The 57,671-nt window shown below is 42.0% G+C and carries 58 protein-coding genes, 2 pseudogenes and 1 other annotated feature (1 of these 61 running past the window's edge); of the genes and pseudogenes, 16 read left to right on the forward strand and 44 right to left on the reverse strand.

Annotated features, from left to right (window positions below; translation table 11 throughout):
• Nucleotides 1–27 precede the first annotated feature (27 nt).
• The 4 genes from PGR14_RS01695 to PGR14_RS01710 form a co-directional block, all read right to left on the reverse strand.
• Nucleotides 28–732 (reverse strand): TVP38/TMEM64 family protein, encoded by a 705-nt coding sequence (locus PGR14_RS01695; protein ID WP_008369779.1) that lies wholly within the window; start codon nt 730–732, stop codon nt 28–30.
• Nucleotides 733–744: 12 nt separating this feature from the next.
• On the reverse strand, nt 745–1,431 hold the full coding sequence (locus PGR14_RS01700; protein WP_175305230.1) for a TVP38/TMEM64 family protein: 687 nt from the start codon (nt 1,429–1,431) through the stop codon (nt 745–747).
• Between the two features lie 164 nt (nt 1,432–1,595).
• A complete protein-coding gene (locus tag PGR14_RS16195; protein WP_081445235.1) occupies nt 1,596–1,874 on the reverse strand; it encodes an RpiB/LacA/LacB family sugar-phosphate isomerase in 279 nt (92 codons plus the stop codon).
• Nucleotides 1,875–1,901: 27 nt separating this feature from the next.
• Nucleotides 1,902–2,690, reverse strand: a complete 789-nt coding sequence (locus PGR14_RS01710) for an SseB family protein (RefSeq protein WP_055158418.1) — start codon at nt 2,688–2,690, stop codon at nt 1,902–1,904.
• A gap of 180 nt (nt 2,691–2,870) precedes the next feature.
• On the opposite strand from PGR14_RS01710, the gene PGR14_RS01715 reads away from it, so the two are divergent.
• Nucleotides 2,871–4,259, forward strand: a complete 1,389-nt coding sequence (locus PGR14_RS01715; RefSeq protein WP_055249524.1) for an MATE family efflux transporter — start codon at nt 2,871–2,873, stop codon at nt 4,257–4,259.
• A gap of 81 nt (nt 4,260–4,340) precedes the next feature.
• Here PGR14_RS01715 and PGR14_RS01720 read toward each other — a convergent pair whose 3' ends face one another.
• From PGR14_RS01720 to PGR14_RS01745, 6 genes are all read right to left on the reverse strand, one after another.
• On the reverse strand, nt 4,341–4,865 hold the full coding sequence (locus PGR14_RS01720; protein ID WP_055249522.1) for a 2'-5' RNA ligase family protein: 525 nt from the start codon (nt 4,863–4,865) through the stop codon (nt 4,341–4,343).
• A gap of 1 nt (nt 4,866) precedes the next feature.
• Nucleotides 4,867–5,160 carry a hypothetical protein gene (locus tag PGR14_RS01725; RefSeq protein WP_055249520.1) on the reverse strand — a complete coding sequence of 98 codons (294 nt, stop codon included), beginning with the start codon at nt 5,158–5,160 and terminating at the stop codon, nt 4,867–4,869.
• Nucleotides 5,161–5,207: 47 nt separating this feature from the next.
• Complete coding sequence (locus PGR14_RS01730) at nt 5,208–5,513, reverse strand: hypothetical protein (protein WP_055249518.1); 306 nt, start codon at nt 5,511–5,513, stop codon at nt 5,208–5,210.
• Nucleotides 5,514–5,680: 167 nt separating this feature from the next.
• The gene (locus tag PGR14_RS01735) at nt 5,681–6,337 is read right to left on the reverse strand and encodes a site-specific integrase (RefSeq protein ID WP_242859513.1); all 657 of its coding nucleotides are present in this window, start codon (nt 6,335–6,337) and stop codon (nt 5,681–5,683) included.
• 160 nt (nt 6,338–6,497) lie between these two features.
• Nucleotides 6,498–7,178 (reverse strand): hypothetical protein, encoded by a 681-nt coding sequence (locus PGR14_RS01740; protein ID WP_055249516.1) that lies wholly within the window; start codon nt 7,176–7,178, stop codon nt 6,498–6,500.
• Nucleotides 7,179–7,487: 309 nt separating this feature from the next.
• On the reverse strand, nt 7,488–8,138 hold the full coding sequence (locus tag PGR14_RS01745; RefSeq protein ID WP_270222874.1) for a GmrSD restriction endonuclease domain-containing protein: 651 nt from the start codon (nt 8,136–8,138) through the stop codon (nt 7,488–7,490).
• A gap of 220 nt (nt 8,139–8,358) precedes the next feature.
• On the opposite strand from PGR14_RS01745, the gene PGR14_RS01750 reads away from it, so the two are divergent.
• The 9 genes from PGR14_RS01750 to PGR14_RS01790 all read left to right on the forward strand — a co-directional run bounded on the left by PGR14_RS01750 (nt 8,359) and on the right by PGR14_RS01790 (nt 12,678).
• A complete protein-coding gene (locus PGR14_RS01750; RefSeq protein ID WP_003061887.1) occupies nt 8,359–8,673 on the forward strand; it encodes a DUF6442 family protein in 315 nt (104 codons plus the stop codon).
• Nucleotide 8,674: 1 nt separating this feature from the next.
• On the forward strand, nt 8,675–8,884 hold the full coding sequence (locus PGR14_RS01755; protein ID WP_007286202.1) for a helix-turn-helix transcriptional regulator: 210 nt from the start codon (nt 8,675–8,677) through the stop codon (nt 8,882–8,884).
• Between the two features lie 14 nt (nt 8,885–8,898).
• Nucleotides 8,899–9,228: a DUF3784 domain-containing protein gene (locus tag PGR14_RS01760; protein ID WP_003061243.1), complete on the forward strand. Its 330-nt coding sequence runs from the start codon at nt 8,899–8,901 to the stop codon at nt 9,226–9,228.
• 15 nt (nt 9,229–9,243) lie between these two features.
• Nucleotides 9,244–9,474: a hypothetical protein gene (locus tag PGR14_RS01765; RefSeq protein ID WP_003060191.1), complete on the forward strand. Its 231-nt coding sequence runs from the start codon at nt 9,244–9,246 to the stop codon at nt 9,472–9,474.
• Between the two features lie 166 nt (nt 9,475–9,640).
• On the forward strand, nt 9,641–10,411 hold the full coding sequence (locus PGR14_RS01770) for an ABC transporter ATP-binding protein (RefSeq protein ID WP_003061398.1): 771 nt from the start codon (nt 9,641–9,643) through the stop codon (nt 10,409–10,411).
• Entirely contained in the window at nt 10,401–11,243 is an 843-nt protein-coding gene (locus PGR14_RS01775; protein WP_003060411.1) for an FtsX-like permease family protein, read from the forward strand. The genes PGR14_RS01770 and PGR14_RS01775 overlap by 11 nt, the downstream gene beginning before the upstream one ends.
• 20 nt (nt 11,244–11,263) lie before the next feature.
• Nucleotides 11,264–11,347 carry a 23S rRNA methyltransferase attenuation leader peptide gene (locus tag PGR14_RS01780; protein ID WP_001814874.1) on the forward strand — a complete coding sequence of 28 codons (84 nt, stop codon included), beginning with the start codon at nt 11,264–11,266 and terminating at the stop codon, nt 11,345–11,347.
• A gap of 124 nt (nt 11,348–11,471) precedes the next feature.
• Complete coding sequence (gene erm(B), locus PGR14_RS01785) at nt 11,472–12,209, forward strand: 23S rRNA (adenine(2058)-N(6))-methyltransferase Erm(B) (protein WP_117479738.1); 738 nt, start codon at nt 11,472–11,474, stop codon at nt 12,207–12,209.
• A gap of 145 nt (nt 12,210–12,354) precedes the next feature.
• Nucleotides 12,355–12,678: a topoisomerase C-terminal repeat-containing protein gene (locus PGR14_RS01790; protein WP_117614142.1), complete on the forward strand. Its 324-nt coding sequence runs from the start codon at nt 12,355–12,357 to the stop codon at nt 12,676–12,678.
• Between the two features lie 91 nt (nt 12,679–12,769).
• On the opposite strand, the pseudogene tnpA reads toward PGR14_RS01790, so the two are convergent.
• Nucleotides 12,770–13,225, reverse strand: a pseudogene (gene tnpA / locus PGR14_RS01795) (IS200/IS605 family transposase); the annotation flags it as partial.
• A 436-nt stretch (nt 13,226–13,661) separates the two neighbouring features.
• Here tnpA and PGR14_RS01800 point away from each other — a divergent pair.
• Both PGR14_RS01800 and PGR14_RS01805 read left to right on the forward strand, forming a co-directional pair.
• The gene (locus PGR14_RS01800) at nt 13,662–13,865 is read left to right on the forward strand and encodes an excisionase (protein ID WP_002322728.1); all 204 of its coding nucleotides are present in this window, start codon (nt 13,662–13,664) and stop codon (nt 13,863–13,865) included.
• A 77-nt stretch (nt 13,866–13,942) separates the two neighbouring features.
• On the forward strand, nt 13,943–15,133 hold the full coding sequence (locus PGR14_RS01805; protein WP_003062094.1) for a site-specific integrase: 1,191 nt from the start codon (nt 13,943–13,945) through the stop codon (nt 15,131–15,133).
• 162 nt (nt 15,134–15,295) lie between these two features.
• On the opposite strand, the gene PGR14_RS01810 is transcribed toward PGR14_RS01805, so the two are convergent.
• From PGR14_RS01810 to PGR14_RS01840, 7 genes and pseudogenes are all read right to left on the reverse strand, one after another.
• Nucleotides 15,296–15,835, reverse strand: a complete 540-nt coding sequence (locus tag PGR14_RS01810; RefSeq protein ID WP_270222875.1) for a DUF262 domain-containing protein — start codon at nt 15,833–15,835, stop codon at nt 15,296–15,298.
• A 106-nt stretch (nt 15,836–15,941) separates the two neighbouring features.
• Nucleotides 15,942–16,571, reverse strand: a complete 630-nt coding sequence (locus PGR14_RS01815; protein ID WP_055249512.1) for a hypothetical protein — start codon at nt 16,569–16,571, stop codon at nt 15,942–15,944.
• A gap of 257 nt (nt 16,572–16,828) precedes the next feature.
• The gene (gene leuS, locus PGR14_RS01820; protein WP_270222876.1) at nt 16,829–19,255 is read right to left on the reverse strand and encodes a leucine--tRNA ligase; all 2,427 of its coding nucleotides are present in this window, start codon (nt 19,253–19,255) and stop codon (nt 16,829–16,831) included.
• A gap of 118 nt (nt 19,256–19,373) precedes the next feature.
• Nucleotides 19,374–19,611, reverse strand: a binding site (T-box leader).
• 87 nt (nt 19,612–19,698) lie between these two features.
• Nucleotides 19,699–20,241 (reverse strand): M48 family metallopeptidase, encoded by a 543-nt coding sequence (locus PGR14_RS01825; protein ID WP_055249510.1) that lies wholly within the window; start codon nt 20,239–20,241, stop codon nt 19,699–19,701.
• Nucleotides 20,232–22,068, reverse strand: a pseudogene (gene recQ / locus PGR14_RS01830) (DNA helicase RecQ). The gene PGR14_RS01825 and the pseudogene recQ overlap by 10 nt, the downstream one beginning before the upstream one ends.
• The gene (locus PGR14_RS01835) at nt 22,061–23,002 is read right to left on the reverse strand and encodes a TIGR03943 family putative permease subunit (protein WP_008369798.1); all 942 of its coding nucleotides are present in this window, start codon (nt 23,000–23,002) and stop codon (nt 22,061–22,063) included. The pseudogene recQ and the gene PGR14_RS01835 overlap by 8 nt, the downstream one beginning before the upstream one ends.
• A 15-nt stretch (nt 23,003–23,017) precedes the next feature.
• Nucleotides 23,018–24,178, reverse strand: a complete 1,161-nt coding sequence (locus PGR14_RS01840; protein WP_055158434.1) for a CobW family GTP-binding protein — start codon at nt 24,176–24,178, stop codon at nt 23,018–23,020.
• Between the two features lie 201 nt (nt 24,179–24,379).
• Here PGR14_RS01840 and PGR14_RS01845 point away from each other — a divergent pair, with 201 nt between their 5' ends.
• The gene (locus PGR14_RS01845; RefSeq protein WP_008369803.1) at nt 24,380–24,802 is read left to right on the forward strand and encodes a DsrE family protein; all 423 of its coding nucleotides are present in this window, start codon (nt 24,380–24,382) and stop codon (nt 24,800–24,802) included.
• 215 nt (nt 24,803–25,017) lie between these two features.
• Here the strand turns inward: PGR14_RS01845 and PGR14_RS01850 are convergent, their stop codons facing one another.
• The 4 genes from PGR14_RS01850 to PGR14_RS01865 form a co-directional block, all read right to left on the reverse strand.
• On the reverse strand, nt 25,018–26,628 hold the full coding sequence (locus tag PGR14_RS01850; protein WP_055246576.1) for a hypothetical protein: 1,611 nt from the start codon (nt 26,626–26,628) through the stop codon (nt 25,018–25,020).
• A 39-nt stretch (nt 26,629–26,667) separates the two neighbouring features.
• Nucleotides 26,668–28,113 carry a TrkH family potassium uptake protein gene (locus PGR14_RS01855; protein WP_008371730.1) on the reverse strand — a complete coding sequence of 482 codons (1,446 nt, stop codon included), beginning with the start codon at nt 28,111–28,113 and terminating at the stop codon, nt 26,668–26,670.
• 12 nt (nt 28,114–28,125) lie between these two features.
• A complete protein-coding gene (trkA, locus tag PGR14_RS01860) occupies nt 28,126–29,487 on the reverse strand; it encodes a Trk system potassium transporter TrkA (RefSeq protein ID WP_022220724.1) in 1,362 nt (453 codons plus the stop codon).
• Nucleotides 29,488–29,652: 165 nt separating this feature from the next.
• Nucleotides 29,653–31,728 carry an elongation factor G gene (locus PGR14_RS01865; RefSeq protein ID WP_270222877.1) on the reverse strand — a complete coding sequence of 692 codons (2,076 nt, stop codon included), beginning with the start codon at nt 31,726–31,728 and terminating at the stop codon, nt 29,653–29,655.
• 184 nt (nt 31,729–31,912) lie between these two features.
• Here PGR14_RS01865 and PGR14_RS01870 point away from each other — a divergent pair, with 184 nt between their 5' ends.
• Together PGR14_RS01870 and aroA are read left to right on the forward strand one after the other, a co-directional pair.
• Nucleotides 31,913–33,010, forward strand: coding sequence for a prephenate dehydrogenase (locus PGR14_RS01870; RefSeq protein ID WP_022220726.1), 1,098 nt, complete (start codon nt 31,913–31,915; stop codon nt 33,008–33,010).
• Between the two features lie 250 nt (nt 33,011–33,260).
• Nucleotides 33,261–34,574, forward strand: a complete 1,314-nt coding sequence (gene aroA / locus PGR14_RS01875; protein ID WP_044998927.1) for a 3-phosphoshikimate 1-carboxyvinyltransferase — start codon at nt 33,261–33,263, stop codon at nt 34,572–34,574.
• Nucleotides 34,575–34,649: 75 nt separating this feature from the next.
• Here aroA and PGR14_RS01880 read toward each other — a convergent pair whose 3' ends face one another.
• Nucleotides 34,650–36,002, reverse strand: coding sequence for an MATE family efflux transporter (locus PGR14_RS01880; RefSeq protein ID WP_008371744.1), 1,353 nt, complete (start codon nt 36,000–36,002; stop codon nt 34,650–34,652).
• Nucleotides 36,003–36,233: 231 nt separating this feature from the next.
• Between PGR14_RS01880 and PGR14_RS01885 the strand changes: the two genes are divergently transcribed.
• Nucleotides 36,234–37,253 carry a M42 family metallopeptidase gene (locus PGR14_RS01885; protein WP_022220728.1) on the forward strand — a complete coding sequence of 340 codons (1,020 nt, stop codon included), beginning with the start codon at nt 36,234–36,236 and terminating at the stop codon, nt 37,251–37,253.
• A gap of 140 nt (nt 37,254–37,393) precedes the next feature.
• Here the strand turns inward: PGR14_RS01885 and PGR14_RS01890 are convergent, their stop codons facing one another.
• The 21 genes from PGR14_RS01890 to PGR14_RS01990 form a co-directional block, all read right to left on the reverse strand.
• The gene (locus tag PGR14_RS01890) at nt 37,394–38,662 is read right to left on the reverse strand and encodes an L-cysteine desulfidase family protein (protein WP_008371747.1); all 1,269 of its coding nucleotides are present in this window, start codon (nt 38,660–38,662) and stop codon (nt 37,394–37,396) included.
• 272 nt (nt 38,663–38,934) lie between these two features.
• Nucleotides 38,935–40,131: a glycine C-acetyltransferase gene (locus PGR14_RS01895; RefSeq protein WP_022220729.1), complete on the reverse strand. Its 1,197-nt coding sequence runs from the start codon at nt 40,129–40,131 to the stop codon at nt 38,935–38,937.
• 26 nt (nt 40,132–40,157) lie between these two features.
• On the reverse strand, nt 40,158–41,210 hold the full coding sequence (gene tdh / locus PGR14_RS01900; protein ID WP_022220730.1) for an L-threonine 3-dehydrogenase: 1,053 nt from the start codon (nt 41,208–41,210) through the stop codon (nt 40,158–40,160).
• A 270-nt stretch (nt 41,211–41,480) separates the two neighbouring features.
• Complete coding sequence (locus PGR14_RS01905; RefSeq protein ID WP_270222878.1) at nt 41,481–42,863, reverse strand: MATE family efflux transporter; 1,383 nt, start codon at nt 42,861–42,863, stop codon at nt 41,481–41,483.
• A complete protein-coding gene (locus PGR14_RS01910) occupies nt 42,844–43,344 on the reverse strand; it encodes a GNAT family N-acetyltransferase (protein WP_008371757.1) in 501 nt (166 codons plus the stop codon). The genes PGR14_RS01905 and PGR14_RS01910 overlap by 20 nt, the downstream gene beginning before the upstream one ends.
• Before the next feature lie 2 nt (nt 43,345–43,346).
• The gene (locus PGR14_RS01915) at nt 43,347–44,018 is read right to left on the reverse strand and encodes an HAD family hydrolase (RefSeq protein ID WP_008371759.1); all 672 of its coding nucleotides are present in this window, start codon (nt 44,016–44,018) and stop codon (nt 43,347–43,349) included.
• A 226-nt stretch (nt 44,019–44,244) separates the two neighbouring features.
• On the reverse strand, nt 44,245–45,045 hold the full coding sequence (locus PGR14_RS01920; RefSeq protein WP_270222879.1) for an SDR family NAD(P)-dependent oxidoreductase: 801 nt from the start codon (nt 45,043–45,045) through the stop codon (nt 44,245–44,247).
• A 274-nt stretch (nt 45,046–45,319) separates the two neighbouring features.
• Nucleotides 45,320–45,949, reverse strand: coding sequence for a precorrin-8X methylmutase (locus tag PGR14_RS01925; RefSeq protein ID WP_270222880.1), 630 nt, complete (start codon nt 45,947–45,949; stop codon nt 45,320–45,322).
• On the reverse strand, nt 45,946–46,347 hold the full coding sequence (locus PGR14_RS01930) for a bifunctional adenosylcobinamide kinase/adenosylcobinamide-phosphate guanylyltransferase (RefSeq protein ID WP_270222881.1): 402 nt from the start codon (nt 46,345–46,347) through the stop codon (nt 45,946–45,948). Before PGR14_RS01930 ends, PGR14_RS01925 begins: the two co-directional genes overlap by 4 nt.
• Nucleotides 46,344–46,895 carry a bifunctional adenosylcobinamide kinase/adenosylcobinamide-phosphate guanylyltransferase gene (locus PGR14_RS01935; RefSeq protein ID WP_270222882.1) on the reverse strand — a complete coding sequence of 184 codons (552 nt, stop codon included), beginning with the start codon at nt 46,893–46,895 and terminating at the stop codon, nt 46,344–46,346. Before PGR14_RS01935 ends, PGR14_RS01930 begins: the two co-directional genes overlap by 4 nt.
• Nucleotides 46,883–48,421: a cobyric acid synthase gene (locus PGR14_RS01940; RefSeq protein ID WP_270222883.1), complete on the reverse strand. Its 1,539-nt coding sequence runs from the start codon at nt 48,419–48,421 to the stop codon at nt 46,883–46,885. The genes PGR14_RS01935 and PGR14_RS01940 overlap by 13 nt, the downstream gene beginning before the upstream one ends.
• A 1-nt stretch (nt 48,422) precedes the next feature.
• The gene (locus PGR14_RS01945) at nt 48,423–49,478 is read right to left on the reverse strand and encodes a pyridoxal phosphate-dependent aminotransferase (RefSeq protein WP_008371775.1); all 1,056 of its coding nucleotides are present in this window, start codon (nt 49,476–49,478) and stop codon (nt 48,423–48,425) included.
• A gap of 15 nt (nt 49,479–49,493) precedes the next feature.
• Nucleotides 49,494–50,456: an adenosylcobinamide-phosphate synthase CbiB gene (gene cbiB, locus PGR14_RS01950; RefSeq protein WP_211133422.1), complete on the reverse strand. Its 963-nt coding sequence runs from the start codon at nt 50,454–50,456 to the stop codon at nt 49,494–49,496.
• A complete protein-coding gene (locus PGR14_RS01955; RefSeq protein WP_173685197.1) occupies nt 50,453–51,058 on the reverse strand; it encodes a histidine phosphatase family protein in 606 nt (201 codons plus the stop codon). The genes cbiB and PGR14_RS01955 overlap by 4 nt, the downstream gene beginning before the upstream one ends.
• A gap of 33 nt (nt 51,059–51,091) precedes the next feature.
• Nucleotides 51,092–51,868, reverse strand: coding sequence for an adenosylcobinamide-GDP ribazoletransferase (locus PGR14_RS01960; RefSeq protein WP_270222884.1), 777 nt, complete (start codon nt 51,866–51,868; stop codon nt 51,092–51,094).
• The gene (gene cobT, locus PGR14_RS01965) at nt 51,865–52,938 is read right to left on the reverse strand and encodes a nicotinate-nucleotide--dimethylbenzimidazole phosphoribosyltransferase (RefSeq protein WP_270222885.1); all 1,074 of its coding nucleotides are present in this window, start codon (nt 52,936–52,938) and stop codon (nt 51,865–51,867) included. The genes PGR14_RS01960 and cobT overlap by 4 nt, the downstream gene beginning before the upstream one ends.
• 46 nt (nt 52,939–52,984) lie before the next feature.
• Nucleotides 52,985–54,367, reverse strand: coding sequence for a cobyrinate a,c-diamide synthase (locus PGR14_RS01970; protein ID WP_173685200.1), 1,383 nt, complete (start codon nt 54,365–54,367; stop codon nt 52,985–52,987).
• The gene (gene cbiE / locus PGR14_RS01975) at nt 54,364–55,584 is read right to left on the reverse strand and encodes a precorrin-6y C5,15-methyltransferase (decarboxylating) subunit CbiE (RefSeq protein WP_227119670.1); all 1,221 of its coding nucleotides are present in this window, start codon (nt 55,582–55,584) and stop codon (nt 54,364–54,366) included. The genes PGR14_RS01970 and cbiE overlap by 4 nt, the downstream gene beginning before the upstream one ends.
• 2 nt (nt 55,585–55,586) lie before the next feature.
• Nucleotides 55,587–56,321 (reverse strand): precorrin-3B C(17)-methyltransferase, encoded by a 735-nt coding sequence (gene cobJ / locus PGR14_RS01980; RefSeq protein WP_055246588.1) that lies wholly within the window; start codon nt 56,319–56,321, stop codon nt 55,587–55,589.
• A gap of 1 nt (nt 56,322) precedes the next feature.
• Entirely contained in the window at nt 56,323–57,099 is a 777-nt protein-coding gene (gene cobM / locus PGR14_RS01985; protein ID WP_008371787.1) for a precorrin-4 C(11)-methyltransferase, read from the reverse strand.
• On the reverse strand, nt 57,096–57,671 hold the 3' portion of the coding sequence (locus PGR14_RS01990) for a precorrin-2 C(20)-methyltransferase (protein WP_055246542.1). Its footprint extends 162 nt past the window's final position; only the last 576 of its 738 coding nucleotides appear in the window; the start codon falls outside the window, past its right edge; the stop codon is at nt 57,096–57,098. The genes cobM and PGR14_RS01990 overlap by 4 nt, the downstream gene beginning before the upstream one ends.

Genomic DNA, 57,671 nt, shown 5'->3' on the forward strand with positions numbered 1-57,671 from the left:
TTTTTCACACGCCCTTTTTTATACCATTTATTTTGCTTTTTTATTCTGTCTGTCCATGTAGATCTTTCTCCCCATAAAAATCAGTGCCGACAGAGCAAACAGGATCAGCAGTCCTGTCACCAGAAACTTCGCTCCTCCTGTCAGCATTCCTCCAACATAAGAATATACAATCGTTGCCGGAAGCTGTCCTACACCAGTTGCCACAAAAAAAGATATAAACGACATCGAAGTAAGTCCTGCTGCATAACTTACAATATCAAACGAAACAAACGGAAGCAAACGACAGATCAGAACTGTATTCTTTCCATATTTTTTAAAAAATGTATCTATCTGCTGCATTCCAGCTTTACTCGTAAGCTTTTCTGCCACATCACGTCCAAGTATTCTTGCAATGAAAAAGCATACCGCTGCTCCTGCCATCGCACTGCTCCATGACAGAATAGCTCCCTGCCACCATCCAAAAAGATTCGCATTTGCAAATGTAATCAGAAATGCCGGAAGAGGCGCTGCAATCGACTGAAAAATCATAAGCAAAAATGAAATCAATGCCGCATATGCCCCATAAGATGCTACAAAGTCTCTGACCACTGCAAAGTCTCCACTAGCAAACATCTTAAATACCTGATTCATCACATGTTTTACGGACGGAAATACATAATAACTTCCGATTGATACAATAATCAAAACGATCACTACTATTTTCCCCACCCAAATATTTTTCTTTTTTTCCATACTTTTTACTCCTTATTCCTTATTTTCTTCCAGGTCATCTTTCAGGTAACGCTTTTTCAGGATCATCCCGATTATCGTGACTACAACTGCCAGCACTACTGCTATTCCAATATAAAGCAACCTATTCTCCTTATCCGCAAGACCTGCTATACCAACCGTATACATCGCTGTACCAGGTAGCATAAATATCAACGAACCAATTGCATACGTACTAAAACGGATATCTGTAATACCATACGCAAAATTCTGCAGATTAAATGGAAATACCGGAACCAGACGTGTAATCATAAGAACAAATAATTCATTACAGCCAGTATCGTCAAACAACCATTTTTTCAAGATACGGTTTTTTGCAACCACTGGTCCAATACTGTCTTTCAAGAAAAAACGTCCTGCAATAAATGCAAGAACCGCCCCGATCGTTGTTGCCATAGAACAACAAATCGTACCGATTACTGGTCCAAAGAGAAGTCCTGCCAGTATCGCAAACGTCACTCCCGGAAGCGCAAGCACCACACACCCTACAACTGTCAATACCATATACAATAGAATTGCCAGAGGAAGATTATTCTGCACTATCCGCTTCATAAATTCAAGATTTTCTGCAGTACTTATGTAAGAAGACCAGTCAAAAATATGATTCAGGATCACAATCAAAAGGATGATTCCCCCAAATATCCATAGCTTCTTGTTTTTCATCTCTTTTTCCTTTTCCCCTTTTTGAATTTTGCTATCTAATGTTATCACATTTTCCCTTCTATCTCAAATACATTTATACTATAATTGTATATCCTTATCGTGTTTTTCTATAGCAAAAAGCAGCCCTTGATGGACTGCCCTTTACGCTTTCTGAATAACTCAGATTATTTACCTTCTTTTTCGTATTCTGTAATTCTTGCCACCTTTGGCATAGAACGGGATTCCGGATCGAAAGTTACGCTTAAGTACTCTTTTACGAGGCATTTTGCGAGCTCAATTCCTGTAACCTGTGCACCAAGTGTGATAATGTTGGCATTGTTACTGAGCTGTGCTCTCTGAGCCTGATATACATTGTTAACCAGTGCTGCATAAGCTCCCGGAACTTTGTTGGCAGCAATGCTTACCCCGATACCTGTTCCGCAGATCAGGATTCCTCTTGCAATTTTTCATTTTTTCTTTTTTATTTTCGATTATTCTTGTGTTTTGTTTTCGTTTTCTTTCGTTTTCGCCGGTTTTCTCTTTATCTGCAACTGCAGGTTCACCCCAAACGGATTGACTGCAACGCCAAATGCTTCCGGTGAAAGAATTTCCGGAATCTTACTTCCTTCTACAACAGCGGTTTTCAATGTTACACCCTTGTTCAGGTTCTGGAATTTCTTAACTTCCTGCACATCCGTAAAGATTGGCTGATACACTTTTCCATCTTTCTGTTTCAAAATCGGAATTCCTTTGTCCTCCTGAACAGTCACAATATAACGCCCCTCCTGATAATGGGCAAGCATTTCTTCGTTCAGTTCTTTTAACTCATCCGTCATCTCCGGTTTATCCGGCTTTCTCATCTGTTGCATAAAATACGCTGCAGTCAGCACCAGTTCCGGATTCTCTACACGTATTTTTCCTTCTGGCAGTTCTTCATCCTTCGGTCTCGTGATCAATTCGTCAAGCTGCACAGTAATCTGTCCGTCCAACCCTTTGTCCACCAGAATACAGTTGACTCCCATTGGAAACAACCCGGTAAAAAATGACAGGCGGGAATTTTCATCCACCTTGACAAGCTGCATTGGATTTCCCTCCTTCTGAAGCTTCATAGCCTCTTCTTTCGCTTCCGCTTCTGTGTAATAAAGAAGGATCTCATCATCAAATGTCTCCGGATCGCAGACCACATATGGCATTCTTGTACAGGATGACATCAGTACATAAATTGCCTCTACAGTACGCAGTTTATTTAAAGTTTCGATTTTCTGATTTGTATTACTCATTCTAGTATATCCCTTTCCTATTTCTCCATATAACAAGAATTATACCCGTCTGTCCGAAAGAAGTCAATTTATACTCCCTTATTCCACTTGATTATCTTCGTATTTTCCTATATCATATGTGTTTAGTGGCTGTTTTTACAATATTTTTACTCTTTTACCAGAACAGAAAGGAATGAGAAAATGAATCAAGAAAATACATCTGCACCCGCAGAAAACAAAATGGGTACCATGCCCATCGGAAAACTATTATTTAATATGTCTCTGCCTATGATGATTTCTATGCTGGTACAGGCTTTGTACAACATCGTAGACAGTATTTTTGTCGCTAAATTATCGGAAAATGCACTGACTGCCGTTTCACTTGCCTTTCCACTCCAGACACTGCTTATTGCAGTTGGAACCGGAACCGGTGTCGGCATGAATGCACTCCTTTCCAAATCACTTGGAGAGAAAAATTTCAAAAAAGCAAATGCAACTGCAAGCAACGCTGCCGTTTTATATTTTTTCAGCTATCTCGTATTTTTCATTCTTGGCTTTACGATTGTCCGTCCTTTTTACGCAAGTCAGATTGGAAATGCTGACCAGGAGATCATGGAACTCGGAATTGAGTACTTAAGCACCGTCATGATTTTTTCTTTCGGGCTGCTTGCACAGGTCTTCTTTGAGCGTCTTCTTACTTCAACCGGAAGAACCATCTTCAGTATGACTTCCCAGCTGACAGGGGCAATCACTAACATCATTCTTGATCCAATCCTGATCTTCGGACTTCTCGGAGCTCCGAAAATGGGTGTGACCGGAGCTGCTGTTGCAACCGTGATCGGACAATGCGTTGCCGCACTTGTCGCCGGATTTTGTAACCACCGGTACAATCATGATGTGAAACTGAAGTTTCATGGATTCAGACTCGATTTCCATATTATCGGCACCATTTATGCAGTTGGAATTCCAACGATTATTATGCAGTCCATCGGATCGGTTATGACTTACTGCATGAACCGCATCCTGATCGAGTTTTCATCAACCGCAACTGCTGTATTCGGCGTTTACTTTAAGCTACAGAGTTTCTTCTTCATGCCGGTATTCGGTCTCAACAATGGGATTACTCCGATCATTGCCTACAATTATGGTGCCGGTCAGAGAAAACGTATGCTCAAGACGATCAAGCTCAGTATGCTGGTTGCCTTCTGCCTCACCTTCATCGGATTCCTCTGCTTTGAAGGAATCCCACAGATACTTTTGGGTATGTTCAATGCATCGGACGGGATGCTCACCATCGGAGTTCCTGCCCTGCGGATCATCGGAATCCACTATCTGATCGCATGGTTCTGTATTGTATCAGGAACAGTATTTCAGGCTCTTGGAAAAGCATTTTTCAGTATGATCGTCTCCATTATGCGTCAGTTATTTGTACTGATCCCTGCCGCATATATCCTTGCAAAGCTTGGCGGTCTTCATGTAGTGTGGTGGTCATTCCCGATTGCGGAGGTCATTTCACTTATGGTATCCTCCTTCTTCCTGGTACGGATCAACCGGACGATCATTTCCAGGGTTCCAGAGGGAAAACTTTAGTAGAACTGTGCTCGGATAGTTCCTCTGATAGCGAAAAAGAAGATTTTCACGTGTCGATTCAGATCCGCGAAAATCTTCTTTTTATTTTAACTTTATCTTACATAAATCCCTGTATGGATTCGTCCTCGCAAGCCCAATCTCAACCGCTTCACCTGTAAACGGTGCAAACTGGTTCTGCATCACAACAAATGCCTCCCGCATTTCCGCCTGGTTCAGTCTTTTTCCCAGTGTTGTATGCGGGAACCAGGAAAACGGCTGGTATCTGATCTGGATTCGTACCTCCTCCAGATATCTGATTTTTGAGAAAACAGACTCTGACAGCTTTTGCAGATATGCATTTAAAACCGGTGACAAATAAATTGTATGTGGCAGAAACATCCCTACCGAGCACCAGAAAATCTGTCCTTTTTCAAATTCCTGTTCCATTGCCGTAAAGCCGGCGATTGCTTTCTCTTCTTCTACCATATCAAATGCCGACAAGGTAATATGTGGCGGAACCTTTCCGTCAATCATCGCCATATTGCCCGTTCTTTGCGCAATCTGTTCCATATATAACTGGATCTTCTTGTTTGTCCCTTCGTCAAAATAAAGTGATATCAGGTACATACTATCCTTTTAGCCCAGCTGACTGCCGGATCATATCTTCCACTACGATATCGTAAATCTCGCCAATACTATTACAATATTCCAGAATCTTCCATGGCTCGTTTGTATGGAAATGAATTTTGATCAGATCTTCATCTCCTACCGCGATCAGACAGTTTCCTTCAAAATGTTCGGATATATATTCTGCGATCTCATCTTCATCCAGATCTTCATCTCTTCTGTCAATCAAAAGCTGCGTATCATAACGGTATGCAAACTGATCCTCTTCTACGTCTATACTGTGTACATTTTCCATCTGTTTGTTCCTCCTTACTCAAAGTTCAAGAACAGTATAGCATATTTTTATTTGTTATCAAATGAAATATTTCTGACCATATTCCGGTTGATCAGCTGTATTCCCTTTTTCCCTGCATCCACTTTGATCCACTGGGAATCAGCTTCCATAAGTGTTCCTTTGATTGCACCTACTTCGTTAAAAAGACTTACTGTACAGCTTTTTCCCATATACTGATCTAACATTGAACCTTCCATAATCCGCTTTTCCTTTCCATTGCTTAAAATCGTAATTACATTCTGTCTCTGCTGCATGGCCTGCATCATTGTCATCATATTCAGATTATTGATTGCAACCATTGTTGCAATGTCCATACTGATCCATCTCCTGCTTTTTGAATCTAATATACCGGTGAAATCTTTTTCTTTATTCTACTTCATATTTTGGAATCCGTAAAGGATTACCGGAAAATTGACGGACTTATACTTGAATGATTTACTTTGTCGCAGAATTACGGCAGTGCTCCAATCTTACTCCAAATTTAAGCCAATATTTTCAGTTCAGCTACTTCTTCTTTTTTCTTCTCTTCTGAAACGTGAGTGTATAAATCGGTTGTCATTGCCAATGTTGAGTGACCTAAGAGTTTCTGCACTACCTGTTGGTCTACTCCATTTTCATAACACCTTGTAGCGTATGTATGTCGCAGAGTGTGACAGGTAAACAGTTCAAATATCTTCGGCTCTCTCTTTTCTTCCTTTGCCAGTTCAATCTCTATTACATTGATTTTTGCCACATAGTCTTTGATTGCGCTATTGACGTTGTAATAATAAACTGGCGAACCGTCCGAACAGGTAAATACCAAGTTTTGAAATTCTTTATGCTGTTTCCATATCGAGCGTTTCCACATCTTCTGTTCTGTCTGCTTTATCTTCTGATTTTGTAAAATCTCATACACTTCATCTGTCATAGGAATGACACGATTACTGGATATGGTTTTTGCAGTCGTATAGAAAAACTTTGAACCCTCAACGGGACTGGAAGCCTTTGAATAATGGATTGTCTTATTGATTCTAATTTTTCTTTTTTCAAAATCACAATCTTCCCATTTCAGTCCAAGAACCTCTCCAATTCTACACCCCGTTGTTACAGCAAACTTCAAAACATTGATGTGTATATAGGAAGATCTCAAGCAGAACATGAAGTAACGAACAAGAGGACTTGCAAGGTTTTTGACCTTTCAAGTCCTCTGCTGTATCATGGTGTGACTGGCAGCGTCCGTTCCGTCAAGGACTGCCCTACGGCGTATCAGCTTCGCCTTGTTCCTTGACCTCACTACTGTTTAAACTTATCTATAGATATCAATTTTTCATAAAATTAATATGTGTATCAAATTCTTGTATTATATATGTTCCATGTTTAGTAGCATTATTATTCTCCGCACTAATATCAATACTTTGATTATAATGTATTCCTGTTACATTTTCCATTTCGATTAAAAATTCTATTTTTAAACAGTTCTCTTGAAAGCATTGTGTATTATCTAATTCAAACAATATTTCCTCACCTTTATAAATAACACTAATTGCAGAAGATACACTTACATTTTTTCCATTAATCTTTCCAAATATGGGACGCGCATTTAAAATTATATCTTCTCCAATGTTTTTTATCCATACTCCTAATATTTTATCTTTTGAATGGTCATCAGTACCATCAGCATTACAATATTGACCAACTTGTAACGGTTGATATATATAACATAAATCTTTTACATTCTTTACGTTTTCTTTTAATCCAAAATAACCTATTTTTTGTCTTAATTGTTGTTTCATAAAATTCTTACTAATTTCTTCCGTCTTTATACTTTGTAGCCAAGACACAATTGCTAAAGATACTGTTCCAAAATATGCCATATATCCATACCAAAAATCTGGATTATCAAATATAACTTTTTCCCAAAATATATAAGCAGCCAACATTCCGATAAAAGGTAATACTAAAACAACACTCCCTACCAAAAGCACTTTACTTCTACTCATTTTAAAATCTCCTATTGATTATACTTTCTTTCTAATTTTATCATATATTTACTACAAATACATTCTCATTATAAGCCTGCAAAAATTCGTTTACCACCCGAAATATTTTAAAACAGTAATTCATAATTTTTCTCGACAGTTGACCCTATATATCAATTTTATATAACATGTGCGATATTTATAACAACAAGAGGACTTGCCAGGTTTTTGACCTTTCAAGTCCTCTGCTGTATTATGGTGTGATTGACAACATCCGTTCCATCAAGAACTGCCCTACGGCGTATCGGCTTTGCCTTGTTCTTGACCTCACTAATTTATAAGTAAATCTGTTTCTTCCAGATATTTAATAAATGTTTCTTTCATTCTTTTTGCTCGTTCTATTATATCATCTTCTGTAAATTCATCTGCATTATTAGCTAGAGACAATAATTCATAAATCTTTGTTCCTTCCTTTTTCTTTCCAGATTCTGTAACAAACCCTTGATAATACTTCTTCTTGTCCTGAAAACGATAGTCAGAAGCCCTAATATTAATATTTTCTTCCAATAATGCTTTATTTCCCAGCGATTCAATATTATTCTTATCTATCAGCGTCTTTTCATTCTCCTGTCTTTTCTTCGGGAAAATATGTTCTATCTGTAATTGAGTATCTAACTTTAATAAATCTTGTTTTTCATTGTGAAATGCCCACCATGCCAACATTGATTTTGTTATAGGTCTTCCATTAGTAAAACTATAATTATCTAAAACATTCTTAACTTGTTCAGCATCAAATTTGTAATCTTTAAATTCTACAGGAAAACCATCAATTATATTTATCATCTCTGGATATGCAGGCGTTCTCAATGCATTAACACCCGGATGAACCAACGCATATGCCCATATAAATGCAATAATTTTATTCAAGAAATAATAAAATTCTTCCTCTTCTAATTCTCCATTTTCATTTTTATTCTTCAAGAAATACACACTTACCAAATATGTCCACATACCATTCGGAGCATATTTTAAAACGAACTGGAAGATTGTAGGATAAATGATATAGCGTGCATTTCCTATCAGATTTGCACGCTTTTACAAAACGACAAGAAAACTGTGCAAAAATATTGACTTGTAATGACCGAATGCTATAATATAAATGACAAGTGTACTTGGTATTATTTGAAGGGAGCGTTATATAATGGATAAAGAAAAAATACTATCACAAAACAAAAAAGAGAATCTATATCTTGATGAATACGAAAAACATATTAAACTTCAAGGGAAATCTTTTGGCTTAATGTTTGTTTTATTTATCTGCATTTTAATTCTTTTCATTAAAGCAGTTTGTAAAGAACCTTACTATGACATAATGACAATTATTGGGTCTGTGGCATTTGGCTCTATGGGTTATGAAGCACATATTTCAAAAAATAAATCCAAATTTGTTATTGCTTTATTCTTTTTTCTATTTATGGGGTATTACTTTTATAAATTTTTAATGGTAGGTTTATAGAATGGACGAACATTTAATTTTGCGAAACAGATTAAAAACTGTACGAAAAGAAAAAAAATTATCACAAACAGAATTAGCTGAACTAGTCGGGGTTTCTCGGAATACAGTTAGTTCTATTGAAACTGGACAATTTAATCCAACAGCAAAATTGGCATTAGTGCTTTGTATAGCTTTAGATAAAAAATTTGAAGAATTATTTTATTTTGATTAAAGGAGAGAACGATTATGGAATTAGAGGAATTGATTGTTGAAATAGTTATAGGATTGTTTTTACTTTTTACATCTTATCAAATAGGTATAAAAGAGAATATTACTTTATTACATGGTTATCATTATACACAACTTGACCCTAAAGATAAAAAGGTGTTTACAAAAAAAATAGGAATAGGCACTTTACTGGTTAGTATTGGTATTCTTGTTATGCCGATTATCAATTTAATCTCTCATTCTGAATTAGGCTATTACATAGGTCTTATTTTGATTGTTGTAGGAGTGTTTTATATCATATTCATCATTGTAAAATACAATGGAAAACTTATTAGCTTTAAAAAGTAGAATTGAGGTATGAATATGATAGGACTGAACAAAAGAGATATAAAAAAGGCATTGAAAGCTGGTGCAAAAGCTGGCGGTGTATCATTGGCTGATGTTCGGGCGGATATTGAAGCTACGATTGATGAAGCTATGAATAGCACCGACCCAGAGGTGCAGGCAAATTTCAAAAAGTATTTTGGGAATAAACGCCCTACACCAGAAGAATATATTTATATCATTACGAAAAAGACAAAGGCAAAATTATAATAAAAGGGTCGTGGAAATGCTTCACAAAATTGTGATCTGCATTATCACGGCTCTTTTACTCTCTGTTTACTTTCAAAACTGTAAGTGTAATTGAATACTGCCCTTGCTATAATTTAATTGTATTCCAAAACAAATAAATGTGGCAGGAAGAAAGGAGCGATTTTTAATGGAACACATTTTAAATTTAGAGCAAGTAAAAAAATACTACGGGGGTAACTCTGGAAATATCACAAAGGCAGTAGACGGTATTTCTATGTATGTAGATAAGGGCGAATTTGTCGCAATCATGGGAGCTAGTGGTTCTGGAAAGACTACCCTATTAAACTGTATCTCTACGATTGATACTGTAACCAGCGGACACATTACAGTCAATAATCAAGATATTACCAAAATCAAGGATAAAGATTTTGCTGATTTCAGACGTGAAAATTTAGGGTTCATTTTTCAAGATTTCAACCTTTTAGATACTTTAACGATTGGAGAAAACATTTCTTTATCATTGGTTATCAACAAACAGAACCCTACTGATATTGAGAAAAGAGTTCATGCTATCGCCGATAAATTGGGTATTCGTGATATTTTATCGAAATTTCCTTATGAAGTTTCTGGCGGACAAAAACAGCGTTGTGCTTGTGCTAGAGCCTTAATCAATGAACCGAAACTGATTTTAGCTGATGAACCGACGGGAGCTTTGGACTCAAAAGCTTCCAGATTATTACTGGAAACAATGTCTGAAATCAACAAGAAAATGCAGGCTACTATTTTAATGGTAACACATGACCCGTTTAGTGCGTCTTTCTGTGAACGTATTTTGTTCTTGAAAGACGGTAAAATATTCAATGAAATTTTCAGAGGGGAAAAAAGCAGAAAAGATTTCTTCAATGAAATACTGGATATATTAACCTTGCTCGGAGGTGAAGTGGGAAATGTTAGGTAAGTTAGCGTATAGAAATACAAAAAGAAATATTAAAGATTATTTGATTTATCTGATAACCGTTACTGCATCCTTTTCTCTTATATTTGCTTTTAATTTGGTGGCAAATTCTGATGAAATTGTAAAGTTATGTTCCAGTATGGATGCATTTAAGAATTCATTGTTCGCTGTAAATATTCTTATTATTTTTGTGATATGCTTTTTGATCAACTATACAACGAAATTTATGTTTGAAAAAAGAAGTAAAGAATTAGGAACATATATGCTTCTTGGCATTAAGAAAAAAGAAATTGCCCACTTAGTTGTAATTGAAAATATACTGTTGGGAATTTTAGCATTTGTATTAGCTATTCCTATTGGCTTTTTATTCAGCCAGTTTGTGTCGTTAGTAATTGTAAACTTACTGGGTATTCCAAAAACTCTCTTTATTTCTTTGAATTTCGTTTCTATTGGACTATTGATAATTTATTTTTTAACTATTTATGTTTTGGTTTTGCTTAATCTATTAAGAAGAATAAGTAAAATGACGATACGTGATTTTCTTTATTTTGACAAACAAAATGAAAAGAAAATGTTCCGTGACAGTAAAAAAAGAAATGTCATTTTTGTTTTAAGTATTATTCTTGGTGCGATTTCTCTTTTTCTCTGGAATTCACGTTGTACTATGGATAATTTTAATAAGCAAGAAACACTTACTTATTTGATGGTAAGCGTAATCATGTTGATTATCAGCATTTATGGTATATCTACAACTTGTGCAGATATGTTCTTGACTGTTATCTTAAAATTTTGTATAATAGGAATTGAAGTTAAATTAGATGCTAAAAATTTGTAATTAAGAAGGAGGGATTCGTCATGTTGGTATTCCAAATGCGTAATGTAGATAAAACATCTACTGTTTTGAAACAGACTAAAAACAGTGATTACGCAGATAAATAAATACGTTAGATTAATTCCTACCAGTGACTAATCTTATGACTTTTTAAACAGATAACTAAAATTACAAACAAATCGTTTAACTTCTGTATTTATTTACAGATGTAATCACTTCAGGAGTGATTACATGAACAAAAATATAAAATATTCTCAAAACTTTTTAACGAGTGAAAAAGTACTCAACCAAATAATAAAACAATTGAATTTAAAAGAAACCGATACCGTTTACGAAATTGGAACAGGTAAAGGGCATTTAACGACGAAACTGGCTAAAATAAGTAAACAGGTAACGTCTATTGAATTAGACAGTCATCTATTCAACTTATCGTCAGAAAAATTAAAACTGAATACTCGTGTCACTTTAATTCACCAAGATATTCTACAGTTTCAATTCCCTAACAAACAGAGGTATAAAATTGTTGGGAATATTCCTTACCATTTAAGCACACAAATTATTAAAAAAGTGGTTTTTGAAAGCCGTGCGTCTGACATCTATCTGATTGTTGAAGAAGGATTCTACAAGCGTACCTTGGATATTCACCGAACACTAGGGTTGCTCTTGCACACTCAAGTCTCGATTCAGCAATTGCTTAAGCTGCCAGCGGAATGCTTTCATCCTAAACCAAAAGTAAACAGTGTCTTAATAAAACTTACCCGCCATACCACAGATGTTCCAGATAAATATTGGAAGCTATATACGTACTTTGTTTCAAAATGGGTCAATCGAGAATATCGTCAACTGTTTACTGAAAATCAGTTTCATCAAGCAATGAAACACGCCAAAGTAAACAATTTAAGTACCATTACTTATGAGCAAGTATTGTCTATTTTTAATAGTTATCTATTATTTAACGGGAGGAAATAATTCTATGAGTCGCTTTTTTAAATTTGGAAAGTTACACGTTACTAAAGGGAATGGAGATAAATTATTAGATATACTACTGACAGCTTCCAAGAAGCTAAAGAGGTCCCTAGCGCCTACGGGGAATTTGTATCGATAAGGGGTACAAATTCCCACTAAGCGCTCGGGACCCCTTGTAGGAAAATGTCCTAAGTGTGGCAACAATATTGTATTAAAAAAATCGTTTTATGGTTGTTCAAATTATCCTGAATGTAAGTTTACTTTAGCTGAACATTTTAGAAAGAAAAAACTAACCAAAACGAATGTAAAAGAATTACTGGAGGGAAAAGAAACCCTGGTAAAAGGAATCAAAAACAAAGAGAAAAAGCCCTACAATGCCGTTGTAAAAATTGGGGAAAAGGGATATATTGATTTTATCTCTTTTTCAAATCAAAACCACCGGCTTAGCCGGTGGTTTGTACTAGCCCTATAAGGGCTTATTACCGACGCTAAGTCTAAAGACTCATCGAATTTGGTTCGCCAACTGTACCGTCATTTACTTATTAAGCCCTATGGGGCTTATTTTATTTATTTTGGTTTACTGGCTCACCCGTAAACGGGTCAATATATTCTTTTAGTGTCATCTGATCATACTCTAAATCATTTTGTAATTGATTTTGAATATATTCTTGTATCTTCTTTGCATTTTTCCCTACAGTATCTACGTAATATCCTCTGCACCAGAAATGGCGATTTCCATATTTGTATTTTAAATTTGCATGGCGTTCGAAGATCATAAGTGTACTTTTTCCTTTCAAATACCCTACAAAACTTGAAACACTTAAACTTGGTGGTATCTTTACAAGCATATGCACATGGTCTGGGCATATCTCTGCCTCTACTATTTCTACACCTTTTCTTTTGCATAGCATACTTAAAATATTCGCAATATCCTGTTTCATCTTCCCATACGCTACTTTTCTTCTATATTTTGGTGCAAAAACAATATGATACTTACAATTCCATTTCGTATGTGCTAAGCACTTATCAAAATGATTTTAGGTTTTGATATTGAAGATATGGACTTAGAACCAGAAGAATAAGCAGTTTTTAGCGGAGCATGATTTAATATCCCCCTCTTTCCTGCTCTGCCACCTGCTTTTATATGAAAGCAACACGCTTTCACCACAGCTCTTTGACAACTGAATAAAGCAGACAGATACGTTTGTGAGATGGCGAGCCACGGGGACTGTACGCCACGACCTTTTCAAAAGAAAGCGAGCGACCCACGCAGTGATCCGAGAGCGACTGTTGGAAAAGTTGTTTTGCCACGACCTATCCTCACAGAATAATGATACGTCCGCATGGTGCGGTTCTGCCCACAAGAATGGGAATAGTTGAGATACTAATGGAGCTTTCCAAAGCCGTCTGCCTGCTTGTAAAAAACGACACACAGTAAAGGGGGGTGCATAGATTATGAACAATACTGATGTGCCTATTTGGGAAAAATATACGCTGACGGTTGAAGAAGCGTCCAAATACTTCCGCATTGGCGAAAAGAAATTGCGTAAATTAGCCGAAGAAAATCTTGACGCTGGCTGGGTTATCGTGAACGGCAACCGTATTCAGATTAAGCGAAAACAATTTGAAAAAATCATAGATACATTGGACGAAATCTAATGTCATTGAGCCGTAGATATGGTATAATAAATATAGCGTATCACGGCTCGTTCCATGACGGAAAGGAGCTTTACACTATGTCTAATGTAAAACGAAAAGACAGTAAAAATCGCAATTTGCGTAATGGAGAGAGCCAGCGAAAAGACGGAAGATACGTTTATAAATATACCGATATATACGGAAAGCCACAATTTATCTATTCTTGGAAACTTGTACCGACAGACAAGACACCTGCTGGAAAGCGTGATGATATATCGTTGAGGGAAAAAGAAACACAGATTAAAAAAGACCTTAACGACGGTATCGATACAGCAGGCGGTAAAATGACAGTCTGCCAGCTCTACGACAAGAAGAACAGCCAAAGAAAGAACATCAAGAGGGCTACTGAAAAAGGACGACAGTATCTTATGAACGCTCTGAAAAATGACCCATTGGGTATGAGGGCGATTGATACTGTTAAGCAGTCGGACGCTAAAGAATGGGCTATCAGAATGAGCGAAAAAGGATACGCCTATAAAACGATTGATAACTACAAGCGTTCCTTGAAAGCGTCATTTTACATGGCGATACAAGACGACTGTATCAGAAAGAACCCGTTTGAATTTAAGCTAAGTGATGTTCTGGAAGATGATACGGAGCAGAAAGTTATCCTTACACCAGAGCAGGAAGAACGCCTGCTTGCCTTTATGGAAAAGGATAAGATTTACAGCAAGTATTATGATGAGGTTGTGCTTCTGCTGGAAACGGGACTTCGTATTTCTGAATTTTGCGGACTAACGACGCATATTGATATGCAGAACAGAATACTCAATATAGACCACCAGTTATTGAAAGACAGCGAAATCGGCTACTATATTGAAACGCCAAAGACCAAAAACGGAAAACGAGAACTTCCATTGACAGAACGGGCTTATCAAGCAATCCAAAGAATACTAAAGAACAGAGGAAAGGCACAACCGTTGATTGTAGGTGGTTATAGCAATTTCCTATTCTTGAACCGTGAGGGCTTACCTAAAGTTGCAGGAAACTATGAGGGCATGGTGCGAGGACTAATTAAGAAGTATAACAAGTATCACACGGACAAGTTACCGAACATCACACCACATTCATTCCGACATACTTACTGTACGAATATGGCAAACAGAGGAATGAACCCAAACACCCTGCAATATCTTATGGGACACGCTAACATAACCATGACACTTGGCTATTATGCACACGGTACATTTCAATCTGCAAAAGCAGAACTGGAAAGACTGGCTTGTTAATATCGGAGCTTATATTTACTACTCATTTACTACTTTTGGTTGCATTTTCATGCTGGTAAATGCCAGCTTATGCAAGGTATCTTCCAAAAAGAAAATACCGATAAAGCCCTAAAATACGGGATATATCGGCATTTACCAACTTATGAAAAGATAATCAGAAATTTAGTAAGTTTTTTTCATAAAAAATCTATAGGTTTTTGCATATCTGCTCTTATTGTCACTTGCCACTTCTCCTGTTTTTAAAATAGTTAAAAACTCTTCCTTATCATCATCTGATGACACTTCTGAATCTATTTTCAGCCTATTCTTATTTGGCTTTCCAAATTCATCAGTTTTCCAAATACATCTAGCAATATCATCTCGTGTGCTTATTGAATTTTCATCTTGCATATTCGAGAATTTGGAATAAAACGCACGCAACAATAACATTAATGTTGTCAATCGTTGCTGCCCGTCTATAATCTCCAACTTATTCTGATTTTTATATGTAACTATCGGTCCCAAAAAATATTCATCATTTTCACTATCAAATTTAGAATAATCATTTTCTGGAAAAGCAAATGAAAATATGTCATCCCACAACGTCTGACATTCTATCTCTCCCCATGCATATGGTCTTTGATAGTCTGGAATTAAAAAGTCAGACTTTTTATTTTCAAAGAGTTCTTTTATTGTCTGTTGGTCTATATTTAACTTTGACATCTTTTTCTCCTTTGCATAAATTAACAATTTCAATATTCATTCTAGCATTTTCCCAATAAACTGTCATCAACATATTACACGTTTTCTTTATTTTTCATCTACTGTATTAAAAATACACACTAGACATAACAACTATTCCTCGTATTTTCAATAAGATATCTTCCCTATCATTTCCCAAACAATATTGCACAAACCGCCGATAATATTTAGAGGTTGGTAATATTATTTCGCATTGAGAATACTCGAAAACAATTTCTTTTGGAACCCGCCATTCTCTCTCATGTGTCCAATCCACAATATTATCCGAATTTGATAAATCCAATTTTACAATTCTCCACCACTCGTTCTTCAATAAATATTTTTTTGCCTCATCTTTATCATCATATATTACAGGACGTCCACCTTGTTGATAAATAAAGTCTTTTTGAAATCTGACTCCAAATCCTAAATATCTTATTTTTTGATTTTCTTCTTTCCTTAACACTTCTTCATATTGTAAATTTTCTGCAATCGCCGAAAGAGGCGCATCTTGCAAACAAACTGCTGGGATTTCTCCACATATAAACCCACTTTTCCTCGTACTCCCCTTGATTCTTTTTTCTTCTAGGATATTTATTAAATTGTCGAATGCTTCATCTTCATCTCCACCCTTTGTTAAATGTGTGATTCTTGACGATAAATCCATTCTATATTTAAACCGTTTTCTCCATTCTTTTCTATCCATTTTTATTTCCATTCACCCTCTCAAAAATAGCAAAACAGCGCAAGTAATGCAATGGCACTACTCACGCTTTTTCCTATCTTTCTTGAAATATTTACTCCATTTTCTTTCGACTTTTACTCCAAATTTACTCCATTTTAAAAATCTGTTACGATATTTTACGGTATTCTACGATACTTTTTCTTTAAAGAAAAATGTCAGTAAGTCTTGATTTTAAGCGAACTTTTCAATATTTCCAAGCACTTTATTCTGTTGTGAGATTTTCTCTCAAATTATTTCTGAACAATGTTTATAATCTTCTTCGGAACGTAGATTTCTTTTACGATATTTCCTGTAAGTTTATCTGCGATTGCTTCTTTTCCGGCAGCGATTGCTTCTTCTTTTGTAGCCTCTGCGGAAATCTTGATGACTGCTCTTGTTTTTCCATTGATCTGTACCGGAATTTCGATTTCATCATCTTTCACAGCTTCTGTATCGTATTTTGGCCATCCGGCGCGGAATACGCTTTCTTTGTTGCCAAGTTCTTCCCAGATTTCTTCTGCCATATGTGGTGCAAATGGTGCCAGTAATACAGCAAGGGTATCCAAAGTATCTCTGTCTACTCCGCCTTCCTTCTTAGCGATCGCAACCAGTGTATTTGTATGCTCCATGAATGCAGAAATAACGGTATTCAGGCTGAAGCTTTCCAGACGGGTTGTGATATCATAAACCAGTTTATGACGTACTTTGATCATCTCTTTGGTTGGTTTAATATCTTTATCCTTGCTGTCCATAAGCAGGTTCCAGAGTTTCTTAAGGAAACGGTATACACCATCGATTCCTCTGTCATCCCACTCTGCATCCAGTTCCGGTGGTCCTACGAAGAGTTCATACATTCTTAAAGAATCGCATCCATAATCTCTTACAAGATCATCCGGAGACACGACATTTCCTTTTGACTTACTCATCTTGATACCATTCTTACCTGTGATCATTCCCTGGTTGAACAGTTTGACAAACGGCTCATCAAAATCGATCACACCGATATCGCAAAGGAATTTAGTATAGAATCTTGAATACAGAAGGTGAAGTACTGCATGTTCTACACCACCGATATACATATCTACCGGAAGCATTGCATCTGCTTTTTCTCTGGATACAAGTTCTTCGTTGTTGTGATTATCTACATAACGCAGGAAATACCATGAAGATCCAGCCCACTGCGGCATGGTATTTGTCTCACGTTTTGCCGGTTTTCCACAAACAGGACAGGTTGTATTTACCCATTCATCGATTCCCGCAAGTGGAGATTCTCCTGTTCCTGTCGGTTCATAAGATTCTACATCCGGCAGTCTCAGCGGAAGCTGATCCTCCGGTACCGGTACAGCGCCACATTCCGGACAATGTACGATCGGAATTGGTTCTCCCCAGTATCTCTGACGGGAGAATACCCAGTCACGCAGCTTGTAGTTTACAGTTGCACGTCCGATTCCTCTTTCTTCGATGATATGTGGAGCTTCTTTCTTAAGGACAGAGCTTTCCATGCCATTCCATTCTCCGGAATTGATCATCGTTCCTGAAGCCTCTGTGTAAGCTTCTGTCATATTTTCGATTTCTTTACCGTCTTTTGCAATAACCTGGATGATCGGGATGTTGAACTTGGTTGCAAATTCAAAGTCACGGTCGTCATGAGCCGGTACACACATGATGGCTCCTGTACCATAATCAGCCAGTACATAATCAGAAAGCCAGATCGGTACCTTTGCTCCGTTCAGAGGGTTGATCGCGTAAGTTCCTGTAAATACACCTGTTTTTTCTTTGTCCTGCAGACGGTCTACATTAGACTTCATAGAAGAATCGAAGATATATTTTTCTACTTCTTCTTTGTGTTCCGGTGTTGCAAGCTCTGCTGCAAGCTTATGTTCCGGTGCAAGTACCATGAAGGTTGCTCCATGAAGCGTATCTGGTCTTGTTGTGTATACAGTGATCTTATCTTCTCTTCCTTCAACCGGGAAATCTACTTCTGCACCGTAAGATTTACCGATCCAGTCTGTCTGCATCTTTTTAACTTTTTCCGGCCAGTCAAGCTTATCCAGGTCATTTAACAGACGGTCTGCATATTTTGTGATACGCAGCATCCACTGACGAAGGTTCTTCTTTGTAACTTCAGCGCCGCAGCGTTCGCATTTTCCGCCTACAACCTCTTCGTTTGCAAGACCTGTCTTACAAGACGGGCACCAGTTGATCGGGAATTCTTTTTCGTATGCAAGTCCTTCTTTGAACATCTTTACAAAGATCCACTGTGTCCATTTGTAGAAATCAGGATCTGTTGTATTGACTTCCATATCCCAGTCATAAAGCGCTGAGATCTCATTGATCTGACGTTTGATATTCGCGATGTTTGCTGCTGTCGATTTTGCAGGATGGGTTCCCATCTTGATCGCATAGTTTTCAGCCGGAAGGCCGAATGCATCCCATCCCATCGGATGAATGATGTAATATCCCTGAAGCAGTTTGTAACGGCTCCACACATCGGAGATAACATAGCCTCTCCAGTGTCCTACATGAAGACCGTTTCCTGACGGATACGGGAACATGTCCAGACAATAATATTTCTTTTTCGGGTTGCCATTTTCATCCACTTTCGGATTAACCGGATTCTCAGCCCATTTTTCTTTCCATTTCTTTTCGATTGCCTTATGATTGTAAGGTACTGCCATTTTTCTTTCCTCCTGGTATTGTTTCAGTATGAAAAAAAGTGTCTTAACCTTTTATTTAACAGGAAATTCCATCAGGATTTCCTGTTAAATAAAAATCTTTCGCCTCTTTTGATAAATTCAAAGAGACGAAAGATTAAATTCCGTGGTACCACTCTTCTTCGCCGCATCCCGGTAACATAACTTACGGTGCAGCGCACTTGTGATTCTATAACGGGAATTCCCGCTTCTGCCTATCTGAAAACCGTTCAGCAGAAGAACTCAAAGGCGAGTTCAAAGATTTGATCTGCTGCCTTGCACCGCCCGGCAGTTCTCTGTACAGACTCTAATCTTTTACTGATCCTTATCCTTGTTTTTTTCATATACCTTGTTATTATAAAAATAAATACAAGTTCCGTCAAGAGATTCTTGATTGTTTTTTACGAATTCTTGATTATTTTTACCATTTAAAATTGATTTCCGTTATCTCTCAGCCATTTTCTATATTTTTTATAGTCCGGCATCCACGTCGCCACGACCTTCCAGAATGCAGCGGAATGATTCATTTCTCTACGATGTGCCAGCTCATGCACCACAACATAATCCAGAACTCCCGGCGGCATCAGCACCAGCTTCCAGTTGTAATTGAGATTCCCCACGCTGCTGCAGCTTCCCCACCTGGTCTTCTGCTCCCGGATGGAAATACGCCCATAGGTCACACCCATTTTCCGGGCATAGTATCCGGTCCTTGCACCTAATACTTCTCTTGCAAGATTCCGGTAATATTTCTTTTCTGCTTCCGGCATCTCTCTCTTTTCCTGCCGCTTCATTGCATTTTCCTTCTGAAGCTTTACCTTCTGTCGGATCCAGTTCTCTTTCTCCAGAAGAAACCGGTCAATCCGCTTTTTCTCACAGGAATAGGGTGCACGGACCATCACCTTTCCTTCCCGGTCAACTTCGATTCCAATACTGCGCCTATCTGACCGGATCAGATGATATTCTATGTCCACGACCGGATCACCTCCAGAAAGCGCTCTCCATATTTTTCAAACTTGAACTCTCCCACACCGGAAACTTTCAGCATAGCATTCTTATTTATCGGTTTTTCGATACACATCTGCACAAGGGTCTTATCGGAAAATACAATATAGGGCGGAACTTTTTCTTCTCTTGCTATCTCTGCCCGCAGAACGCGCAGGATTTCAAAAGACTCTTCCTGCTCTTTATTCAGAACCAGTCCGGCCGTTTTCTTCACTTTTTTCTTCGCTGTTGTCTTCGCCTCTTTCTCCGGTTCTTTTGCCATCTTCATTGTAAATGTCTCCTGCCCTGCAATCAGTGCTTCCGACTTTTCAGTCAGTTTCACAATCATATAAGAATCCGGCGTGGTCTTCAGATATCCTTCTGCCAGAAGCTGGTTGAATATCTGCCTGAGCTTCCACGATGGCGTCTTAGAAAGTACCCCGTAAGCCGGACTGGCACCCATGCCATACTGCCGGATCTTCGCATTGTTTGCCCCATGCACCGTATCCAGAATCACATTGATTCCATAACGCTGATGACTTTCTTTTACACACATGGCAAGTATCCTTGCCTCTGCCGTCATATCCACGGTATCAAACTGCGTCTTACAGTTTGAACAGTTCCCACAGTAATTGCTTCCGTATTCCCCAAAATACCGCAGAATATAATCACGCAGACATTCCTTTGTAAAACAATAATAAGTCATCTTTTTCAAGCGCTCCTGATCCCGCTCTATCACGATCCGGCGCGTCAGTTCATCCAGTTCCTGATTGTCGCGGTTGTTCTCAATGAACATCTGGTTTGTGATCACATCCTGTCCGCTATATAAAAGCAGGCACTCCCCCGGCTCACCGTCTCGGGCGCAGCGTCCCACTTCCTGATAATAGGATTCCAAATTCTTCGGCATATTGTAATGTACGACAAAGCGGACATTGGATTTATCAATTCCCATCCCGAATGCATTCGTCGCCACCATGATCTGCTTTCGGTCATAAATGAAATCATCCTGATTATCACGCCGCTCCTGGTCTGTCAGTCCCGCATGATACCTGGTCACGGAAAACCCATCCATTTCCAGGAGTGCGCAATTTTCCTCCACCTGCTTTCTGGTCAGGCAGTAGACGATCCCGCATTGATCCGGATGCTCCTCAATAAATGCTTTGAGTGCGGCATATTTATTCTTTGGGAACTGTACCGCAAGGAACAGATTCGGTCTGTCGTAACCTGTCATTACTACTTCCGGATCCTCCAGCATCAGGATATCGATCATATCCTCTCTTACTTCTTTCGTCGCTGTTGCAGTAAATGCACTCACAACCGGCCGCTTTGGAAGATACTCTACAAACTCTGTGATCTTTAAATAACTTGGCCGGAAATCCTGTCCCCACTGGGAAACACAGTGCGCTTCATCGACTGCGATCATAGAAATATCCACGCTCATAGCAAAATCCATAAACTCTGCAGTTTCCAGCCGCTCCGGTGCCACATAGATAATCTTATATCTTCCTTCTTTTGCAAAAGCAAGTGCCTTCCGGTACTGCCCCATAGTCAGGGAACTGTTCAGATAGGCTGCATGAACCCCTGCCTGGTTGAGGGATGCCACCTGATCCTTCATAAGAGAAATAAGGGGAGATATCACAAGTGTAATACCTCCCATCATCAGAGCCGGAATCTGAAAACAGATGGACTTTCCAGCTCCCGTTGGCAGTATGCCGAGTACATCCCGGCCGGACAGGATCGCATCGATCAGTTTCTCCTGTCCCGGTCGGAATTCCGTCATAGCCAAAAAATTGCTTTAATACTTGAAATTTATCCAAGATATACTACCTCTTCTTCCGGTTTTTCTGCGGATTCCATCTCCAGCATATAAAGAACCGGCTGCTTTGGAACCATCGGACGGTACGCTTCGTACTCGAACTTGACGGTTACTTTTTTCCAGCTTCTCTGTGTGATCTGCGCTGCCCTTCCAAGATTACATGGATATCCATAGAAACGGATATCATCTGCGCAGCAGGTCATGATCTGTCTTCCCGGAATCAGCATATTTGCCGGCATTCCCTTCGGACGGAAAAGCTGTGCAAGGAAGGTGATCTTCTTGTGCTCGTAACGCTCCGGATGCTCATATGCATCCACATACCAGGTCCCAAAGTCCACATCATCAATGAAGATATGGTCTGCTTTCAGATCATATGGCAGATCCTCTTCTGTCTGCGGGATAATATTGCCATCCACGCCTTCAAAAATCAGCTGTGCTTGTGGGTTCTGGATCTTAAGGGCACGTCTGAACGCACTTCGGTCTGTATTTTCCCCACAACGGTTGATGATGATCAACTCAGATTCAGTAAGCTGGTTCATCAGCATATTCCGCATATTCTTCAGGTACATGTCCAGCGTCTCACCGCTAACCGTTGAGTACACACCCTGAATCTCCCAGTTGCGTGGGAAATCTTCATCCAGAATTTCCTGCAGATCCCAGGTTCCATTGTACTCAATGATCACCTGGACCGGATGATAGATCTTCTCACAGTTTTCAAAGAAAGTTTTATTTAACTTTTCTCTTTCTTCTATATTGAAGAGGAACAGTCCATTCTCATCCAGATATTTTTCCGAGTACTCTTCCTCTCCCTCTTCACACTGCAAAAGCAATGTCGGACCTTCTTCGATCCATTCCTGCTTCATCAGTGTGTCTTTGATAAATGTTGTTTTTCCACTGTCCAGAAATCCTGTACAGATATATACCGGTGTTGTCATCGCCGCTTGCTCCTCCTAGATATGGAATAACTTAATCAGATCCTCTTCTTTGAGATCTGTTCCGATCACGCATACACGTCCTGTGTAATCAGCCTGTCCCTCACGGACTTCATATTCTTCTGGAACCATATCAAACTGCTTCCAGGAACCGTCTGCCATCTGGATAATTCCTTTGGAACGAAGTACGGTTCCGTAAGCATCTGTCTCAGATAATGCTTTCAGCAGGTAATCCAGTTCTTCTTCTGTATACTTATGAGCAGTCTCCTTGCCCCAGCTCGTAAATACTTCATCTGCATGATGATGTCCTTCGTGTCCGTGATGATGGTCATGGCATCCGCAGGTGCAGTTCTCATCATGTTCATGATGATGCTCATGCTCTTCATGGTCGTGATCATGATGGTGTTCATGGTCATGATCGTGGCATCCGCAGGTGCAGTTCTCATCATGTTCGTGATGATGCTCATGCTCCTCATGGTCGTGATCATGATCATGACCGCAGCCACATTCGTCATCATGATGATGGTGATGTTCGTGGTCGTCATGCTCATGTGCATGTTCTTCCAGGATACCTTCGATCTCAGCACCATGCTGCAGGGCATGCAAAACGGCATCTTTTCCAAGTTCTTCCCAAGGTGTGGAAATAATGGTTGCCTCTGCATTTTTCTCACGCAGCATATGCACGCACTCTTCTACCTTTTCATCTGTCATCATCTGGGTACGGCTGATAACGATCGTAGATGCATGCTCTACCTGGTTATTGAAGAATTCTCCGAAGTTTTTGAGATAGATCTTTGCTTTCTTACCGTCAACAACTGTGATTCTTCCGTCAATCTCAATATCTGCCTCATCTTTGACACCCTCGATTGCTTTTACAACATCAGAAAGCTTTCCAACTCCTGAAGGTTCGATGATGACACGATCCGGTGTATAATCTACAAGTACTTTCTGAAGTGCTTTGCTAAAATCCCCCACCAGTGTACAGCAGATACATCCTGAGTTCATCTCTGTGATCTCAACGCCGGCATCTTTTAAGAATCCGCCATCAATACCGATCTCCCCAAATTCGTTCTCGATCAGGACCAGTCTTTCTCCCGGAAATACATCCTCGATCAGTTTCTTGATGAATGTTGTCTTTCCTGCTCCCAGGAAACCAGAAATAATATCAACTTTCGTCATTTTTCGTTCCTCTTTTCTTATTATTATAATTCCATAAATTAGCCTTTTCTAACTGCAAATTGTTTCCGAGCTATATCGTATCACATTTCTTTAAAAGATGCAAATAAATAGCTTGTTAATGCATTGTGATTAGTGTATAATAGTTTTATAAAATCTCGTACTTTTTTAGTACAAATTCATAAACAAAGGAGACTTGATAATATGGTTAATTTATTGACAGGCCCAAAAGGAAGCGGAAAAACCCAGCAAATGATCGAACGTGCTAACGAAGCTGTAAAGACATGTGAAGGAAACGTATTCTTCATCAAGAAGAGCCACAGAGATACATACAGCTTATCTTTCAACATCAGAGCGATCTGCATGGATGACTATGATGTAATCACCAATACCGATGAATATCTTGGATTTATTTACGGTATGTTAAGCGCAGACCATGATATCAAAGCAATCTTTATCGACGGTATTTTAAAGCACGCCGACATCACACTTGAGAACATTCCTTCTTTCATCGAAACACTGAAAAAGATCTCCAAAGAAAATGATGTAGATTTTTATGTCAGCATCAGTGCAACGAATGAACAGCTTGGTAATGTAGATTTTGAAGATTGTACACTCCTTAACTAAGATAGACATTATCCAAAAGGAGGGATGAAGATTTTCTGTAAATCTTCATCCCTCCTTTTATGGTTTTCCAAATGTGACAGAGCACATTCTTTTTATGCTATGATACCAGGGGCAAAAGGTCAGAAAGCCGATGCAAGCTTGCTTGCAAGAGGATTTTTCCACTCTCGCAATCTGGTATCAAAGGGGTCAAAATACCTTTTGACCCCAACATCATGCTATTTCAAAGACAAAACCGTATTTGCCTTATCCCCTTTTGCATACTCCAGTTTTACATCATCTCCCACATTATACTTGATGATCTCAATAAAATCGACTACCGATACATCAAAAATCTCATCTGATCCTTCCAGCATAATGTAGTAATGAGAATCTCCATCTATAACGCCCTGGGCGATTTTCGTGATCTTTCCTTCGATCGTGCCGGTATCCATCTTCACTTCTTCTTTTTCCTTGATTCCATTGGTAAGAAGCAAATTATTGTAGGATTCTTCACATACACTTACCGTATCCCCGATCGCAACAACCTGGTACTTCTGGACATTGACCATTGCATACTTTTTCACAAGTCCTGCATCATCCTTAAGTGCCATAAAGTAAGTCGGCTCCCCGGAAATGTTAAGCAGCAGCGGGAAAGTCGCCCGATACTTCAGGTTCTGTACCTGTCCTTCTGCCGATGCCATCGCAGAATCCTCGATCGCACCTGCCACCGGATAATACTTTGTCTCCATAGTTCTCTGGTTCATCAGAACAAATCCCACATTGGACTGGTCACTGTTTACAGAAGTTACTCCCGTGTACACCCATACATCATCATCAATTGCCAGATAATTATATCCGTTTGTTGTCTTCAGACAATCTTTCTGGCTGAGTACACTGTTAAAATACCCATGCTTTAACGTGCCATAATAATCATAAAGCTGTACCAGAAGATCTGCCGAATAGGCTCGGTCGATCCATTCCGGGACTTCATCGATCCTGTAGTCCTGCATTTCGCCGGTGATCGCATTGCAGAGCACCACATGCCCTACCGTTTCTCCTCCGAAAAGACCGATATTATACTTTTTGACCGGTGCTACCCAGTATGGAACACCATTATCATCAATTTCAAAACTAAGGTCTCCGTAAATATAAGTCGGATGCGCAAAACGAAGATGACGGTAAATATTTCTTCCAAAATGCTCGCTGGTCGAATACTTCATTCCCTGCTCCAGCTTTACCATCTCCGTTGTCTGACTTGCCATATCGATCCGGATATATGCAGGAAGTCCATCTTTCCGATTGGTAAACCATTTGATCAGATTCGCATATTTCAAAGGTGACACACGGACCGGACGATCCTTGTAGTTGATCTGACTGTAGATATCGTCCACCTCAAACTGGGATACCATATCTGACATGCTTCCCATCTTCCGGTCTCCTAAAAGCTGCGCAGACTCCTTATCCAGAAGCGGGATCTGGTCAAAGGAAAGCTCCTCGATATCTTTTGTGAATTCACCCTCTTCTACCTTCAGAAGCTGTTGGTATTTCTTCGCATTCACAATCGGTGAAGAAAGAATGGTTCCGGCCAGATAAATCACTAACAAAAAAATAAAAAGACGGACACACCATTTGAAACCTTTGGATTCTTTCATCTCCTTCAGATCAATCGCTCCGTATCGCAAGCCTTTTTTTCCTGCAAACACAAGACCGACCGCAAGCACCAGAACAAGCACAAAATACCACACTCCGGAAGAATGGATATTAAAAGCCGGCAGTGATACATAATACCAGATTCCTGCTGCCACTAAAAGCAGCAGAAAACTGATCGCTATATTTTTCTTTTTCATAAATTCTCCTTTTCATCGTTTTGCCTTACCAAAGCTGTCTTAGAATTTTCTACTCCAAAGTGACGGCGAGAACAGCATCAGGAACGGGAAGATTTCCAGTCGTCCGATCAGCATATCCACGCAGAACACAATCTTCGAGAAGTCTGAGAACTTCGCAAAATTTTCCACCGGTCCTACCAGATTCAGTCCCGGTCCTACATTATTAAGTGTAGTAAGCACTCCGGTAAATGAAGTAGTAAAATCAAAGTTATTGATCGAGATCAGAAGCACGGATACGATCAGGATTAGTATATACGCAATAAAGTATATATATACCCCCCGCATCGTCTCTTCTTTCACTTTTTTCCCATTTACTTTTACGATATTGACTGCTTTCGGATGGATCATAGTTTTCAGCTCCCGGCGGATGCTTTTTACCAGGATCAGAAGTCTTGATACTTTGATACCACCGCCTGTTGAACCGGCAGAAGCACCGATTACCATCACAAGAAGCAGAACACATTTGGAAAGCTCCGGCCACTTGTTGAAATCTGCCGTCACAAATCCAGTTGTCGTGATCACGGATGCCACCTGGAACGCCGCATAGCGGAATGCCTTTAAAAGAGAATGATAACCTCCGGCGATATTGCAGGTGATCACAACGGTTGCTCCTGCAATGATTCCCAGGTAAGCACGCAGCTCCTCATTCTTAAATACACTCTTAAATTCTTTCAAAAGCAGAAAGAAATACAGGTTAAAATTGATACCAAACAGGATCATAAATACGGTGATCACACCATCAATGTAGGCACTGTTGAAGTGTGCCACACTTGCATTGTAGCCGGAAAATCCTCCGGTACCGGCAGTACTGAATGCATGTGTCACTGCGTCAAACAGGTTCATCCCTCCTGCCAGAAGAAAAACTACCTCAATTGTAGTCAGTGCAAAATACATTCCATACAGGATCCTTGCGGTTCCTCTTGCCTTTGGAACCAGTTTATCTGCCTCTGGCCCCGGAACTTCCGCACGCATCAGATGCATGGAATTCTTCTCATCCAGAGAGGTAAGTACCATAACAAATACCAGCACTCCCATTCCACCAACCCAATGTGTCAGGGAACGCCAGAAAAGAATTCCTTTCGGAAGTCCTTCAATCTCAGTCAGGATCGTAGAACCTGTCGTCGTAAATCCGGATACTGTTTCAAAAAAAGCATCCACATAGCTTGGAATACTTTTACTGAGTACAAATGGAAGTGCACCTGCAAGTGACCAGAAAATCCAGGCCGTTGCAACAATGATCAGACCTTCTTTGGCATAAATCGTCATGTTCTCCGGGCATTTTCTGCCAAACAGCAGATAAATTGCCGTCAGGATCGCAGCTGTAATCAGAAAATAAACCGATGTGTGCTCGCCATAAATAATTCCAACCATCATCGGAAGCAGCATCAGCAGTCCCTCTGCTCCCATCATCTTGCTGATGATATAGCGTATCATTTTCACATTCATTTCTTTTCACCCCTATTGCTCAGCCAGAATATCTGTGATATCCTTAACTTTCTTCTGGGTTGTAACGATTACAACACTGTCGCCCACCTGAATGGATTCATCCCCGTCCGGAATAATAATCTGCCGTTTTCTTCCGATACATGCGATCAGATTGTTCGGCTTCAGTTCCAGATCCTTAAACGGGATATCTGTATATTCTGTTTTTTCTTTGATAATAAATTCCAGTGCTTCTACTCTTCCGCCAACCAGCTGATACATAGATTCAACATTGACATTCTTGAGAGAATTCTGGCGTGCACGCACATAACTCATGATCGCATCTGCTGTTGCAGTCTTTGCCGATACGATCAGATCGATCCCAAGTTCCTCGACAAGCTGGGCACGTCCGTCTTCGTTGACCTTTGCCACGATCTTGTCCACACCTTTTGTCTTTGCAAAAAGTGCAAGGATAATATTCTCCTCATCCATACCGGTCAGGCTGACCAGGGCATCTGCCTGTTCAATTCCTTCTTCGATCAGAAGGTCATGGTCTGCGGCATTCCCACAGATGATCGTCGCTTTCGGAAGCTGGTCGCAGAGATCTTCGCATTTCTTCCAGTCCTGCTCAATGATCTTAACCTGCATACCAAGTCCTAAAAGCTGTTTTGCCAGATAATATCCGACTTTTCCCCCACCACAGACCAGAATATTCTTCGGCTCTTTCCGCTTTCCGATCAGATGGAAAAATTCTTCAATATATTTGTGGGATGCAACAATATGAAGCCGGTCTCCATCATGGATGACAAAATCACCATTCGGGATGATCACTTCCGATCCACGTCTTACAGCACATACCAGAACTTTGATCTGGAACTTGCGGTAAAGCTCAGCAAGCGATACTCCGCCCAGATGGCTTCTTTCTTTGACAATGAATTCTACCATTTCGACTTTTCCCTTCATAAAAGTCTCTACCTTTGCAGTATCCGGAAGAAGGATCGATCTGGAAATCTCAAATGCAGCCGCAAGTTCCGGGTTGACAGCCATACTCAGTCTTAAGTCCTCTTTCAAAAGATCGATCTGCTGATAATAGATCGGATTCCTTACACGGGCGATCGTGTGCTTTGCCCCCAGTCTCTTTGCGAGCAGGCAGCTCAGCATATTCAGTTCGTCTGTCGATGCACATGCCACAACAAGATCAGCGCCCGGCACTCCTGCTTCTTTCTGCACTTTCGCATCTGCACCATCTCCGGTAATGCAGAGAATATCAAGCTGATTCAGCGCTTCTTTTAATTTCCCCTCATTCTGGTCAATCAAAACCACATCGTAATTTTCTTCGGATAACTGTATGGTCAGTTTATGACCAACCTTCCCGTCCCCAATAATTACAATTTTCATTTTTCTTTTCCTCTACTTTTGCTCTTAATACTAAGCCTTTAATACTAAAATTGTATAAAATACCAATGGGACAGCCGAAGCTGCCACCATCATAATATGTATACCACTTTTAGTACGAAAGTACAATAGAAAAAACCGGGATTTTCTCCCGGCTTTTCCTTATTCTTATTCTTCAGCTGCACGCTTTTCAATTTCTTTTTCCTGTACATCTGCCGGAGCCTGTTCATAACGGGCAAATTCATACGAATAGCTTCCTCGTCCACCTGTCATAGAACGAAGTGTTGTGCAATATCCAAACATGCCTGTCATCGGTACATCCGCTTCAATTACCTGATATCCGCCTGACTGTGGATTCATTCCAAGAACACGGCCACGTCTCTTGTTCAGATCTCCCATAACGTCTCCGGTATAATCATCCGGAACGGTTACTTTCACAGATGCGATTGGCTCAAGAAGAACCGGTCCTGCTTCCATAAATCCTTTCTTAAATGCCTGAATCGTCGCAGTCTTAAATGCCATTTCAGAAGAATCTACCGGATGGTAAGATCCATCATACAGAGTTGCTTTCACACCAACTATCGGATATCCGGCGAGAGGTCCTTTTAATACAGATTCCTGCAATCCTTTTTCAACCGCCGGGAAGTAGTTCTTCGGAACAGCACCTCCGACTACTTCTTCCTGGAATACATACGGTGTATCCAGATCTCCGGATGGTTCAAAACGCATCTTAACATGTCCATACTGTCCATGTCCTCCGGACTGTTTCTTATACTTGGTATCTACATCCGAGTTCTTGCGGATCGTCTCACGGAACGCAACTTTTGGTGTCTCCAGTCTGATTCCGACTTTGTAACGCTCTGCCAGCTTGCTTGCTGTCACTTCCAGATGCTGGTCACCCATTCCATAAATCAGTGACTGGCGGTTCTCACTGTCATTTACCACTTTCAGTGTCACATCCTCTGCCATCATCTTCGCAAGAGCCTGTGATACCTTGTCCTCATCACCTTTGTTATTCACTACATACTTCATATATGTATACGGTTTGGAGTATTCGGTTCTTCCATAAGATACCGGTGTATTTTTTGTTGAAAGGGTATCCCCTGTCTTTGTACTTGTCAGTTTTGCAATCGCTCCGATATCACCTGCAAACAGTTCCTGAACTTCTACCGGTTTGTTGCCGGATAAGGTGTAGATCTTGCCGATCTTTGCTTCTGCATCTGACTCCGGATTGTAAAGGACATCATCCCCCTTTAATACACCGGAACATACTTTTACGAAAGAATATTTTCCGATAAACGGATCTACCATGGTCTTGAATACATATGCGGTCTTTGCGGCTGCAAAATCATGATGTGCTTCAAAGATCTCATTGGTCTTACGGTTGATGCCTACGCATTCACGGTATTCCGGACTCGGGAAAAATCTTACGATATCAGACAGTAAGTTTGCAACACCCTGTGCCTGAACATTGGATCCCATTGCTACCGGAACGATATCTCCGTCCATAACTTCTGTTCTCATGGCAGAGCGGATCTCTTCAACCGAGAATTCATCTCCCTCAAAATAACGTTCCATAAATGCTTCACTGGTCTCTGCCACTGCTTCAAGAAGCTTCTCTCTGTAAATCTGCAGGTTCGGCAGACAGTAATCCGGAATCTCACACTCTTCTCTCTGTCCAAGTCCGGTGTATCTTCTACCTGCATTCTTGATAACATTGACATAACCTACTAATTTCTCGTTCTCACGGATCGGTTGGAAATGTGGTGCAATCACTTTACCGTATCTTGCGGTCAGATCTTCAACAACCTGACGGAAGCTGGCATCATCCACATCCATCTCAGTAACATAGATCATACGCGGAAGATTATACTTATCACAGAGCTCCCATGCTTTCTCGGTTCCTACCTGCACACCGGCTTTTCCGGAAACAACGATAACAGCTGCATCGGCTGCGCTGACTGCTTCTTCCACTTCTCCGACAAAATCAAAATATCCAGGTGTATCAAGGATATTAATCTTTGCTTTTTCCCATTCAATCGGAATCAGACTTGTGCTAAGTGAGAATTTACGTTTCTGTTCTTCTTTATCAAAATCACTGATCGTATTACCGTTCTCAACAGATCCCATACGATTTGTTGCTCCAGATACATAAGCCATCGCTTCTGCCAGACTGGTCTTTCCGCTTCCCCCATGTCCTAAAAGGACCACGTTTCTAATTTCATCCGTTCTGTAAACCTTCATGCTTGCTGCCTCCTTGCTAAAGTTTCTCATGGATATATTGTACTAAACTTTCTATAAAAACACAACTATTTTATAGAATTTCAACAAAAACTTTCACTTTTGCACTTTAAAGTATTGCTTTATTGACAGATAGCCTGTTTTCCTATATTATGAAAGGTAGACTATCACGAAAGGACGAAAAATTATGAAACAGAAAAAAATCGGATTTATCGGACTCGGACTCATTGGGGGCTCTATTGCAAAGGCGATCCGGCGATATTATCCGGATTATGAGATTGTCGCTTTCGACAAGAATAGAGAAACTCTGGCACTTGCCACACAAGAATCCATCATCAATGTGGCCTGTACCTCAATCGATGATAATTTCCGAGGCTGCAACTACATCTTCTTATGTGCCCCGGTTGCTTTCAATACTGCATATTTAAAGCAGATGATGCCTTACCTGCATGATGATATGATCCTGACTGACGTCGGAAGTGTCAAAACTCCGATCCATGACGAGATCATCCGGCTGGGACTGGAGGATTACTTTATCGGAGGACACCCGATGGCCGGTTCCGAAAAGAGTGGTTTTGCCAATTCCAAACCAATCCTGATTGAGAACGCTTACTTTGTTCTCACCCCTTCCGCCAAAGTAGCGAAAAAAAAGGTTGATGCATACGCATCCTTCGTAGAATCCTTGCGTGCACTTCCAATCGTACTGGATTATCATGAACACGACATCGTCACCGGCACGATCAGCCACTTGCCACATATCATTGCCGCAAGTCTGGTCAACTTTGTCAGAGACACCGACACCAAGGATGAGCTGATGAAAACCCTCGCCGCCGGCGGCTTTAAGGACATTACGCGAATCGCCTCTTCCTCACCGACCATGTGGGAACATATCTGTGCACAGAATCAGAGTAATATTTCCCAGATCCTTGGAAATTATATCGAAACATTAAATGAAGCGAAAAAACTGGTTGATGCCGGAGACTCCCAGGGAATCTACGATATGTTCGACCATTCCCGGAACTACCGCAATTCCATGCCAAACGGTTCTGCCGGCCCGATCAAGCGTGCATTCGAGATCTACTGTGACATCCCGGATGAAGCCGGTGTGATCGCCACCATTGCGACCATCCTCGCTTCTAATGCACTCAGCATTAAGAACATCGGAATCGTTCATAACCGTGAATTTGAAGAAGGCGTACTCCGCATCGAATTCTATGACAGCATCTCCTGTGAGAAGGCAGTAGCACTTTTGCAGAAGCATCGTTATATTGTTTATGAGCGTTAATAATTAAATGATGATACCAGGGTCAAAAGGACAGAAAGCCGGTGCAAGCTTGCTTGCGAGAGGATTTTTGACCTCTTGACCCGCCAAAAACATGAGCAAGTAGCCAGTTTTCAAAGAAAAATGAGCGGATTACGAATGTTTTTGAGGATTGCGGGAATTGCAAGACAGTCCAAAAAATCTTTTCAGAACTTTGTGTAAATTGGTCACAATGCTTGAAAATAGAATTTTACGAATGAGAGGTTACTATATTATGCAAATCCAACCTGTTAAACAGCTTCGCGGGGAAGTATCTGTTCCCGGCGATAAATCCATCTCCCACCGTTCTATTATGTTCGGTGCACTGGCAAAAGGAACTACTGAGATCACACATTTTCTTCACGGCGCCGACTGCCTCTCTACCATCGGCTGCTTTCGTGCCATGGGAATCAATATCGAAGACACACCTGACCGTATCCTGGTTCACGGCAAAGGTCTTCACGGACTTTCCGAACCTTCTTCTTTTTTAGATGTGGGGAACAGCGGAACCACCACAAGACTGATTTCCGGTATTCTTTCCGGTCAGCCGTTTGCCACCACTCTTTCCGGCGATGCTTCTCTGAACTCCCGCCCGATGAAGAGGATCATGGAGCCTCTTGGGATGATGGGCGCTGATATTTTAAGCCAGAATGGGAACGGGTGCGCACCACTTTTGATCAACAGCCTGCTTCCTGCCGGTCAGAATCCATCCCTGCACGCAATCCACTATCACTCAAAAGTAGCTTCTGCTCAGGTTAAATCTTCCGTACTCCTGGCAGGACTTTATGCAGACGGATTAACCCTGGTTACAGAACCTGTACTTTCCCGTAATCATACAGAACTGATGCTGAATGGCTTCGGTGCCAACGTACAGACAGAAATACATTCTGATGGCAGTGCAACTGCATCTATTCTCCCATGTGAGGAATTATACGGACAGAAGATCCTGGTTCCCGGAGATATTTCTTCTGCTGCTTACTTCATCGCTGCTGCCCTTCTGGTTCCAGGTTCTGAACTTCTGATAAAGAATGTAGGTACTAACCCGACCCGTGCCGGAATCCTTGAAATATGCAGGGCAATGGGGGCAGACATTACCTATCTAAACGAAAATTGTGACAGTGGTGAACCAACTGCCGATCTTCTTGTACGTACAAGCGCTCTTCACGGAACCACCGTAGAAGGTGCAATCATCCCTACACTGATCGATGAGATTCCGATGATTGCAGTGATGGCTGCTTTCGCCGAGGGAACTACGATCATCAGGGATGCTGCCGAATTGAAGGTCAAAGAGACTGACCGTATCAAAACAACTACAGAAGGACTTCTTGCCATGGGCGTTGATGTAACACCAACCGACGACGGCATGATCATCCGTGGCGGTAATCCGGTTCATGGAGGACAGATCAACAGTTATCTGGATCACCGGATCGCAATGGCCTTTTCCATCGCAGCCCTTGCCGCCGAGGGAAATACTGAAATCCAGGATGGTCAGTGTGTAGATGTATCTTATCCTTCATTTTTTACGGAACTTCATTCCCTTTCCCTGTAATTTCAGGAAAAAATACAAAAAAAGAAAGCCGCACACTACATAAGTAGTGTATAGCTTTCTTTTTTATGCGCCCTGTCACTGTTTCTCTAATCCGTGAATCCAGTCTGTCTTAAGAAACAGAATCAAAAATATCACCGAACTGATAAACCAGGTAAGTGGATATGCCCAGTAGATTACATTGATCACCGGAATAATCCTGATAACAATACTAATATAGGTTACCCGGACTCCGCACCATACAAGCATCATAACAAACATCGGAACAATACTTCTTCCCGCCCCTCTCTGAATTGCTGCCATACAATGCGAAAACGCAAGCAGACAATAGAAAAGAGCGATCGTATGTGCCTCTGCAATTCCATATTCAATTGCTTTTTGATCTCCTCCAAACGCAGCGATCAGGTATGGTGAAAAGAAAAAAACTGCTATTCCGATCACTTCTGCTATCCCGATTCCACAAATGGTTCCAAACAATGCCCCTTTTTTTGTCCGGTCATACTCTTTTGCTCCCAGATTCTGTCCAATAAACGTCGTGAGTGCCTGTGAGAAGCAGGTAACCGGAATAAATCCAAATCCTTCAATTTTGGAATATGACCCACACCCGGCCATTGCCAGAGCCCCAAACTGATTAATATTCGACTGTACAAATACATTTGCAACCGCAATAATGGAATTCTGGATTCCTGCCGGTATTCCGTTTACCACGATCAGCCGCAGCATATTCCCATTCATCCGAAGTTCACGAAAAGATAACCGGAACGCCTCTGGTTCCCTGCGCAGTTTTCTGATACACAGAACCGCACTTAATATCTGTGAAACAATCGTTGCAAAAGCTGCTGCACCTACACCAAATCCTAAACCTCCGATCAGCACCAGATCCAGAATCACATTCAGACACGCTGAAATGATCAGATAGATGACCGGACTCTTACTGTCACCAAGTGACTGCAAAATCCCCATTCCAAAGTTATAAATTACAAATCCAAGTGAACCTGCAAAATACACCCTGAAATAAACCAGTGATTTCGGCAGTACCTCTTCCGGCGTACCAATCAGTTTTAAAATCTGCGGTGCAAGGATCAACGCGGCAACCGTAAGAAAAATTCCACATACGCCACCAAATGCCAGTGCCGTATGGATTGCTTTTTTCAGCTTCTCATATTCTCCGGCTCCAAAATACCTCGCAATGACAACACCGGCTCCCACGCCAATTCCCCCAAAAAATCCTACCATCAGGAATATCAGATTCCCTGATGAGCTGACAGCTGCAAGTGCATTATTCCCAAGAAAATTTCCCACGATCAGCGAATCCGCCACATTATACAACTGCTGGAATAAATTCCCCCATAGAAGCGGAATCGCAAACATAATAATCTTTTTCGGAATAGATCCCGTTGTCAGTAGATTAGCGTTTGATGTTTCCCCCATAATTAAACTTGTCCTCCTATAATATTTTAAGTCTATTATACTCCTGATACGGTTAATTCACCAGCAAATATATCGGAAACAATATTTGATTCTTTTTTAATAAATCATAAATCTATTTTTTCATCAATTATTATAACCTTTTTAAATTATCCTTCAATGTATATTGCATTTTCCATCCTCTTCTATTAAACTATTATGATATATACTATAAATTTTTTGGGGGAATTTTCTATGCAAAATTATCTTGAATTTATCGGAAACGAACTGAAAGCTTTAACTTCTATTCCAAGCCCATCCGGTTATACCAAAGATGTGGCTGCATACCTGATGAAGACTTTATCAGATATGGGATATGAACCACAGCTTTCTAACAAAGGCAACGTATTCGTAACGATCGGCGGAGAGGGGAATCCGCTGGTACTTGCAGCACACGTTGATACCCTCGGTGCCATGGTGCGTTCTGTCAAAGCAAATGGAAGACTGCGTCCGACTACTCTCGGTGGACACCAGTGGAGTACCGCTGATGGGGAAAACTGCACGATCCACACACGCGACGGACGCGTTTATACCGGTGTAGTACTAAATACTGAACCTTCTGTTCATGTTGCAGATTCTGCTGTTGAGACAAAAGAAGAAAATATGGAAATCCTTCTGGATGAAAATGTGGACACTAAAGAAGGAACTCTTTCACTTGGCGTACAGCCTGGAGATATCATCGCCATGGACCCGCGTACCCAGATCACACCGAGCGGTTATATCAAAAGCCGTTTCTTAGATGACAAGCTTTCTGCTTCCATCCTTCTCGGTCTGGCAAAATGCGTAAAAGATGAATCTATTGCGCTTTCCCGCAAAGTTTCTCTTCTTTTCACTGTATATGAAGAAGTCGGACACGGCGGAAGTTTTGTTGCCGAAGATACAACAGAGATGATTTCTGTTGACATGGGCTGCGTCGGATCCGATCTCGGATGTACCGAACGCATGGTATCTATTTGCGCAAAAGATTCCGGCGGTCCTTACAACTACGACGTAACATCTGCTCTTGCCGAAACTGCAAAAGAAGAAGGATTGGATTATGCGATCGATGTGTATCCGCATTACGGTTCTGATGTAGAGGCAACTCTTCGGGCAGGATATGATATCCGCCATGGTCTGGTTGGTCCTGGGGTGTATGCATCACATAACTATGAAAGATCCCATATGGATGGGGTAAAGAATACGCTTTTGTTGTTGAAGAAGTATATTCAAAAATAAAAAGTATAAATAGCTAACGTTCAAAAATAAAACATCTGCGATATGCATACCGCAGATGTTTTATTTTTTCAATATTAGTCATATTTTTCTTAAGTCCGTTAAATGCAAGTGCCTCTTCTACCAGTTCTTTTCTCTTTTTCTTATCTTGTCATGATCTGGATGATCGTTTTATCCGTCTCACGCATTCCCTTCTTTGCAAGCTCTCCAATATTACGGATCGTGTTTTCTACACCTTTTTCTACAAGTCCGTCTCCGCCATAGAACTGCTTTCCATTTTTCTGCATCTGAAGTCCCAGAAGCCCTGCTTCTACAGCTGATGCGATTTTTGCCGCGCAGCTTGCCTTCGCTCCATCACACACAACACCTGAGTTAATGGCAACTGCATTTACAATTACATGAGAAATCTCATATGCACGTCCGCCATACAGATAACAGATTCCTGCACCTGCACCACATCCTGCACTGATCGCGCCACAATATGCAGACAGTCTTCCGATTCCTGTCTTCATATGGATTGTGATCAGATTTGACACAACCAGCGCGCGGAGCATCATCTCTTTTGAGACATTTAGCTCTTTTGCATAGACGATCACCGGAAGAGAAGTTGTCATTCCCTGGTTACCGCTTCCCGAATTGATGACAACCGGAAGTTCACATCCGTTCATTCTTGCATCCGATCCGGCCGCTGCCATCGCTTTCGCACGGTTATGTACACTGTTTCCATATGCTTCCATCAAAGTCTTTCCAATGGCAGCTCCCCAGTTTCCTGTCATGCCCTCTTCGGCAATTGCCCAGTTATAATCAATCTGTCTCTGCAGAACTTCCTCTACGTCTGCAACGTCTACGCAGTCTGCGAATTCAATGATCTTCTCCACAGTCAGAAGAGAACGGTCCGTCGCACAGCTGGATCCCTGCTCTTCATATGCTTTTTCTCTGATGATCTCATCATCTTTCTTTACACAGATCACATTGGTGTGAAAACCTGCGATCTCTACGTATCCGCTGTGTCCGCCTGCACATGCCTTGATCTGGATGTCGAAAATATATTCTTTATCGGATTCCCGGATTGTCATCGGCATGGTATCCAGCATCTTTTTCATTTCTACTTTCTGTTCCCCTGTGATCTCTTCCAGAATTTCCAGTTCTTTTTCCGGACATCCGGCTACAATCCCTGCACAGACTGCTGCACCGATTCCGCGAAGTCCTCCTGTGCACGGTACAACGACACTTTTTACATTCTTAATAATATTTGCACTGACATTTACTTCTACAGATTCCGGTTTTTCCCCAAGAGCCTGAACTGCAACTGCTGCCGCGTAAGCTACTGCAATCGGCTCTGTACATCCCATCGCCGGAAGCAACTCTTCCTTTAAAATTTCCACATATTCATTGTATATTTTTTGTTCCATCTTTTCTCTCCTCTGTCAGATGACACCCCATTCATCTTTTTATTGTTCCCTGTTTATTTTATAGTATTCCTGCCTTTCCCACAAGCTTTTCTCTCCATTTTTTCAGGGTTTACATAATTACCATGATTACATTCCAAAAATATTCTTTTATTTTTATTTAACGCCTCCGAAAATTTTCCTGTAACATTTTTTAGTCAAATTTCTCTGTTATATCATCACAAAATGCCGGGCAACATTTTGTACTGTCCGGCATTTTTCTATCCTGTAGCAATTTATTTTCCAATCTCTTCTCTAGTCTCTTTAAAACATTTGATAATGAAATCAATATCTTCTTTTGTATGGCTCGCGCATACCTGTGTGCGGATTCTTGCTTTTCCTTTCGGTACAACCGGATAAGAGAATGCAACCACATATACCCCTTTTTCCATCATTTTCTTTGCATATTCTCCGGCAAGTCTTTCATCATAAAGCATAACCGGTACACATGGATGGGTTCCTTCGATGATATCAAATCCATTTTCTACCAGCTGCTTGCGGTAGTATGCGGTTACTTCTTCCAGATGGTCACGAAGCTCGGTGCTTTCTTCCAGCATATTGAACATCTCAATACTTGCTCCTGCGATTGCCGGTGCAAGAGAGTTGGAGAACAGGTACGGACGACTTCTCTGACGAAGCAGATCGATGATCTCTTTTCTTCCGGATGTATATCCACCGGAAGCCCCACCGAGTGCTTTTCCTAGTGTTCCTGTAATGATATCCACTCTTCCTTCTACGCCACAGTATTCGGAAGTTCCTCTGCCGTGTGCTCCTACAAATCCAACTGCATGGCTGTCATCCACCATAACCAGTGCGTTGTATTTATCAGCAAGATCACAGACACCTTTTAAGTTACAGATGATTCCATCCATTGAAAATACACCGTCTGTAGCGATCAGTTTGACTCTTGCTCCTGCTGCATCTGCAGCCTGAAGCTGTGCTTCCAGATCTTCCATGTTGTTATTTTTATAGCGGTATCTTTTTGCCTTACAGAGACGAACTCCGTCAATGATGGAAGCATGGTTCAGTTCATCACTGATCACTGCATCCTCCGCAGTCAGGATTGTTTCAAAAAGTCCACCATTTGCATCAAAGCAGGAAGAATATAAAATCGTATCATCTGTTCCCAGAAATCCGGAAATCTTCTTTTCCAGTTTTTTGTGGATGTCCTGTGTTCCGCAGATAAATCTGACAGAAGCAACCCCATATCCTTTTTCATCATAAGTTCTCTTCGCTGCATCGATCAGTCTCTGATTGTCCCCAAGTCCAAGATAGTTATTGGCACACATATTAAGAAGCTCTCTTCCGTCTTCCATTACAACCTTTGCGCCCTGCGGAGATACGAACGGTGCTTCCCCTTTGAAAAGACCATCTGCTTTGATCTGTTCTACTTCTTTTGTATAAATACTTAAAATATCATTTTTTCTTGCCATTTTATTCTCTCCTTCTTCTGCTTTTCCTAATCGTTAATATGTGCCCAGTCAAGGATCACCTTTCCTGACTGTCCTGAGATCATTGCCTCAAATCCTTTTTCATAATCGCGGATATCAAAATGGTGTGTGATGATCGGTGAAATATCAAGTCCCGCCTGGATCATCGTAGACATCTTGTACCAGGTATCCCATACTTTTCTTCCATAAATTCCGCGGATATTCAGCCCATTGAAGATCACTGTCTCAAGATCTACGGTTGCATCCTGTCTCTGCAATCCGAGAAGTGCGATCTTTCCACCATGTTTCATGTTATGGATCATATCAGAAAGTCCCGGCTGGCTTCCGGACATCTCAAGTCCGATATCAAAGCCTTCTGTCATTCCGATCTCATGCATCACATCCGTCAGTTTTTCCTGTGTCAGATTAACGCATCTGGTCGCACCCATTTTTGCTGCCAGATCCAGACGGTACTGGTTCATATCCGTGATTACCACATGTCTTGCTCCTGCAAATTTTGCGATCGCCGCTGCCATGATCCCAATCGGTCCTGCACCTGTGATCAGCACATCTTCACCAAGCATGTCGTAAGATAATGCAGTATGGGTTGCATTTCCAAATGGATCAAAGATCGCATATAATTCTTCATCAATTGCCGGATTGCACGGCCATACATTTGAAGCGGGAATAACCAGATATTCTGCAAACGCACCGTTCCGGTTTACCCCAACACCTTTGGCATCTTTGCAGTTCTCTTTGTGCCCTTCCAGACAGTTTCTGCATTTTCCACAAGTGATATGTCCTTCACCGGATACCAGATCGCCCACCTTGAATCCCTGTACACCTGCACCGACTTCTACAACTTCCCCGACATATTCATGTCCTGCGGTCAGTCCGATCGGAATAGTATGCTGTGCCCATTCATTCCACTGGTAAATATGTACATCGGTACCACAGATTGCATTTTTATGGATCTTGATCTTTACGTCATTTGGTCCTACTTCCGGAATCTGTACTCTTTTCAGCCAGAGTCCCTGTTCCGGTTTTTCCTTTACTAACGCCCACATTTTATTATCATTCATCTTCATTACCTCCGCATGACACATATGTCCGTTTAACGCGGACTTTTTATTACTTTTGTTTTTCTATACTTAGGATACCCTATTTTTCTTCTCTTTTCAATCTATTTTCCGTGATGCACAAACATTTTACATGTTCATGTTTTTGTAGCGGATACAAGCACATGTGTCTTTCTATTGCAAGCACATTTATTATATATATACAAAAACAGACAGATAAATCTGTCTGTTTTTCACAATACCCTACTGTCGATTTTCACAATTTCGTTCTGTTTATAACAATCTTTTTTCTTTCTGATGTACCCTTTTTCTCACAAAATAGAAGCACACGACCTGAAGTACAATGGTAATGATCCATGACACCGGATAGGATACAAAAAGTACGGATAAAGATCTGTGGTTCGGAAAAATTCCAAATACCCACACAATTCTTGTTCCCACCGTTCCGATCACTGAAAGCACCATCGGGACTGCTGAATATCCCATTCCACGAAGCGCACCCGGAAACAAATCCATGATCCCACACAGGAAATAAGTGATCGATGTATACGCCAGGATTTCCATTCCGCAGTTGATAACCTTTGGATCTGAAGTATAAACTGTCAGAATCTGCGGTCCGAAGCAATAGGCAAGACCACCAAGCACTACCGCGATCGATATAGACAGAATCGCACAGTCACGCAGCACCTTATCCATTCGTTTCAGCTTACCCACACCATAATTCTGACTGGTAAAACTCATACATGCCTGAGTTATCGAATTCACTGACATATAAAGGAACCCAAGCATATTGTTCGCTGCTGTATAGCCTGCCATCGCAATCGATCCAAATGAATTAACCGAGGACTGCAACAGTGCATTGGACAAATTGATGACCGTACTCTGGATTCCCGCCGGAACTCCCACCTGGAAAATCTGTTCCATGTAGGCACCATTGATCTTCAGTTTGGAGAAACGAAGCTGATAACTTCCTTCCGACCGGTACAGACAGGTCAGTACCAGCACACAGGAAATCAGCTGTGAAATAATTGTTCCAATTGCAACCCCGGCAACTCCCATATGAAAAAGAATAACCAGTATCATGTTCAGCGCGGCATTTGCAATTCCAGAAATGATCAGGAAGATCAATGGCCTTTTTGTATCACCGATCGCCCTTAAAATAGCTGCCCCATAGTTATATAACATAAAAAATGGCATTCCCATAAAATAGATCCGCATATATAAGGCAGACTGCCCGATCACATCATCCGGCGTTCCCATAATTTCAAGTGCCCACTTTGCAAGAAGCACTCCGATAACTGCCATCATAATTCCACTGATCAGCGCAAGTGTGATCGAAGTATGTACTGTTTCCGACATCTCCCGGTCTTTGCCCGCTGCATAAAATCTGGCTGCAAGGACATTGGCACCAAGTGAAATCCCGATAAACAGGTTCGCAAACACATTAATCAGTGCTGTTGTGGAGCCGACTGCGGCAAGTGCCTGACTCCCGGAGAATCTTCCTACCACGATGATATCCACTGCATTAAACGCAAGCTGCAGAATTCCGGAAACCATAAGTGGCAGTGAAAAAGAGATCAGCTTGTCCATGATGGAGCCGTTGCACATATCAATTTCAAACTTATTTTTTTTCACATTATTCACCCAGCCCTTCATCAAATGTAAGTCTCATCTGATTCCAGACCACGTTTCCATGTACTGATTCTGAGACACCTTCATTTTTGAATCCAAACCTGGCATAATAAGATATCAGCCGGTCCTTGCAGGTAAGGACAAGTCCCTTTCTTCCCTGCTCTTTTGCATCTGTAATCGCTCTTTTGATCAATTCTCCTGCATATCCATGTTTCCGGTAAGACGGCAGCGTATTTACACCAAAAATCATCTGCCAGTCACCTTTTTCATCATGCATTTCCGCTTTTTCATACATTTCGTCTGTCAGATCTTCCTGATTCGTCACCATACCGTCCACGAAGGCGATCAACTTCTCTTCTTCAAACATCAGCCAGAAATGATCTTTATAAAAAGTAAGTCTCTTTTCAAATTCTTCTTCTGTTGCCGCTTCTGCTGCCGGGAAACACGCTGCCTCCACACGGGCAATTTCTTTCAGATCACTCAGATCTGCTGTTCTTATTCTCATCTTTACTCTCCCTCTTTTCCTAATATTTTCAGCATTTTTTCTACATTTTCGCTGGTCCATGCCGGAAATTCCAGTACCGCATCCGGGATATCCTGCCTTCCGGAATCCGGGTTGTGGAACCAGATACATTTCATACCGGCTGCTCTGGCAGCTCCTCCACCGTTAGTCGAATCCTCTACTACCAGACAGTCCTCCGGCTCCATTCCCAGTTTCTCTGCCGTTACAAGGAAAGTATCCGGTGCCGGTTTTGGATGCTCTACATAATCTCCACTCATGACCACTGTAAAATATTTCTCCATATCCAGAGACTTTAATGCATCTTTGATCGCATAAGCCGGAGAGGAAGACGCTACTGCAAGCAGATATCCTTCGTCTTTTAACTGCTTCAATGCTTCTTTGATTCCCGGCATCTCCGGAAATCCTTCTGCCTCTGTAATCTGCGCTTTTTTCTCTTTCATGAGCGCATTCATCTTATCCACATCATCAAAAACCGGTCCATAATTCTCATTGATCAAATCCATGAAGAATCCACGGGTAGAACCGATACACGGAAGGTAGACCTCATAGTCAAGATCAATTCCGTTCTTCTCTTTTAAAATTTCCTTCCAGCAACGATAGTGTAATGGTTCTGTGTTGATCAGAACACCGTCCATATCAAAAATAACTGCTTTCATATCTTTTTAGCCTCGATTAAATGATTTAAATTTTCTTTCCGTTCTTATTTTGAATGACGTTTTTAAAGATGTCAAGACGGAGAAGCTAAAAAGAATGTGCATCTCCGGCACGTAGTGCCTTTTATTTCATAGGAAGTTTCTTCGGAATTTCCTATGAAATGAAAAGAGAGCGACTGTACGATTCAAAAAACGCACAGGCACTCTCTTTGGCTTTTATGGATTTTTCTTAAGGTCTCTGTCCCATTCCACCTTCTAAGGTGATCGTCTCTCCGTTCATATATTTGAAATCCGGTGATGCAAGCTGTACGCATGCACGTCCGATTTCTTTTTCTACATCTCCGTAATGTCCAGCCGGCGGCATCTTTACATTTGCCTTGAATGCTTCCGGATAAGCTTTCTGGAAATTCTCAAGCTGTGCTGTCCATGCGAGCGGGCATACGATATTGACATTGATTCCATCTGGTCCCCACTCTGTTGCAGCTACTCTGGAAAGTCCACGGATCCCTTCTTTTGCCGCTGCATATGCGCACTGTCCGTAATTTCCGAAAAGTCCGGCACCTGAAGCAAAGTTGATAACAGATCCCTTTGTCTCTTTCAGGTACGGATAACATGCCTGCATATAATAGAATACCGCATATACGCCGGAATACATTGCCAGATTGAACTGGTCTGTTGTATGATCTGCGATCGTAACACCAGATGCGGATGCCTGTGCATTATTGATCAGGACATCAATTCTTCCGAATGTGTTAATTGCCTGCTTTACTACGTTCTGTACTGTTGCTTCATTATCAGCCCCCGCGCTGACATCAGCCTGTACAGGTAATACTTTGATACCATAGAGTCTCTCCAGTTCTTCTTTGGCATCTTCGAGTTTCTTTACATTACGCCCGGTAATTACCAGATTCGCTCCTTCTTTTGCGTAAGCTGTTGCAATTCCATATCCAATAGATCCGCAGCTTCCATCACTTAATACAGCTCTTCCGCCGCCTGTGATAATTGCAGTCTTTCCTGTTAAAAATCCCATAATCAATTTCTCCTTCCTGCTTTCCTTCAACTAGTATACGATTATAATAGCAGAGTACAGGTCAGAATTCAACACTGAATTGTGTCTATTTTCTGACAATATAGTTAATTTTTTGATTATCGCAAAGACAGTTAGAATGCAAAAACCTCATTAAATAAGGGTTGTTTATTATATAGATACCAGGGGCAAAAGGTCAGAACGCCGATGCAAAACGCACGTAGCAATCTGGTATCCAAGCGGGCAAAATACCTTTTGACCACAACATCTTATCTATCTACAACATATACAATAGTGCATTGCAGATACATGCAGCAATATTGCTGCCACCTTTTCTGCCTCTTGCCACGATATATGGTGTGGCTTTCAGTGAAAGGATTAACTCTTTAGACTGAACAACATTTACAAATCCTACAGGAACTCCGATGATGAGTTCTGGGGTTAATTTGCCATCCTGGATCAGTTCATAGAGTCTTACAAGGGCTGTCGGGGCATTTCCGATGGCAAAGATGATTTTTTTATCGAGGGTGGCTGCTTTTTCCATGCTTGCAACGGCACGCGTGATTCCGTTCCTTTTGGCAGTTTCTGCTACATCTTCATCGGACATGAAGCAAAGAACTTCGCTTCCGTATTCTGCAAGCTTCCGTTTGTTGATACCTGCTTTTCCCATCTGGGTATCGGTTACAATGACTGCACCATTTCGGATAGCATCCAGCGCTTTTTCTACTGCACCTTCTGAAAACATCAGGTTCTTGGCATAATCAAAATCTGCGCTTGTATGGATACAGCGTTTGACGATCGGTTCTGTTCCGGGGATCAGATGCGTATCACCCAGTTCTTCTGTTATGATCTCAAAACTGCGTTTTTCTATTTCTGCGGGTTTTACATTTTCCAGTTCTATCTTCACTTGATATTTCCTCCTTTGATCGTCACACCGATCCCGCATACTACCCGGTCTACCTGATCTGAATTTGCCGCAAGTACGGTGCAGATTCTTCCGGTCAGTTCCCTGTATCTGCGATCAAATGCGTCTACCGGAACCAGACCATAGCCGATCTCCTGTGTCACAATTACAATATCCGGACACTTTTTTGTTAGTTTCGATGCGAAATCAATTGCTTCTTTTTCCGACCAGTTTTCTTTTTTTATCATGCTCTGGATATATTTTTCAAAATGAAAGACTCCTTCTGCCTCAAAAATATTATCTCCTTCACATAGTTTCCCATCCGTCCAATGAATGTATGGGTTCTGCTTTTTTGCATACGCAAGCTTCCCCTGATATGCACCGCCGATTATCATTTTCATTTTTTTATATCTTTCCTTTCAACCGGAATTCCGTACACAACTTCTGTCACCAGATCTGCCATCTCTCCCATCCGAAGATTTAGCTTTCCGAGAAGCTTCAGATATTCTTCCATCTCCGGATTATCTGTCATGCTGTCTGAAAATACTTCATTTGTAACAACTACCAGATCATCACTGACCTTCTGCAGCTTATGGATCCCCGCCAGAATGGACTCTTCTGCATTTTCACCTGCTCCTGACGGATCGTACATTTCATTTGCCACAAGATTGGACATACATTCCAGGAGAACACTTCCTGTCTCTTTTGTCTGCAGGATTTCTGCAGCTTTTTTAAGATCCGTATAGCATTCGATCGTTTCAAACCCTTTGCCTGCACGAAGCCTTCTGTGACGTGCAATTTTATCTTCCGTTTCCTTCCCGAAAGGCATCATAGTTGCTATATAGTAGCGTTTTTTGTTTCTTTTTGAATGGCTGGCATATTCCATAAGCTTCTGCTCTGCATATTCGGATTTACCGCTTCCACTGCCACCTGTGATCAGATGAAACATTCTGCTGCATTTCCCTTCTCGATAATCTCATATATTTTCTTCATATCCATATTCTCACGAACTGCATTTGCAAGAATCTGATACTGCTTCTCTTTGTAAGCATGGTAGTCCATGGAGTGCATGGCTTCCTCGCCGTATCCTTTTTCTTCCAGAAGTGCCCCGATCAGTGCATCCGCTACTTCCCGGTCATCAAAAATCCCATGTACATAGCAGCCGTACACATTCTTCTTCTGCGCTCCATCCCACCGGCTCTCACCTGTCACCTGATCACAGATCTGTACCATCATCTTATGATCTGCAGCATCTTTATCAGAAAAAATAGTTTCCCCCATATGGATCTCATATCCATCCAGCTTTGCACCGGACATTGCTTTTAAGATTCCGGTAACTTCTCCGAACCTTCCGGTAACACGGGTTCTTCTCTTGGTATTTTCAAATACAGTAACTGCAGGAAGCAGTCCCATTGCTTTTATGGTTCCACCACGTTCTACCCCTTCCGGATCACAGATCTCTTCTCCAAGCATCTGGTAACCGCCACAGATACCAAATACCGGTTTCCCTGATGAGGCATGGCGCAGCACTTTCCCTTCCAGTCCGCTCTGACGAAGCCACAACAGGTCTTCCATCGTATTTTTACTTCCCGGCAGAATTACCAGATCTGGATTCCCGAAATCTCCTGCCTTTGACACATACCGAAGCGAAACTTCTTCCCTGCATTCCAGTACCGCAAAATCTGTGAAATTGGAAATACGCGGCAGACGGATCACTGCAATATCCAGAAGTGCCGCCTTTTCTTTCCGCTCAAACCTTTCTGACAGACTATCCTCATCATCAATATCCGCATAAATATATGGCATCACGCCACATACCGGTATCTTTGTCCGCTCCTCCAGCATCCTGATACCTGGCTCCAGAATTTTCACATCCCCGCGGAACTTATTGATCACCGTACCTTTGATCCTTGCCCGCTCTTTTTCTTCCAACAGCATAACCGTCCCGACGATCTGCGCAAACACACCACCACGGTCAATGTCTCCGGCAAGAAGAACCGGTGCATCCACCAGCTCAGCAAGTCCCATGTTGACAATATCATTCTGCTTAAGGTTTATTTCTGCCGGACTTCCCGCGCCTTCAATGACGATCACATCATACTTTTCTTCCAGTTTATGATAAGCTTCTAAAATAGCCGGAATATATTCTTTCTTTTTACGGAAATATTCCATCGCCGGCATGACTCCCGCAACTTCTCCGTTTACAATTACCTGACTTCCTACATCGGAGGTCGGTTTTAAAAGAATCGGGTTCATATAAACTTCCGGCCGGATCATGGCAGCTTCTGCCTGCATGACCTGTGCGCGTCCCATTTCCAGACCATCTGCCGTGATAAAAGAATTGAGTGCCATGTTCTGTGACTTAAATGGTGCAACCTTGATTCCATCTTCCTTTAAAACACGACAGAGCCCTCCCGCAAGAAGGCTCTTTCCGACATTTGACATGGTTCCCTGAATCATAATCGACTTTGCCATATTAAAATTCTCCCTGACCTGCATAGAGAATTTCTCCCAGCGCATCGATCAGTTTCTGGTTGTCTCCTCTCTGCCGCATACAAACACGATAATATCCTTCTCCGAGACCTTTGTAATTGCTGCAATCCCGGACCAGAATCTTCTGTTTTTTCAGTTTCTCATATAAATTTATACCACTTCGCATCAGAATGAAATTGGCATCTGACGGATAATGGGTAATTCCAAGCTTGTCTAATTCATTTTCCATCCAGATTCTTTCACGGTTCGTAAAATCACAGGTCCGTTTCACACGCATCCGCTCTTTTAAAGATGCCATGCCTGCCGCCTGTGCCGGTATCGATACGCTCCATGGCTGTCTGGACTGTTCCATCTTCTCCAGAAATTCCATATCCGAAGTAACGGCATACCCGATACGGATTCCCGGAATCGCGTGCATCTTAGTCAGTGAACGGAGGATAAATAACGTTCTCCATCTCTTAGTATCTGCAAGAATGGATGCCGTAGCTGCATTTTCCGCGAAATCAATAAAACATTCATCCAACACCATCCGGATTCCGTAAGTCTCGCATCTTGCAAGAATCTTCCAAAGCATACTCCGGTCGATCAGCTTTCCGGTCGGATTATCCGGTGAACACAAAAATACCATATCAATATCTTCATTCAGAAGATCCAGAAAATCTTCTTCCAGTTGAAAACCAGTCGCTTCTCTTTTCTTATAATAACAGATCTCGCACCCGGTCGCACGCAGTGCCTGTTCATATTCTGCAAATGCAGGAACCGGTATCAGCGCTTTCCTTGGGCAGTCCGCAAGCACTGCCGTAAAAATCAGATCTGCCGCCCCATTTCCACAGATAATATGCTCAGCCGGAACTTCCAGTCTTTTCGCCAGAGCACTTTTCAGTTTCCTGCAGCTGGCATCCGGATAATTTCCAATCTGGTCTATTGACTTTCTTGCCGCTTCCACTACAGCTCTTCCAGGTCCGAACGGATTCAGATTCACAGAAAAATCTGTCATTCCTTTGTGTGTATAAATATCTCCACCATGTACATATTCCATAACCTTTTATTCCCCTTACATCAGTATCATACAATATTTCAGTAATCCAAAGACAAGAAGTGTCAGAAGTGCTGTTCCGTCCATCAGATTACCGGCTCTTAAAATATCTTCCGGCTCGATAGGACGCACATCATCTCCGATTGTCTCTTTCGGATATAATTTTCCAAAATAATAGGCATCTCCTGCAAGCTGCACCTGAAGTGCACCTGCACATACCGCTTCTGTCTGCGCGGAATTCGGGCTGGCATGCTTTCGCCTGTCTCTTTTCCAGACTGCCCACGCCCTTTTATAATCCATCCGGAAGATCCATGCACTTGCGATCATCAAAAGTGCTGATATCCTGGACGGAATATAATTCCATACATCATCCATTTTAGCCGCAAACCGACCAAAATGTAAATACTTTTCATTCTTATATCCTACCATAGAATCCATTGTATTAACAGCCTTATAAAAAAATCCAAGTGGTGCCCCACCGATCAGCATAAAAATGAGCGGTGCGATCACTCCGTCCGATGTATTTTCGGCTACTGTTTCTACCGCTGCCTTTGTCACCCCGGCCTCAGAAAGATTTCCGGTATCTCTCCCCACGATCATCGATACCGCATGTCTTGCCCCCTCCAGATTGTGGTTTACGAGCCGTACATAAACCTTCCTGCTTTCATCTTTCAGGCATTTTCCGGCAAGAAGCTGATAACACCAGAAAGTTTCCAGTGCAAATTGAAGCCAGAAGCTGACCTTTCCGGCAAGATACAAAAGTCCCCACGGAATTCCGACCGATGCGATCACCACACCAAACCATAAAACACATCCTGCGATTCTTTCTTTTTTCTCATCATTTTTACAAAATACGCGCAGCCACTTTTCCAGTATCGAAATCCAGTTTCCAATGATCCGTACCGGGTGGTAAAGCCATACCGGATCCCCGAAAATCGCATCCAGCGCCATTCCTGCTATACATGCCATCAAAGAACTCATATTTCCTCAATCTCCTCAAACTGTCTCTTTCCCTGCTGCCATTTTTCTTCCTCAATTTGAAAATGAAAACCTTTTCCGTTTTTCACCTGCCAGTGATAAAATTCTTTCTTTTCCGGATCAAATGCTTCCATCACCGACATGATCGTCCCCCCATGAACCACAAAGGCAATCTTCTTTCTTTTTCCCTTTATCATCTTTTCCATCATCTGTTCAAATCCGCAGACACACCGTTTCCGGAACTCCATCGGATCTTCTCCTCCCGGAAATGCCTTTGTACCTCCAGAATCAATCCAGCTCTGATACTTTGGATTCCCAGTCAGCTCCTGATAATTCTTCCCCTCAAAAAGACCAAAATCACATTCCCGCATCTGCTCACAGACAACCTGCTCTGCTCCCGGAAAAAGAATCTCTGCCGTCTGCCTGCACCTCCTGAGCGGACTGACAATCACAAGCTCCGGCTTCCACTCCTCACGTCCATTTTCTTCTTTTTTCAGAGTATGCTCCAGAACGCACTCTGCTTTTATTTCTTCATCTGTCACCCCAATATACCGCTTCTCCAAATTCCCTTCCGTCGCAAAATGCCGAATCAGCCTGATTTCCATCTTCTATACATCTCCTCTTCCTTTCCCTGCTTTTCATTTGATTCCCTGCACAATCAATCCCCCAACTAATAATGCCAGCTCACAAATCTGCAGAAAGTATCCCGCCAGATCCCCGGTAACGCCTCCAAACTGTTTCCTGCTCATCCGGTAATAATATCCAAATACTACTCCTGCAATTATAAGAAGTACCGCCATACCAACCGGCGAACAGAAATACAAATATACTGCCGCCAGGATCAGGTATACGATCATTGTGATCCTTACTGCCTTTTTCTGTGCTCCATCCTGGAAAGTCTTTACAAGACCGCTTCCTCTTGCTGCCGGAAATGTCACTACAGCAATCCCACTGAGTGCTCTTGAAATTACATATCCTGCTGCTACTACCGGAAGCATCTCCGTCCGGATTTCACTCCATACACCAAGGCTTACGGTAAAATAACAGCAGATTCCGATGACCGCAAAAGCACCGTTATGCGAATCTTTCAGGATTTCCAGTTTCTTTTCTTTATCTCCCCAGGATCCAAGTGCATCCATCGTATCCATAAATCCATCCAGATGGATCCCTCCACTTACAAAAACCGGTATCAATGTCATAACCGCAGCAAACATCAGTCTTCCACTGTTTACTTTCGGAAAAATATTTCCATCAAGAAACATTCCTGCCAGATAAATGAGTACTCCGGTCACAACACCGATCAGCGGAAAGAAACACATCGTATATTTCATATTTTCCTTGTTCCACTCAATGCGCGGCATCGGTATTTTTGAATACATAGAAAACGCAACGATCATCGGTTCTAAAAATTTCATCTTTCGTCCTTCCCATCCAGTACTTCATACTGCTCTACGTGAATATCATCAAAAGTTCCCATTTTACGGTACACCTGAAGTCCCATCTCAAGAAGCGGCATCGCTGCCACTGCTCCTGTTCCTTCCCCCAGACACATGCCACATGTAAGAAATGGTTTTTTTTCTAAAGCATCTAAAATCTTTCTTGACGCAGGTTCATCAGACAAATGGGATGGTAAAATATATCCTGCACATTCCGGAACCAGCCGTACTGCCACAAGTGCAGCCACTGCAGAAATAAAGCCATCTATCAGCACCGGAATCCGGTAGATCGCCCCACCGAGATATACACCTGCAAGTCCTGCTATGTCAAGTCCTCCAACATTAGAAAGTACATCGATCGCATCTGTTTTATCCGGCTGCATCCGCTCAACCGCTTCCCGGATGACCTGTACCTTCTTTTGCAGACCTTTTTTCGTCAGACCTGCCCCCTTTCCTGTCATGACCTTCGGATCCTCTCCGAGCAATACAGAGGCAACCGCACTGCTGGTCGTTGTATTTCCAATTCCCATTTCACCTGTCGCAAGAATTTCGTATCCCGCTTCGGCACACTTCTTTACCATCTGAATCCCAACTTCTATCGCCGCAACTGCCTCTTCTCTTGTCATCGCCGCTTCTTTTGCAAAATTGTGTGTGCCATACATCACTTTGTATTCTTTCTTTGTCACAGACGGCACATCTGTTGCCATTCCTACATCCACCGGGAAAAGATCTACCTTTGCCTCTTCTGCCATGATGCAGACGCTTGTCTCTCCTCTTGTAAAGTTATCCGCCACGATTGCCGTTACTTCCTGTCCGGTCTGTGTCACGCCTTCTTCTACCACACCGTTGTCCGCGCACATAATGATCAGCCCGCGCTTTCGCAGTTCAAAATCTGAAGTCCCCTTAATCCCGGCAATCTGGATCACCGCATCCTCCAGACTTCCCAGACTAAACAGCGGCTTCCCTACCGTCATCCAGTGCGCCCGCGCCTCTTCCATTGCATTTTCATCAAGTGGTTTTATTTTCTCTTTCCATCTGGTCTCTTCCATCTGTAAGTCTAATCTCCTGTCTTTTCGATTTGTCTTTGTCAGCTTTTTACTTGCTTCTGTAGGTTCTACACGCTTCTACAAAGCGTTTGGCCACTTTGGGGTTGGAATAAAAGTATAAATGCGGAAATCCCGCAAACAGATTCCCCTTCATATGAACAGCCTGCCATTTTCTCACACCATCCGGCTTTACGGCAAGTGTATCCTCTCCGTTTTCCGTAGAATCCCAATAATGGAACTCATGCGCCCGGATCTTCTCTCCCTTTTTCATATACACTCCGTTCATTTCCGCAGTCAGCTCAATGTATCCGAATCTGGTAAGTCGCCCTTTTTTGATCCCTTTTCCCGGAAGTACCCCCACCATCGGATAGTGCTTTCCATCTTCCCCTTCCAGCTCTTCTGCCAAATATAGAAATCCTCCACATTCCGCAATACATGGAATTCCATTTTCAATCTGCTTTCTTACATCTTTTCGCATAGCTCTGTTTTCTGCCAGATGTTTCGCACAAAGTTCCGGATATCCACCACCAAATAAAAGTCCGTCTAAATGTTCCGGAAGCCTTGTATCCTCCAAAGGACTAAACGGAATGATCTCACATCCAAGCTCTTTTAAAAGCTCCATATTATCCTTGTAATAGAAACAAAAGGCCAAGTCACGCGCTACGCCGATACGCACTTTTCGTCCGGCTGCTTCCTGTTTTGCCTTCACCGGATGATACTCCATTTCTTTTGCTTCCCAGGCAATTTTCAGCACCGATTCCATATCAAGTGTCTCTGTCAGAATCTCTGCTGCCCGGTCAATCTGTTTTCCCAGGTTCCCTATTTCCTCCGGAAGCATCAGTCCCAGATGCCGACTCTCCAGATGAAAAGCATCCTCCTCCGGCACATAACCAACCACCTGAACCTGGAATCCCATTGTCTGCAATCCTTCTTCGATCATCTTCTTCATCTTCGGATACAGCATCGGGGAAATCCGGTTCAGAATGATTCCCCGGATATTACTGTCATTCCGGTATTCAATCATTCCCTTCAATACTGCCAGGATTGTCGATGCCATACCTCTTGCCGGAACAACCAGGATTACCGGAAGTCCCAGGGTTCTCGCAACGTCATAAGTACTTGCCTCATCCGAATCCAGACTGATCCCGTCATAGTACCCCATCACACCTTCTGTCACCACAAGCTCCGCGCCTTCCGCATGATGCATAAACCGCTCTTTCAAGCGCTCCCGGTCACAAAAATACAGATCCAGGTTCTCGGAATCAATTCCCAGCACCTCCCGGTGAAACATAGGATCAATATAATCCGGTCCGCATTTGCAGGCGCGTACCTTCTTTCCGGCATTTTTAAATGCTTTCATCATTGCCATTGTCACCGCTGTCTTTCCACTCCCACTGGCAGATGCCGCGATTACAATTCCGGGAATTTTCATTCTGTATCTCCTCCGTCTGAAATAATATAAATCGGATTTAACCCGGTCATCATGTGATATCTTCCAAGTTTCTTTGACTTTGCCACATTCAGTTGTATGATTTCCGGATCTGCAAGCAGTCCTTCCTCCATCGCCTCCATCGCTTCCTTCACGGTTTCCAGCGAAATTGCATTGATCACGATACGGACGTCCGGATTTTTTTTCTTTATGCACTGAATAATTTCTTTTAACTGTCCTGTACTGCCTCCGATAAAAGCATGGGTCGGCATTTCCAGTGCTTCCAGTGCTTCCGGTGCAACTCCTTCTATAACCTGAATCTGGTCTGCCCGGAATTTCTGCATATTCTTCCTAATCAGTTCTGCACCCTCCGGATTCTTCTCTATTGCATAAACGCGGAGATTCTCTCCCTGAAGAGCAGCCTCTATAGACACTGAACCGGTTCCGGCCCCCACATCATATATTACTGCATTCTTTGTAAGCTTCAATTTTGCAATGCTGACTGTCCGCACTTCCTCCTTCGTCATCGGAACACTTCCACGGATCAGCTCCTCATCTGCAAGATGAATTCCTGTTCTCTTTTCCGGCTTTGGATTCTCGATCAGAATAGTGGTAAGATCACCAAAATCTTCTGCCTGAAGCTTGTTTCCTTTTTTGATCACAATCTCTTCATCCGGATAAGACAAATGATTTCCAACCGAAACGGTTACTTGTTCCAGATGGTAATATTTCAGTTTTTCGCAGATCTCTTTTCCCGCACTTTTCCCAAGGATCAGAAATGTCTTTTCATGGTTTGCAACTACATGGATAAAATTCTGACTTCTTCCATGCATGCTGAGAATTTTCGCATCCTCCCAGCTTTTTCCAAGCTTTGCCGCAAGATAGATTACAGATGAAATCCCCGGAAAAATCTGTACTTCATATCCGTCTTTTTTCAGAATATCCGCCAGCTTTTTTGCCCCGCTGTAAAATCCGGTATCCCCGGAAAACAGCACCGTACATCTGGTCTTTTCCTCCTGCTCATCCAGGATTGCTCTGATTTTTTCCGGTAGATACTCTGCATAGCAGCATTTCTTTTTTTCCCGGAATCCTTCCAGCATCCGCGTAGCTCCGATCAGCACATCACTTTCCTCAATGATCTTTCTGACCTCTTCCGTAAGCGTTCCTTTGCTTCCCATCCCGATCCCGGCAAGATTTACCTGGCATTTTCGGTTTTCCACAGTTATTCCTCCAATCGATAGCCTCTCGGTGTCACCATTTTCCCATCCACATTTCTCGTCTGGCTGTTGCCGATATAGACGGTTGTAAACATATCGACCTCCGTATCCTTCAGCTCAGAAAGTGTCAGAATATGTGCATCTTCGCCTTCACGTCCGATGTTCCGCACATAACCGCAGACTGTATCCGGGTTCTGGTACTCCAGGATATACTCGCATGCCTTTTTCAGGTAATCTGCCCGTTTCCGGCTGGACGGATTATACAGACAGATCACAAAATCCGCCATCGCAGCTCCGCGGATCCTCTTTTCAATCTTCTCCCACGGTGTCAGAAGATCACTCAGACTGATCACTGCAAAATCATGCATCAGAGGTGCACCAAGAACTGCCGCACCGCCATTTGCCGCCGTGATCCCCGGCACAACCTCCAGCTCCACCTCCGGGTAGCCCTGTCCCATCTCATAGAGCAGACCTGCCATTCCGTAAATTCCGGCATCCCCACTGCATACCATAGCTACCGTACTTCCTTTCATCGCCTCATCCATTGCCATCTCACAGCGGATCACTTCCTGCCGCATTGGTGTGGAAAGGTACTTTTTATCCGGAAACCTTTCCCGTATCAGTCCCGTATATACGGTATACCCGATAATAACCTCACTTTTTTCCAGTGCCGTGGACGCCTGGTATGTCATTTCTTTCTCAGCACCCGGTCCAAGACCGATTACATAGACTTTTCCAATTTTACACATTTCCTGCACCTTCTTTTCCTTTGCCCTGCCTGAACTCTGTTGTAAACTCCGGATGATATAAAAGTGACCGTTCATACTCTCCGCCAAGCACCTCACCAACCACGATCAGTGCTGTCTTTGTAATTCCATTCTCCTTTGCTGTCACCGCAAGATCTTTCACTTTACATCTGCACACCTTTTCATCCTCCCAGGTTGCCTTATAGACGATTGCTGCCGGAGTCTCCGGCTGATAACCGCCTTCGATCAGACGCTTCGACAATTCTTCCAGCATCCCGGTACTTAAAAAGATTACCATCGTTGCCTGGTGCGCAGCGAAGCTTTCAATGGATTCTTTTTCCGGAACCGGTGTTCTTCCTGCCATCCGTGTGATCACCACAGACTGTGAAATCCCAGGAAGAGTATATTCTGCATTCAGTGCAGATGCCGCTCCGCAAAAGGAGCTGACTCCCGGGCACACTTTATAAGAAATATTCTCCTTTTCCAGCAGATCCATCTGCTCTTTGATCGCACCATACAGACACGGATCACCCGTATGCAGCCGGACAACTTTTTTCTCCTGCTTCTCTCCGGAAATCATCACTTCCATCACTTCTTCCAGCGTCATCTTCGCACTGTTGTAGATCTGACAGTCCTTCTGACAATTCTTAAGAAGCTCCGGATTTACCAGTGAACCGGCATATACCACTATATCTGCTTCCTTCAAAAGCTTCTGCCCCCGTACTGTGATCAGATCCACAGCACCACTTCCTGCTCCAACAAAATGAATCATTTTTCTTTCTCCTTTGCTATTACAATCGAAAAATATCCCGCATCTTCCGGTATTTCTTCTGTGCATTTGTAAATTTTTTCTCCATCCATTCCGCAGTTCATTACCATTTTCGCCTGCTGTCCTTCCTCTTTCAGAACAGCTTTGACCTGCGCCATTTTTTTCCCGGTCTTCATAAGAACCTTCGTCCCCGGAAGCTTCAACTTTTCTTCAATTCCATAGGACACCGGAAGAACATGCAGCTCGTGCCGGTTCTCCACAAGCGAGATCTCCAGCCTTGCTGCCGCAGCACAAAAAGACGGAATCCCGGAAAAAATCTCCCCCTGATATCCCATCTTTTTCAGTCTTTTATAAATATAAATTCCTGTCGAATACACGGTCGGATCTCCAATCGTCAGAAAAACAAGATTCTTTCCTTTCTCCAGAAGCTCTGACGCCTTTCTTGCACCTGCATCGTGTATCTCTTTCAGTAGCTTTTTTCCCTTGATCATTGGCATGGGAAGATACAGCCGCAGCTTCTTTTTCGTCTCCGGCTCTGCCTCACACGCAATCCGATATGCCAGACATTCTTTTGC

It is taken from the genome of Coprococcus sp. AF99-45, from assembly GCF_027663865.1.
Taxonomy (GTDB): domain Bacteria; phylum Bacillota; class Clostridia; order Lachnospirales; family Lachnospiraceae; genus Allocoprococcus; species Allocoprococcus comes.

What these genes read in the sequence shown, in the direction of transcription:
- PGR14_RS01695 (WP_008369779.1), bottom strand. Translation starts at nt 732, where the DNA reads ATGGAAAAAAAGAAAAATATTTGGGTGGGGAAAATAGTAGTGATCGTT.
- PGR14_RS01700 (WP_175305230.1), bottom strand. Translation starts at nt 1,431, where the DNA reads ATGAAAAACAAGAAGCTATGGATATTTGGGGGAATCATCCTTTTGATT.
- PGR14_RS01710 (WP_055158418.1), bottom strand. Translation starts at nt 2,690, where the DNA reads ATGAGTAATACAAATCAGAAAATCGAAACTTTAAATAAACTGCGTACT.
- PGR14_RS01715 (WP_055249524.1), top strand. Translation starts at nt 2,871, where the DNA reads ATGAATCAAGAAAATACATCTGCACCCGCAGAAAACAAAATGGGTACC.
- PGR14_RS01720 (WP_055249522.1), bottom strand. Translation starts at nt 4,865, where the DNA reads ATGTACCTGATATCACTTTATTTTGACGAAGGGACAAACAAGAAGATC.
- PGR14_RS01725 (WP_055249520.1), bottom strand. Translation starts at nt 5,160, where the DNA reads ATGGAAAATGTACACAGTATAGACGTAGAAGAGGATCAGTTTGCATAC.
- PGR14_RS01730 (WP_055249518.1), bottom strand. Translation starts at nt 5,513, where the DNA reads ATGGACATTGCAACAATGGTTGCAATCAATAATCTGAATATGATGACA.
- PGR14_RS01735 (WP_242859513.1), bottom strand. Translation starts at nt 6,337, where the DNA reads ATGTTCTGCTTGAGATCTTCCTATATACACATCAATGTTTTGAAGTTT.
- PGR14_RS01740 (WP_055249516.1), bottom strand. Translation starts at nt 7,178, where the DNA reads ATGAGTAGAAGTAAAGTGCTTTTGGTAGGGAGTGTTGTTTTAGTATTA.
- PGR14_RS01750 (WP_003061887.1), top strand. Translation starts at nt 8,359, where the DNA reads ATGGATAAAGAAAAAATACTATCACAAAACAAAAAAGAGAATCTATAT.
- PGR14_RS01755 (WP_007286202.1), top strand. Translation starts at nt 8,675, where the DNA reads ATGGACGAACATTTAATTTTGCGAAACAGATTAAAAACTGTACGAAAA.
- PGR14_RS01760 (WP_003061243.1), top strand. Translation starts at nt 8,899, where the DNA reads ATGGAATTAGAGGAATTGATTGTTGAAATAGTTATAGGATTGTTTTTA.
- PGR14_RS01765 (WP_003060191.1), top strand. Translation starts at nt 9,244, where the DNA reads ATGATAGGACTGAACAAAAGAGATATAAAAAAGGCATTGAAAGCTGGT.
- PGR14_RS01770 (WP_003061398.1), top strand. Translation starts at nt 9,641, where the DNA reads ATGGAACACATTTTAAATTTAGAGCAAGTAAAAAAATACTACGGGGGT.
- PGR14_RS01775 (WP_003060411.1), top strand. Translation starts at nt 10,401, where the DNA reads ATGTTAGGTAAGTTAGCGTATAGAAATACAAAAAGAAATATTAAAGAT.
- PGR14_RS01780 (WP_001814874.1), top strand. Translation starts at nt 11,264, where the DNA reads ATGTTGGTATTCCAAATGCGTAATGTAGATAAAACATCTACTGTTTTG.
- PGR14_RS01800 (WP_002322728.1), top strand. Translation starts at nt 13,662, where the DNA reads ATGAACAATACTGATGTGCCTATTTGGGAAAAATATACGCTGACGGTT.
- PGR14_RS01805 (WP_003062094.1), top strand. Translation starts at nt 13,943, where the DNA reads ATGTCTAATGTAAAACGAAAAGACAGTAAAAATCGCAATTTGCGTAAT.
- PGR14_RS01810 (WP_270222875.1), bottom strand. Translation starts at nt 15,835, where the DNA reads ATGTCAAAGTTAAATATAGACCAACAGACAATAAAAGAACTCTTTGAA.
- PGR14_RS01815 (WP_055249512.1), bottom strand. Translation starts at nt 16,571, where the DNA reads ATGGAAATAAAAATGGATAGAAAAGAATGGAGAAAACGGTTTAAATAT.
- leuS (WP_270222876.1), bottom strand. Translation starts at nt 19,255, where the DNA reads ATGGCAGTACCTTACAATCATAAGGCAATCGAAAAGAAATGGAAAGAA.
- PGR14_RS01835 (WP_008369798.1), bottom strand. Translation starts at nt 23,002, where the DNA reads ATGACAACACCGGTATATATCTGTACAGGATTTCTGGACAGTGGAAAA.
- PGR14_RS01840 (WP_055158434.1), bottom strand. Translation starts at nt 24,178, where the DNA reads ATGACGAAAGTTGATATTATTTCTGGTTTCCTGGGAGCAGGAAAGACA.
- PGR14_RS01845 (WP_008369803.1), top strand. Translation starts at nt 24,380, where the DNA reads ATGGTTAATTTATTGACAGGCCCAAAAGGAAGCGGAAAAACCCAGCAA.
- PGR14_RS01850 (WP_055246576.1), bottom strand. Translation starts at nt 26,628, where the DNA reads ATGAAAAAGAAAAATATAGCGATCAGTTTTCTGCTGCTTTTAGTGGCA.
- PGR14_RS01855 (WP_008371730.1), bottom strand. Translation starts at nt 28,113, where the DNA reads ATGAATGTGAAAATGATACGCTATATCATCAGCAAGATGATGGGAGCA.
- trkA (WP_022220724.1), bottom strand. Translation starts at nt 29,487, where the DNA reads ATGAAAATTGTAATTATTGGGGACGGGAAGGTTGGTCATAAACTGACC.
- PGR14_RS01865 (WP_270222877.1), bottom strand. Translation starts at nt 31,728, where the DNA reads ATGAAGGTTTACAGAACGGATGAAATTAGAAACGTGGTCCTTTTAGGA.
- PGR14_RS01870 (WP_022220726.1), top strand. Translation starts at nt 31,913, where the DNA reads ATGAAACAGAAAAAAATCGGATTTATCGGACTCGGACTCATTGGGGGC.
- aroA (WP_044998927.1), top strand. Translation starts at nt 33,261, where the DNA reads ATGCAAATCCAACCTGTTAAACAGCTTCGCGGGGAAGTATCTGTTCCC.
- PGR14_RS01880 (WP_008371744.1), bottom strand. Translation starts at nt 36,002, where the DNA reads ATGGGGGAAACATCAAACGCTAATCTACTGACAACGGGATCTATTCCG.
- PGR14_RS01885 (WP_022220728.1), top strand. Translation starts at nt 36,234, where the DNA reads ATGCAAAATTATCTTGAATTTATCGGAAACGAACTGAAAGCTTTAACT.
- PGR14_RS01890 (WP_008371747.1), bottom strand. Translation starts at nt 38,662, where the DNA reads ATGGAACAAAAAATATACAATGAATATGTGGAAATTTTAAAGGAAGAG.
- PGR14_RS01895 (WP_022220729.1), bottom strand. Translation starts at nt 40,131, where the DNA reads ATGGCAAGAAAAAATGATATTTTAAGTATTTATACAAAAGAAGTAGAA.
- tdh (WP_022220730.1), bottom strand. Translation starts at nt 41,210, where the DNA reads ATGAATGATAATAAAATGTGGGCGTTAGTAAAGGAAAAACCGGAACAG.
- PGR14_RS01905 (WP_270222878.1), bottom strand. Translation starts at nt 42,863, where the DNA reads ATGAAGGGCTGGGTGAATAATGTGAAAAAAAATAAGTTTGAAATTGAT.
- PGR14_RS01910 (WP_008371757.1), bottom strand. Translation starts at nt 43,344, where the DNA reads ATGAGAATAAGAACAGCAGATCTGAGTGATCTGAAAGAAATTGCCCGT.
- PGR14_RS01915 (WP_008371759.1), bottom strand. Translation starts at nt 44,018, where the DNA reads ATGAAAGCAGTTATTTTTGATATGGACGGTGTTCTGATCAACACAGAA.
- PGR14_RS01920 (WP_270222879.1), bottom strand. Translation starts at nt 45,045, where the DNA reads ATGGGATTTTTAACAGGAAAGACTGCAATTATCACAGGCGGCGGAAGA.
- PGR14_RS01930 (WP_270222881.1), bottom strand. Translation starts at nt 46,347, where the DNA reads ATGAAAATGATAATCGGCGGTGCATATCAGGGGAAGCTTGCGTATGCA.
- PGR14_RS01935 (WP_270222882.1), bottom strand. Translation starts at nt 46,895, where the DNA reads ATGTTTCATCTGATCACAGGTGGCAGTGGAAGCGGTAAATCCGAATAT.
- PGR14_RS01940 (WP_270222883.1), bottom strand. Translation starts at nt 48,421, where the DNA reads ATGGCAAAGTCGATTATGATTCAGGGAACCATGTCAAATGTCGGAAAG.
- PGR14_RS01945 (WP_008371775.1), bottom strand. Translation starts at nt 49,478, where the DNA reads ATGGAATATGTACATGGTGGAGATATTTATACACACAAAGGAATGACA.
- cbiB (WP_211133422.1), bottom strand. Translation starts at nt 50,456, where the DNA reads ATGAGTTCTTTGATGGCATGTATAGCAGGAATGGCGCTGGATGCGATT.
- PGR14_RS01955 (WP_173685197.1), bottom strand. Translation starts at nt 51,058, where the DNA reads ATGGAAATCAGGCTGATTCGGCATTTTGCGACGGAAGGGAATTTGGAG.
- PGR14_RS01960 (WP_270222884.1), bottom strand. Translation starts at nt 51,868, where the DNA reads ATGAAATTTTTAGAACCGATGATCGTTGCGTTTTCTATGTATTCAAAA.
- cobT (WP_270222885.1), bottom strand. Translation starts at nt 52,938, where the DNA reads ATGGAAGAGACCAGATGGAAAGAGAAAATAAAACCACTTGATGAAAAT.
- PGR14_RS01970 (WP_173685200.1), bottom strand. Translation starts at nt 54,367, where the DNA reads ATGAAAATTCCCGGAATTGTAATCGCGGCATCTGCCAGTGGGAGTGGA.
- cobM (WP_008371787.1), bottom strand. Translation starts at nt 57,099, where the DNA reads ATGATTCATTTTGTTGGAGCAGGAAGTGGTGCTGTGGATCTGATCACA.